Origin of the sequence: Vibrio sp. 10N.222.52.B7 (genome assembly GCF_041474275.1) — a bacterium.
In the GTDB taxonomy this organism is placed as follows: Bacteria; Pseudomonadota; Gammaproteobacteria; order Enterobacterales; family Vibrionaceae; genus Vibrio; species Vibrio crassostreae_C.
In genome coordinates this window covers 1-57,671 of the sequence record NZ_JBFRTU010000075.1, presented here as the reverse complement: position 1 = coordinate 57,671, position 57,671 = coordinate 1, and the positions used below count along the sequence as shown (strand labels likewise).

Annotated in this window: 47 protein-coding genes, 3 pseudogenes and 1 riboswitch (1 of these 51 running past the window's edge); of the genes and pseudogenes, 25 read left to right on the top strand and 25 right to left on the bottom strand. The window is 42.7% G+C overall.

Annotated features, from left to right (window positions below; all coding sequences use genetic code 11):
* Positions 1-391 carry the 5' end (the start) of an oligogalacturonate-specific porin KdgM family protein gene (locus AB4512_RS18265; protein ID WP_017072468.1) on the bottom strand. Its footprint begins 470 nt before the window's first position, so 391 of the gene's 861 nt are visible here — the first part of the coding sequence; the start codon lies at positions 389-391; the stop codon falls past the left edge of the window.
* 538 nt (positions 392-929) lie between these two features.
* Between AB4512_RS18265 and AB4512_RS18260 the strand changes: the two genes are divergently transcribed.
* Complete coding sequence (locus AB4512_RS18260; RefSeq protein ID WP_017072469.1) at positions 930-1,967, top strand: polysaccharide lyase family 7 protein; 1,038 nt, start codon at positions 930-932, stop codon at positions 1,965-1,967.
* 258 nt (positions 1,968-2,225) lie between these two features.
* On the opposite strand, the gene AB4512_RS18255 is transcribed toward AB4512_RS18260, so the two are convergent.
* From AB4512_RS18255 to AB4512_RS18245, 3 genes are all read right to left on the bottom strand, one after another.
* Positions 2,226-3,593, bottom strand: coding sequence for an MATE family efflux transporter (locus AB4512_RS18255; protein WP_081322222.1), 1,368 nt, complete (start codon positions 3,591-3,593; stop codon positions 2,226-2,228).
* A 148-nt stretch (positions 3,594-3,741) separates the two neighbouring features.
* Positions 3,742-4,464: a FadR/GntR family transcriptional regulator gene (locus tag AB4512_RS18250; protein WP_017063624.1), complete on the bottom strand. Its 723-nt coding sequence runs from the start codon at positions 4,462-4,464 to the stop codon at positions 3,742-3,744.
* Between the two features lie 174 nt (positions 4,465-4,638).
* Positions 4,639-5,415: an SDR family NAD(P)-dependent oxidoreductase gene (locus AB4512_RS18245; RefSeq protein WP_065584137.1), complete on the bottom strand. Its 777-nt coding sequence runs from the start codon at positions 5,413-5,415 to the stop codon at positions 4,639-4,641.
* Positions 5,416-5,757: 342 nt separating this feature from the next.
* On the opposite strand from AB4512_RS18245, the gene AB4512_RS18240 reads away from it, so the two are divergent.
* The 3 genes from AB4512_RS18240 (at position 5,758) to AB4512_RS18230 (ending at position 9,359) form a co-directional block, all read left to right on the top strand.
* Positions 5,758-6,477: a FadR/GntR family transcriptional regulator gene (locus AB4512_RS18240; protein ID WP_010438385.1), complete on the top strand. Its 720-nt coding sequence runs from the start codon at positions 5,758-5,760 to the stop codon at positions 6,475-6,477.
* Positions 6,478-6,753: 276 nt separating this feature from the next.
* The gene (locus tag AB4512_RS18235; protein ID WP_017061466.1) at positions 6,754-8,616 is read left to right on the top strand and encodes a DUF294 nucleotidyltransferase-like domain-containing protein; all 1,863 of its coding nucleotides are present in this window, start codon (positions 6,754-6,756) and stop codon (positions 8,614-8,616) included.
* On the top strand, positions 8,616-9,359 hold the full coding sequence (locus AB4512_RS18230) for a 3'-5' exonuclease (RefSeq protein ID WP_229647044.1): 744 nt from the start codon (positions 8,616-8,618) through the stop codon (positions 9,357-9,359). The genes AB4512_RS18235 and AB4512_RS18230 overlap by 1 nt, the downstream gene beginning before the upstream one ends.
* A 134-nt stretch (positions 9,360-9,493) precedes the next feature.
* Here AB4512_RS18230 and AB4512_RS18225 read toward each other — a convergent pair whose 3' ends face one another.
* Together AB4512_RS18225 and AB4512_RS18220 are read right to left on the bottom strand one after the other, a co-directional pair.
* The gene (locus AB4512_RS18225) at positions 9,494-10,243 is read right to left on the bottom strand and encodes an oligogalacturonate-specific porin KdgM family protein (protein WP_017069963.1); all 750 of its coding nucleotides are present in this window, start codon (positions 10,241-10,243) and stop codon (positions 9,494-9,496) included.
* 1,052 nt (positions 10,244-11,295) lie between these two features.
* Complete coding sequence (locus tag AB4512_RS18220; RefSeq protein WP_017061462.1) at positions 11,296-11,907, bottom strand: toxin-antitoxin system YwqK family antitoxin; 612 nt, start codon at positions 11,905-11,907, stop codon at positions 11,296-11,298.
* A gap of 509 nt (positions 11,908-12,416) precedes the next feature.
* Here AB4512_RS18220 and AB4512_RS18215 point away from each other — a divergent pair.
* On the top strand, positions 12,417-14,189 hold the full coding sequence (locus AB4512_RS18215; protein ID WP_017061461.1) for a sodium:solute symporter family transporter: 1,773 nt from the start codon (positions 12,417-12,419) through the stop codon (positions 14,187-14,189).
* 85 nt (positions 14,190-14,274) lie between these two features.
* Positions 14,275-15,891 (top strand): polysaccharide lyase 6 family protein, encoded by a 1,617-nt coding sequence (locus tag AB4512_RS18210; RefSeq protein WP_372175304.1) that lies wholly within the window; start codon positions 14,275-14,277, stop codon positions 15,889-15,891.
* A gap of 166 nt (positions 15,892-16,057) precedes the next feature.
* On the opposite strand, the gene AB4512_RS18205 is transcribed toward AB4512_RS18210, so the two are convergent.
* Positions 16,058-16,570 carry a peptide-methionine (S)-S-oxide reductase gene (locus AB4512_RS18205; protein ID WP_102320530.1) on the bottom strand — a complete coding sequence of 171 codons (513 nt, stop codon included), beginning with the start codon at positions 16,568-16,570 and terminating at the stop codon, positions 16,058-16,060.
* A 239-nt stretch (positions 16,571-16,809) separates the two neighbouring features.
* Between AB4512_RS18205 and AB4512_RS18200 the strand changes: the two genes are divergently transcribed.
* The 3 genes from AB4512_RS18200 to tnaA all read left to right on the top strand — a co-directional run bounded on the left by AB4512_RS18200 (position 16,810) and on the right by tnaA (position 21,821).
* Positions 16,810-17,925 (top strand): YcjF family protein, encoded by a 1,116-nt coding sequence (locus tag AB4512_RS18200; RefSeq protein ID WP_017063633.1) that lies wholly within the window; start codon positions 16,810-16,812, stop codon positions 17,923-17,925.
* A complete protein-coding gene (locus tag AB4512_RS18195; RefSeq protein ID WP_372175303.1) occupies positions 17,912-19,588 on the top strand; it encodes a GTPase family protein in 1,677 nt (558 codons plus the stop codon). Before AB4512_RS18200 ends, AB4512_RS18195 begins: the two co-directional genes overlap by 14 nt.
* Positions 19,589-20,348: 760 nt before the next feature.
* Positions 20,349-21,821: a tryptophanase gene (gene tnaA, locus AB4512_RS18190; protein WP_017069968.1), complete on the top strand. Its 1,473-nt coding sequence runs from the start codon at positions 20,349-20,351 to the stop codon at positions 21,819-21,821.
* Positions 21,822-21,948: 127 nt separating this feature from the next.
* Here the strand turns inward: tnaA and AB4512_RS18185 are convergent.
* Positions 21,949-22,059: pseudogene (locus AB4512_RS18185) on the bottom strand (LysR family transcriptional regulator); the annotation flags it as partial.
* Positions 22,060-22,140: 81 nt separating this feature from the next.
* Here AB4512_RS18185 and AB4512_RS18180 point away from each other — a divergent pair.
* The gene (locus AB4512_RS18180; RefSeq protein ID WP_372175302.1) at positions 22,141-22,380 is read left to right on the top strand and encodes a hypothetical protein; all 240 of its coding nucleotides are present in this window, start codon (positions 22,141-22,143) and stop codon (positions 22,378-22,380) included.
* Between the two features lie 213 nt (positions 22,381-22,593).
* Entirely contained in the window at positions 22,594-22,911 is a 318-nt protein-coding gene (locus AB4512_RS18175; RefSeq protein WP_102394497.1) for a Dabb family protein, read from the top strand.
* A gap of 146 nt (positions 22,912-23,057) precedes the next feature.
* On the opposite strand, the pseudogene AB4512_RS18170 reads toward AB4512_RS18175, so the two are convergent.
* Both AB4512_RS18170 and AB4512_RS18165 read right to left on the bottom strand, forming a co-directional pair.
* Positions 23,058-23,168: pseudogene (locus tag AB4512_RS18170) on the bottom strand (DUF3103 family protein); the annotation flags it as partial.
* A gap of 122 nt (positions 23,169-23,290) precedes the next feature.
* Positions 23,291-26,308 carry an EAL domain-containing protein gene (locus AB4512_RS18165; protein ID WP_372175300.1) on the bottom strand — a complete coding sequence of 1,006 codons (3,018 nt, stop codon included), beginning with the start codon at positions 26,306-26,308 and terminating at the stop codon, positions 23,291-23,293.
* Between the two features lie 483 nt (positions 26,309-26,791).
* Here AB4512_RS18165 and AB4512_RS18160 point away from each other — a divergent pair, with 483 nt between their 5' ends.
* The 8 genes from AB4512_RS18160 (at position 26,792) to AB4512_RS18125 (ending at position 33,116) form a co-directional block, all read left to right on the top strand.
* Positions 26,792-28,210: a DASS family sodium-coupled anion symporter gene (locus AB4512_RS18160; protein ID WP_371722228.1), complete on the top strand. Its 1,419-nt coding sequence runs from the start codon at positions 26,792-26,794 to the stop codon at positions 28,208-28,210.
* A gap of 6 nt (positions 28,211-28,216) precedes the next feature.
* The gene (locus AB4512_RS18155; protein ID WP_372175298.1) at positions 28,217-29,572 is read left to right on the top strand and encodes an ATP-binding protein; all 1,356 of its coding nucleotides are present in this window, start codon (positions 28,217-28,219) and stop codon (positions 29,570-29,572) included.
* On the top strand, positions 29,559-30,032 hold the full coding sequence (locus AB4512_RS18150; protein WP_372175297.1) for a response regulator: 474 nt from the start codon (positions 29,559-29,561) through the stop codon (positions 30,030-30,032). Before AB4512_RS18155 ends, AB4512_RS18150 begins: the two co-directional genes overlap by 14 nt.
* A 467-nt stretch (positions 30,033-30,499) precedes the next feature.
* Positions 30,500-31,000, top strand: a complete 501-nt coding sequence (locus AB4512_RS18145) for an opioid growth factor receptor-related protein (RefSeq protein WP_017062405.1) — start codon at positions 30,500-30,502, stop codon at positions 30,998-31,000.
* A 200-nt stretch (positions 31,001-31,200) separates the two neighbouring features.
* Entirely contained in the window at positions 31,201-31,641 is a 441-nt protein-coding gene (locus AB4512_RS18140; RefSeq protein WP_372112132.1) for a hypothetical protein, read from the top strand.
* 61 nt (positions 31,642-31,702) lie between these two features.
* The gene (locus AB4512_RS18135; RefSeq protein WP_372112130.1) at positions 31,703-32,203 is read left to right on the top strand and encodes a hypothetical protein; all 501 of its coding nucleotides are present in this window, start codon (positions 31,703-31,705) and stop codon (positions 32,201-32,203) included.
* A 69-nt stretch (positions 32,204-32,272) separates the two neighbouring features.
* A complete protein-coding gene (locus AB4512_RS18130) occupies positions 32,273-32,722 on the top strand; it encodes a GNAT family N-acetyltransferase (RefSeq protein ID WP_372112128.1) in 450 nt (149 codons plus the stop codon).
* Positions 32,715-33,116 (top strand): hypothetical protein, encoded by a 402-nt coding sequence (locus AB4512_RS18125; RefSeq protein WP_372175295.1) that lies wholly within the window; start codon positions 32,715-32,717, stop codon positions 33,114-33,116. Before AB4512_RS18130 ends, AB4512_RS18125 begins: the two co-directional genes overlap by 8 nt.
* 211 nt (positions 33,117-33,327) lie before the next feature.
* Here AB4512_RS18125 and AB4512_RS18120 read toward each other — a convergent pair whose 3' ends face one another.
* Together AB4512_RS18120 and AB4512_RS18115 are read right to left on the bottom strand one after the other, a co-directional pair.
* A complete protein-coding gene (locus tag AB4512_RS18120) occupies positions 33,328-34,356 on the bottom strand; it encodes a methionine synthase (protein WP_372075026.1) in 1,029 nt (342 codons plus the stop codon).
* 45 nt (positions 34,357-34,401) lie between these two features.
* The gene (locus AB4512_RS18115) at positions 34,402-35,379 is read right to left on the bottom strand and encodes a DUF1852 domain-containing protein (RefSeq protein WP_017064213.1); all 978 of its coding nucleotides are present in this window, start codon (positions 35,377-35,379) and stop codon (positions 34,402-34,404) included.
* A 343-nt stretch (positions 35,380-35,722) separates the two neighbouring features.
* Between AB4512_RS18115 and AB4512_RS18110 the strand changes: the two genes are divergently transcribed.
* Positions 35,723-36,532, top strand: coding sequence for a sulfite exporter TauE/SafE family protein (locus AB4512_RS18110; protein ID WP_372175293.1), 810 nt, complete (start codon positions 35,723-35,725; stop codon positions 36,530-36,532).
* A gap of 227 nt (positions 36,533-36,759) precedes the next feature.
* A complete protein-coding gene (locus AB4512_RS18105; RefSeq protein WP_102429252.1) occupies positions 36,760-37,764 on the top strand; it encodes a metal-dependent hydrolase in 1,005 nt (334 codons plus the stop codon).
* Positions 37,765-37,844: 80 nt separating this feature from the next.
* Here the strand turns inward: AB4512_RS18105 and AB4512_RS18100 are convergent, their stop codons facing one another.
* Both AB4512_RS18100 and AB4512_RS18095 read right to left on the bottom strand, forming a co-directional pair.
* Positions 37,845-39,083, bottom strand: a complete 1,239-nt coding sequence (locus tag AB4512_RS18100; RefSeq protein WP_081317730.1) for an ISL3-like element ISVa7 family transposase — start codon at positions 39,081-39,083, stop codon at positions 37,845-37,847.
* 527 nt (positions 39,084-39,610) lie between these two features.
* Positions 39,611-40,084: a GNAT family N-acetyltransferase gene (locus tag AB4512_RS18095; RefSeq protein ID WP_004734802.1), complete on the bottom strand. Its 474-nt coding sequence runs from the start codon at positions 40,082-40,084 to the stop codon at positions 39,611-39,613.
* 1,218 nt (positions 40,085-41,302) lie between these two features.
* Here AB4512_RS18095 and AB4512_RS18090 point away from each other — a divergent pair.
* A complete protein-coding gene (locus tag AB4512_RS18090) occupies positions 41,303-41,899 on the top strand; it encodes a tyrosine-type recombinase/integrase (protein ID WP_016792302.1) in 597 nt (198 codons plus the stop codon).
* Between the two features lie 164 nt (positions 41,900-42,063).
* Here AB4512_RS18090 and AB4512_RS18085 read toward each other — a convergent pair whose 3' ends face one another.
* The 5 genes and pseudogenes from AB4512_RS18085 to AB4512_RS18065 form a co-directional block, all read right to left on the bottom strand.
* Positions 42,064-42,294, bottom strand: coding sequence for a hypothetical protein (locus AB4512_RS18085; protein WP_065584872.1), 231 nt, complete (start codon positions 42,292-42,294; stop codon positions 42,064-42,066).
* A complete protein-coding gene (gene gspS2, locus AB4512_RS18080; RefSeq protein ID WP_016788065.1) occupies positions 42,295-42,660 on the bottom strand; it encodes a type II secretion system pilot lipoprotein GspS-beta in 366 nt (121 codons plus the stop codon).
* On the bottom strand, positions 42,617-43,753 hold the full coding sequence (locus AB4512_RS18075; protein ID WP_065584873.1) for an alanine/ornithine racemase family PLP-dependent enzyme: 1,137 nt from the start codon (positions 43,751-43,753) through the stop codon (positions 42,617-42,619). Before AB4512_RS18075 ends, gspS2 begins: the two co-directional genes overlap by 44 nt.
* Positions 43,750-44,955, bottom strand: a complete 1,206-nt coding sequence (locus AB4512_RS18070; protein WP_108085955.1) for a DUF1611 domain-containing protein — start codon at positions 44,953-44,955, stop codon at positions 43,750-43,752. The genes AB4512_RS18075 and AB4512_RS18070 overlap by 4 nt, the downstream gene beginning before the upstream one ends.
* Positions 44,956-45,416: 461 nt before the next feature.
* Positions 45,417-45,686, bottom strand: a pseudogene (locus tag AB4512_RS18065) (carboxypeptidase M32); the annotation flags it as partial.
* Between the two features lie 391 nt (positions 45,687-46,077).
* On the opposite strand from AB4512_RS18065, the gene AB4512_RS18060 reads away from it, so the two are divergent.
* The gene (locus AB4512_RS18060; RefSeq protein WP_017063787.1) at positions 46,078-46,356 is read left to right on the top strand and encodes a hypothetical protein; all 279 of its coding nucleotides are present in this window, start codon (positions 46,078-46,080) and stop codon (positions 46,354-46,356) included.
* A gap of 532 nt (positions 46,357-46,888) precedes the next feature.
* On the opposite strand, the gene AB4512_RS18055 is transcribed toward AB4512_RS18060, so the two are convergent.
* Entirely contained in the window at positions 46,889-47,800 is a 912-nt protein-coding gene (locus AB4512_RS18055; protein ID WP_102333401.1) for a LysR family transcriptional regulator, read from the bottom strand.
* 330 nt (positions 47,801-48,130) lie between these two features.
* Positions 48,131-49,603: a carboxypeptidase M32 gene (locus AB4512_RS18050; protein WP_017066275.1), complete on the bottom strand. Its 1,473-nt coding sequence runs from the start codon at positions 49,601-49,603 to the stop codon at positions 48,131-48,133.
* A 296-nt stretch (positions 49,604-49,899) separates the two neighbouring features.
* On the opposite strand from AB4512_RS18050, the gene AB4512_RS18045 reads away from it, so the two are divergent.
* On the top strand, positions 49,900-50,535 hold the full coding sequence (locus AB4512_RS18045) for a LysE family translocator (protein WP_017058961.1): 636 nt from the start codon (positions 49,900-49,902) through the stop codon (positions 50,533-50,535).
* 106 nt (positions 50,536-50,641) lie between these two features.
* On the opposite strand, the gene AB4512_RS18040 is transcribed toward AB4512_RS18045, so the two are convergent.
* The 4 genes from AB4512_RS18040 to AB4512_RS18025 form a co-directional block, all read right to left on the bottom strand.
* On the bottom strand, positions 50,642-52,117 hold the full coding sequence (locus AB4512_RS18040) for an aerolysin family beta-barrel pore-forming toxin (RefSeq protein WP_017063796.1): 1,476 nt from the start codon (positions 52,115-52,117) through the stop codon (positions 50,642-50,644).
* Positions 52,118-52,677: 560 nt separating this feature from the next.
* Complete coding sequence (locus AB4512_RS18035) at positions 52,678-53,139, bottom strand: hypothetical protein (RefSeq protein ID WP_017059728.1); 462 nt, start codon at positions 53,137-53,139, stop codon at positions 52,678-52,680.
* The gene (locus AB4512_RS18030; RefSeq protein ID WP_017069349.1) at positions 53,136-53,948 is read right to left on the bottom strand and encodes a winged helix-turn-helix domain-containing protein; all 813 of its coding nucleotides are present in this window, start codon (positions 53,946-53,948) and stop codon (positions 53,136-53,138) included. The genes AB4512_RS18035 and AB4512_RS18030 overlap by 4 nt, the downstream gene beginning before the upstream one ends.
* A gap of 384 nt (positions 53,949-54,332) precedes the next feature.
* Complete coding sequence (locus tag AB4512_RS18025; RefSeq protein ID WP_017059726.1) at positions 54,333-55,703, bottom strand: sodium:alanine symporter family protein; 1,371 nt, start codon at positions 55,701-55,703, stop codon at positions 54,333-54,335.
* A 128-nt stretch (positions 55,704-55,831) separates the two neighbouring features.
* Positions 55,832-55,951, bottom strand: a riboswitch (glycine riboswitch).
* 609 nt (positions 55,952-56,560) lie between these two features.
* Between AB4512_RS18025 and AB4512_RS18020 the strand changes: the two genes are divergently transcribed.
* Entirely contained in the window at positions 56,561-57,295 is a 735-nt protein-coding gene (locus AB4512_RS18020; RefSeq protein WP_372175292.1) for a chromosome partitioning protein ParA, read from the top strand.
* Positions 57,296-57,671 lie beyond the last annotated feature (376 nt).

Here is a 57,671-nt window from a genome sequence, read left to right as displayed (position 1 = left end):
TCGGCATACCAACTTGTAGATACCAGTTGTTATCGACTTTGTAAGTTGCTGTATTTTCTACTTCCATACCGTAAATATACCAATTGCCGTCATAGAAGCTTCTACTGTTTGCTGATTTAACTTCGCCAGAATCTGCGTCGTAGTAAGAATCGTCAGTATGGAATTTAACTTCAAGGCCCGTTGAGTGCTTCCACTTATCTGACAGTTTAAAGCTTTCACCTAGCTTCACTCGGTGTTGATGGCGAGCGTCTACGTGAGCCGTGTCGCCATTTGTTTTTGTATAATCCGTCGCAGCACGATACTCGTAACGATAATCAAGAGATGCACCAGTAGCTGTGCCCGCTAAAAGAGTACATGCAACAGCTGCAGCAATTTTTGTAACAGAATTCATACCTTTGTCTCACTATTATTTTTTAATTCTGGATACATCCAATGTACCCGTGGCTCACAAACCAATACCTTACATGGTATTAAATTAATGTATGACAAATATGGTATTTATTATTGAGTCAGATTTCTGTGAGATCTATCAAAAAGTTCTGACTAATGGCCCAAGTATATAGCTAAATGTTATGAATATCTCAATTTAGGGCTTGTGTATTAAATCAATCATGACGTACTTCTCATATTCACAAACCTTAGAAACTCACTTTTTTGCATGTGTTAAAATAATACAAATATTAAGTGTTTCTATATGTTAATAATGATGATTTTAACCATCGTGGCTTAAACATAGGGAGCATGTTGAGAGGCATAAATATAAACCATAGCCAGATGTTTAATAAAAGTTACAAAATGGCTAAATGTAAATTCTATTTATCGGTTGGCTTATTTAAGTCGAAGAGAAAATATTTAGTACTAATTCGTGTTCAAAAGTGGTTTCTGTACTGAGTGTGTACTCGGTATCTGTTAACAATAAAGGATGAGTCATGTTTAAGAAAAACATATTAGCAGTGGCGCTATTAGCGACTGTACCAATGGTTACTTTCGCAAATAACGGTGTTTCTTACCCCGTACCTGCCGATAAATTCGATATGCACAATTGGAAAATAACTATACCTTCAGATATCAATGAAGATGGACGTGTTGACGAAATCGAAGGGGTGGCAATGATGAGCTACTCACACAGCGATTTCTTCCACCTTGATAAAGACGGTAATCTCGTCTTTGAAGTACAAAACCAAGCTATTACCACGAAGAACTCGAAAAACGCACGCTCTGAGTTACGCCAGATGCCACGCGGTGCTGATTTCTCAATCGATACGGCGGACAAAGGAAACCAATGGGCATTGTCTAGCCATCCATCAGCAAGCGAGTACAGTGCCGTTGGCGGCACGCTAGAAGCGACCCTAAAAGTGAATCACGTAGCGATTAACGCTAAGTACCCAGAAAAGTACCCAGCTCACTCGGTGGTTGTTGGTCAGATTCACGCTAAAAAACATAATGAGTTAATCAAAGCTGGAACTGGTTACGGGCATGGTAATGAACCACTAAAGATCTTCTATAAGAAGTTTCCTGGCCAAGAAATGGGTTCAGTATTTTGGAACTATGAGCGTAACCTAGAGAAAAAAGATCCTAACCGTGCCGATATAGCTTACCCTGTTTGGGGTAACACTTGGGAAAACCCAGCGGAACCGGGTGAAGCAGGCATTGCTCTTGGTGAAGAGTTTAGCTACAAAGTGGAAGTGAAAGGCACCATGATGTACCTAACGTTTGAAACAGAACGTCACGATACGGTTAAGTATGAAATCGATCTGAGCAAGGGTATTGATGAGCTTGATTCACCAACGGGTTATGCTGAAGATGATTTCTATTACAAAGCGGGCGCATACGGCCAATGTAGCGTGAGCGATTCTCACCCTGTATGGGGACCTGGTTGTGGCGGTACTGGCGATTTCGCTATCGATAAAAAGAATGGCGATTACAACAGTGTGACTTTCTCAGCGCTTAAGTTGAACGGTAAATAGCACATAGCATAACCAATAGGCTAGCTAGACGCAGTCCTTAAGGAATATTTTCGAAGACCACTTAACCGAATGTTGAGTGGTCTTTTTGTTTTATATGAGTTTTAAGATGACCTTGGTATTAATGTGACCTTGGTATCAATGAGGGTGTGCTGAAGCCTACCAATGAATGGTACAGCTGAAACAATACAACCTTGTCAAAAGACAAGGTTGTAATCAGAAAGCGTAGAAAGATTTTAGGACGGCGACTCGATACCGGACTTAGTCATACATCAACTCTTTAGCTTTGTCGGCATCAAACTCCTTTAGAGACTTTCGAGCTAAGTGACGGAATGGGAAAGCTTTAACGACTTCTTCGAATGGTTGGATAGCAAAGGCCCAAAAGATAGAGCCATCTAAACCAAAGATGATCAATGCACACAATGGAATTGAAATTACCCATTGACCAGTAAAGTTGATTTTGAAGACTGCGGTCGTTTTTCCTAGTGCTCTTAGTACATTCCCATGAACCGTGTTGTAGCCACGAACAATTGGCAAGAATATGTAGAGTGGGGCGATAACGGCCAATGCTTGATAGGTAGATTCATCCAAGTTCGGGTAAATGTCACCAATGACCAGACTTAATCCTGCGAATAAGAGTGCACAAACGAAAGAAATGACGACTGCAATATCGATGCTGGTATCGACGTTTTTGACTAGGTCATCCATCTTTTTGGAGCCAATCGCTTGGCTGATAGTAATCGCGGAAGAGTGAGCCCAAGCGGTAATAAATTGAGAGACAGCCCTGATCCAAGGCATCACCAAAGTAATCGCTACGTAAGCGTTGATGTTAAGTTGCGAATACAACAATTGATATATCGTTGCGCCAATCAAAAGCATGGTCACGTTCGCTGCTACAGGGAATATTTCGATAAAGTGACGGCGAACGTTGGTAAAGAATTCAGAGCGCTGAGCGTCTAATTTGAGTGAAATCGCTGAGCTTAAATGCACGCACAAAACCAAATACAGCAAGCGGATCGTTATTGCAATAATGCTGCCTAATGCAGCGCCTTGTACTCCAATCCCTTCAAAATTAGAAAAACCATGAATCAGCACATATGAGAGTACAGCATTGATAGGCAGTTCAATTAAGTAACCTTTGAATGGGACTTTAGTTCTGCCTAGCGCATTAAATAAAGCAATGATCACCTGCGTTAACGCGGTAAAAATAACGATGTATTTCGAGATGTCTAGATAGCGGCTGATTTCTAAGTGAAGGGAAGCGTCATCTGTTAAAGCTTGAATCAAGGGTTGTTCGAAAAAAGTAAGTAGAAGCCAAAATAGTGTTGCTACGCCAAGGTTGATAAATAACCCTGCCCAAAATGCTTTAGATAATGATGCGGCGATGCCAGAGCCCACTGCGCGGCTTAATACTAACTGAGTACCGTTTGCCAGCGCCATTTGAATTCCCAGTACAAAGGCAACGATAGTCGTCGCAATCCCCATTGCAGCTAAAGGGATTTCACCAAGAGGAGAGACAAGCAGTGTGTCGATCATCAACATCGACTGCATCAAGATACCGTTTAAGGCGAGGGGCCAGGCGAGAGAGAAATTTTTCCTTACGTACGATTGTGAAGACACAAACAACACCTTATGTGTATAACCGTAAGCTTTCTCTGAGGTGGCGGAGTAGAGCGTTTAAAGAAGAAAACACTACGGTAGTTGATGGTTAAAAAATGGGTGCTAAAACAAGACTGACTTGTGTCTTTGAAAAACAAGTCAGTTTGGTTAATCTCGGTTATGCGATGGCTAATTCAACCCTAGAGAGCTTTTGGTTCTCATCGTCTAGCAGGACTTGAGAAGCAATTCGAGCTTGCTTGGCATCGCCAGACATTATTGCGTCGTAAATCGCTTTGTGTTCTTCTAAACAGAAGCGACCGCCTTCAGCGGAGTGGTCGATAAACTGCTTGAAGATAGTCGACAGAATGTTCGCGAATGGAATGTAAAATTGATTACCTGTCGATAAGAAAATCGTTTGGTGAAACAGGTGATCGTTGGTCGTCCACTCTTCATAATCGAAGCTATTTGCTGCGATGGTCATTTTCTGGAAAAGAATCGAAAGCTCTTTGCGTTGCTCTACAGTTGCATTGGTTGCAGCGAGCGCACACGCTTCCGGGTCAATCGCTTTTCTTAAGCCTAAAAATTGAGACAAGAAGGGTTTAGTATCTTCTAAATCTTGGATCCAGTACAGCAATTGCGGGTCCAAGAAGTGCCACTGTGTTCTCGGTTTGATACGAGTGCCCACTTTTGGCTTCGACTCGATTAAACCTTTTGCCGAAAGTAGCTTAGTTGATTCTCGAAGGGCAGTTCTGCTCACTCCAAAGATTTCGCACAGCTCCATTTCGCTGGGTAACTTTTGATTTTCTTCTAACTCGCCTGACAAGATCTTGCGAGCAATTTGTCTCGCCACTTGAACATGAATTCGGCGGCTTGAATCTTCCACCAATGTAAATATTGACATTTAAACCACCTGAAATTGAAACTTTGAAAACACTAAAAGCCAGACGAATCTGGTGTTTAGTGTCAGTGTATACGTCGAATTTAGTGTGAGGTTTTCCCTCATCTACTCGGGTCTGTTAACCTTATATAGTGTGGCGAACTTAAATCGCTGAGTGAGCTTATATAAACCAGCTAACTAGGGCGTTATTTGTCCGCCGTTAACATCTAGGATTTGACCTGTGATGTAACCGCTGCAAGCATGTGAGGCAAAGAAAGCAAAAGTAGGTGCTACTTCTTCAATACTGCCAAAGCGACCCATAGGGATATTGCTAGCAATGGTCGACTTTAGCTCATCGCTTTTGCCGTCATGAAATGCGGTATCGATAGTGCCTGGTGAAACTATGTTGAAACGGATATTGTCTTTAGCAAATTCTTTTACCCAGTTCCGATGGATATCGTGTAACCAAGCTTTCGATGCGGCATATACACCAGCACCCACACCACCACCTTCACGAGCGGCAATCGAACCCGTGCTAATCACACAAGATGTTTGCCCGGACTCAGCAGCAGAGGCGCGTAAGTGCGGGATAGAGAACTTGGTTGTCATCAGCGCAGAGCGAACATTAAGGTTCATTACGCGCTCATAAAACTCATCATCGATATTTTCTAGATTGGCGCGACCACCAAGGCCACCGGCGTTGTTAATCAACACGTCCATGCCACCAAAATGATCAGTGAACTCTTTGACTAACCTTTCGCACTCTAATGTGTCCATTAGGTTTGCAGGAAAAAAGGCAACATCGCCACCCAGTGCGGTAAGTTCAGATAGAACGTCATCAACTTTTGGGCTAGAAGCACGACTATTGATACCAATTTTTGCACCATACTTTGCGAAAATACGTGCTGTAGCTAAGCCCATACCTGCAGTAGAGCCAGTAATTAGAATGCGTTTGCCTTTTAAATCGTTAAACATCACAGTCGCCTATATTGTAGATTATTCGCGTTAATAAATCATACAATAACACTTGCAGTATTCAAGGATAGTCATCTCAAAACTGATCATCAACGACATAAATAGTGAGAGTAAGAGTCGTTTTGTGAGTTTGCGCATACAAAAAACGGTGTAAATAAGAACCATTTGTATGAATAAATGTTTTTAATTAGTTTGATGAACTAAATACTTATAATATTCATAAAATCTTCGCTAGCCTATATCATTCGTGACCTCACGTTATTCTTATACTTAGTTGGTGCAGATATAAATCAGTGCTATAGTCCGAGTTAAATAATACATATCTAATAAGTAAGTAGACACATGGCTGGCTCTTTCAATTCGATTTCAGGCTCTAAGCGAAGCCTTCATGTGCAAGTTGCACGTGAAATCGCACGTGGTATTTTGTCGGGCAATTTGCCTCAAGGCTCTATCATTCCTGGTGAAATGGCTCTGTGTGAGCAATTTGGAATTAGTAGGACTGCATTAAGAGAAGCGGTTAAGCTTCTTACTTCAAAAGGCCTACTAGAATCTCGACCAAAGATCGGTACTCGCGTTGTTGACCGTGCGTTCTGGAACTTTTTAGACCCGCAATTGATCGAATGGATGGATGGTTTGGCAGATACAGACCAATTCTGTCATCAGTTTTTGGGCTTACGTCGCGCGATTGAACCAGAAGCATGTGCATTGGCTGCTCAGTTCGCGAGCGCTGAACAACGCATTGAACTGTCGGGCATTTTCCAACAGATGGTAGAAATATCAGGTGCTGAAGAGTTTAACCAAGACAGTTGGCTAGATATTGATATGAAATTCCATAGCCTCATCTTCAATGCAACAGGTAATGACTTTTACCTTCCATTTGGCAATATCTTAACGACAATGTTTGTTAACTTTATTTCTCATTCTTCAGAAGAGGGAAGTACGTGTATTAATGAACACCGTCAAATTTATGAAGCAATCATGGCGGGTAACAGTGATAAAGCACGCCAAGCTTCTGCAAGTCATCTATTAGATACTAACCACAGATTGCCAGTAGCAAGCTAGCTTAGTGTTTTGGGTGAGGTTTCAACTCTAAGGTCTTAGCCGTTTCTATCGAGCGTTGCTCTGGATACCTAGTGGAGTCAACCTAAAATTGCTGTTACTACAGACAGTTATCTATTGAAAGCACGTTTAATACGTGCTTTTTTTACATCCAAAATTGATGAAAACTTGACCGATGTCCAATATTTAGTCTTATGTGCGTTGTTTTGCTAAAACCGCTAGTAACCAGCATTGTTAGTTATATAATAATACTAATCAAATTAATGCGAGTGTGATTATATGCCTCAGTCTCTATTGCCAAATATTCTTCAGTTCATCGGTCAGATAGACCCTTTCGATAAGATCCCTAAAGAAGCGCTTCGTGACCTCGCTTTTAATGTTCAGATTACCTATCTAGCCAAAGGGGATGTCGTCGATCTATGCGAGTCAGGAAAAGAAAAGTCGCTCTATATCATTCGAACAGGATCTATGGAGCAAAGAAAATCGGACGGTGTGCTTCGTGCCCGTCTAGGCAGTGAAGATTTGTTTGGCTTTACGTTCTTAGATTCTGAAGTCAACGACGAAAAAGGCTATAGAGCTGTCGCAATCGAAAACACCTTACTTTATGTGATTCCACACTCGGCACTTCAAACGCTTTTCAAAGCCTTTCCAAGTTGCGCAGAACACTTTGCTTCACAGGCGCAGGTTCGCTTGAAGTCGGCACTGGATGTGGTCTGGTCGAATAAAGAGAAAGGCCTGTTCATTCGTAAAGTTGAGGAAGTGGCAAGCGGGCAGGTGGCAATTGTTAAGTCTGAGCAAACCATCCAGTCGGTTGCGGTTGAAATGCTTCATCAACGCTCACCGTGTGCCGTGATCTATGAAGGTGAAACCATTGTTGGTTTGATCACCGACCGAGACATGACTAAGCGAGTGATTGCCCACGGCGTGAGTACTGATAGCCTGATCTCAGAGGTAATGACGCACTCTCCACTTACTGTAAAACCGGATGATCTGGTGCTGCATGCGGCCTCTATCATGATGCAATTTAATATCCGTAACTTGCCCGTTGTGAAAGAGAATAAGGTCGTTGGTCTTCTTACTACGTCTCATTTGGTTCAAAACCACCGTGTTCAAGCGATATTCTTGATCGAGAAAATCAAATACGCGGGCAGCGTGAAAACCATGTCTTCGTTCACCTCAGAGCGACAAGCTATTTTTGAAGCGCTGGTGGAAGGTAAAGTGGCGCCTGAAACCGTCGGCAAGGTAATGACCATGATTATGGACGCCTACACCCGTCGATTGATTCAAATAGCGATTGATAAGTTAGGCCCACCACCGTGTGATTTCTCTTGGATCGTAGCCGGATCGCACGCACGTAATGAAGTGCACATGTTGTCGGACCAAGACAGCGCGATTGTTCTTGCTGACGATGCAACCGACAGTGACCGTATTTACTTCAAACACTTAGCGATGATGGTGACCAACGGCTTAGCAAGCTGTCACTACCCATTATGTCCAGGTAAATTCATGGCTGCGACGCCAAAATGGTGTCAGCCACTCAGTGTATGGAAGCACTACTACAAGAAGTGGGTGGCTAACCCAGAGTACGAACGCTTGCTTAATATCAGTGTGTTCCTAGAAATTCGTACTATCTACGGCAACAGTGAGTTCGAAGGTATTCTGCGCGATGAGCTGCATAGCAATATTCGCGGTAACCGTGAGTTTTTAAGCACGCTAGTGAAAGACGCGGTCAATACCAACCCGCCACTTGGCATCTTCAATAGCTTAGTGCTAGAGAAGTCAGGTGAGAATAAGAAAACGTTGAACGTGAAGAAGTACGCGATCAACTTGATTATCGACTTAGCGCGTATTTATGGCCTTGCTGTGGAGTGCGATTTGTCGGCGACTGACGAACGTTTCGCTGCTGCCAATGAAAAAGGCATGCTGAGCGACGATGCATTCAAGAACATTCTGGGTGCTTACCAGTTCATTCTCTCTTTCCGTTTTGGCCATCAACTTGAAGCGCTGAAGAACGGGGATGTGCCTGACAACAACATCAACCCAGATAGCTTTGGTAGCTTTGAGCGTAAACACTTGAAAGATGCCTTTAGGATCATTGCTGACCTTCAAGAAGCGGCGAAAATTCGTTTCGGAGCACGTTAATGAAGCTATGTTCAACTAATAAATGTTTAAAACGAATGCTAAACTATTTTCACCCGCTTGAACGAATTAAACGCAAGCGTAAGCAATATTTGGGTACGGTTAAGCTGCCAGAAGCGTTACATGATCTGGTAGAACAGCCTTGTCCTGAAATGACGGATTTGGCCAAAGACAGCGACTATATCGTGTTGGATCTCGAAACCACAGGCTTAGACAGCGAACAAGATCTTATCTTGTCTATGGGATGGGTCGATGTGGTGAAAGGACGAATCGATTTGGCTTCTGCCAAGCATATCTACCTGAACAATGATTCTCAGATTAACGCTGAAACTGCGGTGATTAACCACATCACACCACAGATGCTGGAAGAGGGCGCATCTATTCATGATGCGATGCTCACTTTCTTCGAAGCAGCGAAAGGCAAGATTATCGTCGCGCACGCGTGTGTAGTCGAAGAGAAGTTCATTAGCCAATACCTTCTTCGCTGCTACGGTTTAAGAGCGATTCCTCTGCTTTGGCTTGATACCTTGTGTATTGAGAAAAGCATGGAGAAAGCGATCAGCAATCATGAAGAAGTCGATTTAACCTTGGCAGGGACTCGCGAAAGGTACGGGCTTCCTGAGTACAACAGCCACAATGCATTAGCCGATGCCGTTTCGACAGCGGAATTGTTTTTGGCTCAGCAGAAGCGAGTTGTGCCTAACGATAATGTGACCGTTGCCTTTCTCTATCGGATTAGTCACTAGGAAAAAGAGCTGCAAATGCGCGGCTCTTATTTTACTGATTTTAAAGGAAAAAAAGCCAGCGATTAAGCTGGCTTTTGTTTAGGTCTTAGAAAATTAGGACAGTAATTATCTTAGATTATTCATGTAGCTATCGATTAGAAGCTGTAAGTTAGACCAACACGGCTACGCAGTTCACGAGTCGCTTTAGTTGATGAAGTGCTCACATCACCAAACTCTACATATGGTGCCCATTGACCCATAATATGGCGAATGCTTGCGTTCAACTCGTAGTTGGTATCGTCGTTGTCGTAGATGTCATAGCCATCCGCTTTGTAGTAGTTACCTTCTAGACCAAAGCGCCAGTTTTCCATTGAGTAGTTAACGTTTGCCGTTAGACGGTGACGACGTTGATTAGAAACGTTTTTATCAACCGTGATTGGAACACCGTCACTATCAACAATAACATCACCATTGTCATCGAATTGATACTCTGAGCTGCTAGTGTTCTGTCTCATATCGTAACGGTAACGAGCACTTAGGCTTAGGCCATCAACGCTATCCACTTTGTATGTTGCACGAACTTGAGGCTTGTATGTAACGCCAGATTCACGAGCTTCAATTGGCATACCGTAAGTCATTGTCCAGTTATCGTTTAGTACATGACGGTAGTTTAGACCAAGCTCCCAACCATTGTTCTTCAAATCTTCCATGAATTTACCGTCTTCTCCCTTGAATTTCGCTTCGATATCTACAAGGAAGTTGCCAATGCTATCGCCAAGTTTTACACGAGTAGCGTGTTGATCTGTATGACTCTTGTATTCGTGTCTCATATCGAAAGACGCAGCAGATACAGAGCCAGCAGCGAGTACAGATGCCACAGCAATCACGATTTTAGTTTTATTCATGGTATTAATTCCATATTTATATGGTTGAGTATTGGCCATAATTACAAGCCAAATAGAGTAGTTCTTGTCTTAAATGCATTTTGTTTTTGAAATTATTTCTTGGTTATTTCAAATTTGTTTTGCATTTAAATAATACAAATATGGTAGCGATCCGAGGCGTGATGATCTGTGAACTTGATCGTGTTGTTAGGACAAAACCACTATTTACAAAGGGTTACAAAATCGAGTTGTTTCGTTAAGTTGATGTTTTTTAGTGATTTGTTTGGCTGTTGATAATGGTTTTGAAGAGTTTTGTTCATCAATAAATGTGCGCTACAGCAAAAAATTGAACCTTTAGATATCATTTTTATTTGTAATACATTATTATTTACTAAATTTCTGTAGCAACACATAACTTTGCTGTGTTGATTGCATGAACAGACGGTGTGAAGCCGAATAAGTAAGAGTGGTCTTGAAGCTAAATGGATTAAATCCACCGCTTTAAGAACATGAGACATTTACTTGAGGTGATTTAAAGCTCAATCAGAGAAGGTTTGAAATGTAGTAGGCAAGGTAGTGACATAGCCTGCTATATAAGTATGAACTTGATAGGAATGAACTGGGTTCGAATCGTTACCCGTTGTTCTCATCAGCGACAAAGAAGAAATCGTTGAAGTGCTTGCGAAAGCATTTTGATTATTGCTCCCAACTATTCTAATTATAACTTCTGCTTTCATCTAGAAAGGTAGGAGATGGTAGTCGAAGATCTACCCTTGCGCTCATGTTGATACAGGCAACATGAGCGTTTTTTTATTTGAAATTTGAGTAGAGAGTCGTGTGCGGCTCAATAAGCGTGTAAACCGCGGCTTAAGAATAGGCTTTTAGGTTGATGACAACACGCTCAAGTGAGTCTGTTACAGCATCAAAGCCACGAACATTCACGCTTAATCACATGAATGTTCGTTTCTCTTCTCTTCTCTTCTCTTCTCTCTTAGTTGCAGACGTGTAGCTGCAAACTTTAACAGCAGGCGTTTAGTTATATCAAAGAGCTCCGTGAGAGCTGTTCTTGAGGCTTAGCTTTCTGTAGGCATCCACACCTGTTTAGAGGTGACTTTGTGATCTTTAAAGGTCAGTTCTTCAACTTTGTCACCGTTAGTATTCCAGCGAGTAAGTTTTCCGTTCGCGACTTCACCTTCATCAAACTTCGCTTGGCTGGCCTTATTTCCGTTCGGGTAGTAGTCCGTTACCAATCCATCTTTTTGTCCGTCGCTGTATTCAGCTGTCAGGCTTTGTTCCCCATTGGGATACCAGCGAGAGGCGGTGCCTGATAGTTCATTGTCTTTATAATTGAGTTCTGCTTTTTTCTGTCCGTTTGGATACCAGGTTTCAGCTTTGCCTTGCAGTTCACCTTTTACGTAATTCACTTTAGAAGCGACTTGGCCATTCGGATACCAGTTAGTTTCTAGCCCAAGTTCTAAGCCATCGGCAAACTGAGCTTGGGTCGCGACTTGGCCGTTATCGAACTTCTCTTCAAATTGACCAGTGAAAGGTTTTGAATGGTTTACTTGGTAAGCCACGCCTTTACGCATCTGTAAGTAGTCAACAGCATCTTCACGCGGTGTTGCTGCATAGCTCATAGAAGATACCGTACTAAGAGCAATTAAGATTGGAACGTATTTCTTCATAATGACACCTTTTTATTGGACGGGGAAAGTGTAACGGGTGTGTTAAAAGCATTTCACTTCCGTGTATCCCTGTCAGTATCTAATAGTGGTTTTCAAGTTTTCATTATTGGCTGCCTAATATAGGGAACTTTTAAAAGCAAATTATCGATTTTATTTGTACTACAAATGCATTGGTTTAATTCATTTTTATAAATTATATCTAACGATATTTTTGCTGCTCTTCTTTAAGCTTTGATCGTCAAGAATAATAGTTTTTAACGATGAATCTTCGATTTTTAGAGACTTTGTTCATGTTTTTCGGGGTTTTGGTCGAAATTTAGTGCGGATAACTGCACTGACTTGAGGAATTGCGCTCCTAGGTGGTGCAACTTTGAACTCGATCACTTGTATGATTAATTGAGTGTCAGACTGTAAGATCATTGTCACGCATTTGGATTATTGTAGTACAAATATGCTTGCCATTTATTTATAGTGACCTCAACAAAAAAACATAAATAAAAGGTCTAACGATGGAACTCAATACCCTGATAGTTGGCATCTACTTCCTATTCTTAATTGCGATAGGGTGGATGTTTCGAACGTTTACAAGTACGACAAGTGATTACTTCCGTGGGGGAGGTAATATGCTGTGGTGGATGGTAGGTGCAACCGCATTTATGACCCAGTTCAGTGCTTGGACATTTACTGGTGCAGCAGGTAAAGCCTTTACCGATGGCTTTGCCGTAGCGATTATCTTCATCGCGAACGCATTCGGTTACCTAATGAACTACCTTTACTTCGCTCCGAAGTTCCGTCAACTGCGTGTTGTGACGGTAATTGAAGCGATTCGTATGCGTTTTGGTAAGGTGAATGAGCAAGTATTTACTTGGTCTGGTATGCCAAACAGCGTTATCTCTGCAGGTATTTGGTTGAATGGTCTAGCAATCATCGCATCGGGTATCTTCGGCTTTGATATGACAACGACGATTGTCCTAACGGGTCTGGTTGTACTAGTAATGTCAGTAACAGGCGGCTCTTGGGCGGTAATCGCATCTGACTTTATGCAGATGGTTATCATCATGGCGGTAACGGTGACGTGTGCTGTGGTTGCGATTTACCACGGTGGCGGCGTTACGCAGATCGTTAACGACTTCCCAACAGATTCATTCATTACGGGTGATAACCTGAACTACATGAGCATCTTCAGCATCTGGGCTGTGTTCATCTTCTTAAAGCAGTTCAGCATCACCAACAACATGCTTAACTCTTACCGCTACCTTGCTGCGAAAGATTCAAATAACGCACGTAAAGCAGCTCTACTTGCTTGTGTACTAATGACGCTTGGTCCAATCATCTGGTTCATGCCTTCTTGGTTCATGGCAGGTCAAGGTGTTGATTTAGCAGCAGCTTACCCAGAAGCTGGCAGCAAAGCCGCTGACTTCGCTTACCTTTACTTCGTTCAAGAATACATGCCTGCAGGTATGGTTGGCCTTCTGATTGCCGCTATGTTCGCAGCAACAATGTCTTCAATGGACTCAGGTCTAAACCGTAACTCAGGTATCTTCGTTAAGAACTTCTACGAGCCGATTCTTCGTCCTAAAGCGACAGAGAAAGAGCTAATGGTTGTTTCTAAACTAACGTCTACCTTCTTCGGTATCGCGATCATCTTGGTTGCTCTGTTCATCAACTCTCTTAAAGGTCTGAGCCTTTTCGACACCATGATGTACGTGGGCGCATTGATCGGCTTCCCAATGACAATTCCAGCATTCTGTGGCTTCTTCATCCGTAAAACACCGGATTGGGCAGGTTGGGGCACGCTAGTTGTAGGTGGTGTGGTTTCTTACTTCGTTGGTTTCGTTATCACTGCGGACATGATTCAAAACTGGTTCGGTCTAAATGAACTAACTGGCCGTGAGTGGGCTGACCTGAAAGTGGCTATCGGCCTTATCGGTCACATCATATTTACTGCTGGCTTCTTTGTTCTTTCAACACTGTTCTACAAGCCTCTTGCTGAGCACCGTGAGAAAGACGTAGACAAGTTCTTCAACAACCTAGCGACGCCACTAGTTGCTGAAAGTAATGAACAGAAGAAACTGGATAACAAGCAACGTCGTATGTTGGGTTCACTTATCGCGGTAGCGGGTGTGGGCGTAATGACTATGTTCGTACTGCCAAACCCAATGTGGGGACGCATGGTATTCGTTCTGTGTGGCTTGATTGTGTTCTCTGTTGGTCTGTTACTTGTTAAAGCAGTCGATGACAAAGTCGAGCAACAAGACGAAGTGACTCCAGCTGAAGGCTAATTTAATACGCATCCTAAATAACATCACGGCCACCTGAACGGGTGGTCGTCATTTTTATAATCCAAACTTTAATGTGAGATGTACGATGAACAAAAAACTATTATCGGTAAGCATTATTAGCGCGTTCACACTCGCTTTTGCAACAGGCTGTACAACACAAGAAAAAACAGCACCCGTAGTCAGTGTCGCTGAACAAGCTACGCCTGCTGTTAGCGAAATTGACCGTAGTTACCTATTGAGCAGTGACCGCTTAACAGAGGTAGATGGCGACACTTTAGCCGTTGCTTCGGAAGAGCAAGTGGCTGCGCTTAAAGCACAATTTGAAAACCTAAAAGATGGCGACGAAGTGGTTATCCCTGCCGGTAAATACGCGAACTTAGGTCAAGTGACGATCACGGCGAATGACATCACTATCAAGGCAGAGCAAGCAGGTTCTGCGTGGATCACGGGGTTGATTCAGTTTGAACTGAAAGGCGATGACATCACGCTTGATGGCTTGGTATTTACTGAAGGCGGCCCTAAAGAACGCTTTGGTGCAGTTCGTATGATGGGTAATGGCAATACGCTTCAAAACTCAACATTCTACTACTTCAACCACGATTACACGTACGAGCCAGACGAGCGTCGTTCTGAGTATCCAAAGTACCTTTGGGTTTCTCTATGGGGTAAAGACGGCAAAGTCATCAACAACCGTTTCGAAGGTAAGCAAAAACGCGGCACTTTGATTGGTGTACAAAAAGATGACACAGCTGACAACCACCTGATCGCAAATAACATCTTCATGGATCAAAAGCCTAACCAGTTCAACGAATTCGACATCAAAGAAGCGATTCGTTACAACGGCAACAGCTGGGAAGCGATCCGTATTGGTGATTCTAAATCCTCACAGTGGGATTCAAGTTCTAAGTTCGTGAACAACCTAATGATCGATATGGATGGTGAGCGTGAGCTTATCTCGATTAAGTCGGGCGACAACACGATCTCAGGCAACACGATCTTCCAAAGTGCAGCTCTTATTTCACTGCGCCACGGTAAAGGCAACACAGTTGAGAACAACATGATTCTTGGCAATGGAAAGCGCCTAACGGGCGGCATTCGTATCTACGATGAAGATCATGTGATTCGCAATAACTACATTGCCAACACTCGTGGTCGTGATGGTGTGATTGAAGGCAACGCTGACCTACGTGGCGGCATTGTTATTAACACGGGCATCATCGACGTAGCGAATGGTGAGCAGCTAGATCAATCGGTGAAAGGCAAAGAGCTTAATAAGCAGTGGACACCGAAAAACATCACGATCGAGAATAACTCTCTAGTTGATACTGAGTGGGGCATTGTTTACGGCAACCAAAGTCACCGTGTAAGCCTGTTCAACAACGCAGAAGTGGAAGGCATTTATGCGGGTGTTGATGTGGCGTTTAAACACAATGTGGTTGATAACTCGCAGTCACCTGAATTTGTAAGTGTCCGTGCAACGCAAGATTTCCCACTAGTTGGCGCAACCTACACAGACGAAACTTACGTAGGTCAAGTAACGGATTCTGAACTGATCGAAGGCTACTCGGTTGAGCTACCAAAAGTCGTTGTAGAAAATGGCATTAACGCTTACCAAGATGAAGGCGCAGACGTGTCTAAACTTGCGGTTGTGACAGCTGAAACAGCGGGCCCAGACTACTTGCTTGAGAATACGACTAAGTAATTTATTAGTTAATGGCTAATGGCTAATGGCTAAAGGTTAATGGCTTGAGCTACCAAATCAATTCACGATAGCTGTCCTGACCATAACACTTAAAAAGCCTCAACAGATAATGTCTGTTGAGGCTTTATCGATCTTAGGTCGTGATCATCTCAATCTTACGTCGAGACTACTGTGATTTATACTTATGCAGTAGATCCCAAGGGATATGACATAAGTGGTGATCTTCAGGGAAGTCACTTAAGTGATGCTGGTGGATGTCGTCGCTGGCAACATAATTGGTCAACGGCAACACCTCAACAGCGATACGGTCGGCATCATCTCTTGAAGAAATATAGTGCTTAGCTTCGGTTAAGTGTTCTGCATTAGTGCTGTATACACCTGTGCGGTATTTCTCTCCGACATCGACACCTTGTTTATTCAAGCTGTAAGGGTCGATAATCTCAAACAAGTGTTCCATCAAAATCGTGACTGACGTGATGTTTGGATCAAATTCAATTTGTACGCACTCCGCGTAGCCATTGTAATCGCTTTGTGTGCCGTCGCTTTGTGTCGTTTTGTTCTCTGTTGGCTGGGCGCTTCCATTAGCACGGCCTGCTTCTGTGCTGATAACACCAGGAACGTACTTAATAAATTCTTGTACACCCCACAAGCAGCCGCCAGCTAAATAAATTTGTTCCATACTTCTCTTTGAGCTCTCTGTGTTTGTTGATGTTCGTTAGGTACCCGAATCAATACGATGATACCCGTACGTATAAAAAAGCGTCTATAAAAATGAGCGCGCAAATAAAAACAAGCGTTTAGGCATTGTAAACCTGTGCGACTGAACAAACATAAGTTTAATATGATTTGTGATTATATAAGTCAGTATTGCTTTGTCATCAACTCGAATCTCAACATCAAGTGAGCGTTACTCTAAACATGTTTGATCAAATAAAAGATTTCATTAATCCGAGCAAGAACCCAGACTTGACTCAGGCTCATGAATATCAGCGCAAGCATCTTCCTACATTGTGGCTGTTGGGCAAAACGGGGGCGGGCAAGTCATCGTTTATTCAAGCGGTCACGGGCGACTCTTCTGTAGAAGTGGGCAATGGTTTTGCGCCTTGTACCATGACGGCGATGTCGTATGAGTTTCCGCAAGACAAACCCGTGATGAGGTTTCTTGATACCAGAGGACTCAGCGAAGCGAATTACGATGCGAAAGAGGATTTGGAAGAGATTGGTCAGGCAGGTAATGCGTTAGTCGTTGTAATGAAAGCCGACGAACCTGAACAATCCGCTGTGCTTACGGCTCTAAAACAGATTAAGAAACAGAAGAAGATTAAACACTTGTTGCTGGTTCATACGGCGGTGTTGTCTTCCAGTGAACCAGATCGAGCAAGGCAAATTCAGTTCAACACCAACCAAGTAGAGAAGGCTTGGGGTAAAGAGTTTGAATCGGTAGCGGTCGATTTCGAAACGGATGACAACGCTATGTCTAACAGCGAAGCGGTTTACAACTATGACATCTTGTTAGAAAAGCTGAGCAGTATTCTTCCGGTGATAGGAATGATGGTGCAAGACAAAGAACATTCCACGCAAGAAGAAGCCAACTTTGATCAAGTAGAAAACGAAGTGCTTTGGTATGCAGGAAGTGCCGCAGCGAGTGACCTGATTCCGGGTGTTGGTTTGGTGTCGGTACCTGCGATTCAAGCCAAAATGCTTCACAGCTTGGCCAATCAATATGGGGTCGAATGGAATAAGAGAGTCTTTAGTGAGTTGATAGGCACTCTGGGAAGCAGCTTTGCTTTGCAATACGGAATGAAGCTGGGCACTCGACAGTTGATAAAGCTGATTCCAGTTTATGGTCAAACGGTAGGGGCGGTGGCTGCAGCGGCAATGAGTTTCGGCACCTCTTATGGTTTAGGTCGCGCGGCTTGTTTTTACTTCTATCATAAGAACAAAGGTGAAGAAGTGTCTGAACAAGAGATGCAGAAGATCTACAAAGAATCTCTGAAAAAAGGAAAGGCGGCGTCGGGTTATGAAGAAAATTAGAAACCTATTTCGATTACTGGCGGTGCTATCGAGCGGACGCTGGGGCATTGCCCTGATTTCGGCGATCTTCCCAAGTATTATCATGATGGGTTTTGGTGTCTTCTTGGCGATCAAATACGGTTATCTACTCGAAATGTCGATTGCCATTGCCGTGAGTACCTTGGTGTTCACCATTCCTTTATTCATTTCTAGCCGTTCTTCAAGCCGCTCTTCAAATAAAGAGTCTTTCTCGAATAAAGAGAGTGGCGGCCTTGGCGAGGATACTGCTGAAGCTGAATCACAGCATAAAAAAGCTGATATCAACGATGCATTGGTTAAGGCTTCGGCTGATTGGTCTCAAAAAGAGCTGTCGATCTGGAATGATTCAAAACACCATGTACGCCAACAATTAATGGTCGACATAGAGTGGGGTAACCTAGACCAAACCGGTTTAGAGGTACTTGAATTTGTTGCGAAAAAGTTTGATAAGAAATCACTCGATTTTTCGATTCCTGAAGGGCTAAAGCTGTTCGAAGAGGTCAGCCGACGCTACAAATTGGTAGTGCGAGAGCATATCCCCGGCATTGAGTATCTCAAGGTTTCTTACATCAAAGCGGGCTACGAAGCCTACGATAAATACGGTGAGCTAGGACAGAAGATCTTCAAAGCGGCTATTTGGGGTAACCACCTTAAAAACTTGTATTTGAATCCACTCAAGGTGATTTCTGATTTAGGACGAGAGCAAGCGACATCTTCAATGACAAGAGGTGTGGTTGATGACATGCAATACGCCGCCAAACAAGCCTTATTAGATGAAGTTGCGGCGGTGGCGATTGATCTCTATAGCGGACGTTTCAGCATTGAAGATGAAGCATTGAAAGCGTCCGATGTGTCTGAACTCGACGAACAACGCTTTGCTCCAGAGTTAGAGCCCGTGCGAATCGTGCTGGTGGGGCAAACGAGCTCTGGTAAATCTTCACTGATTAATGCCCTTAAGCAAGAGCTGGTTGCCGAAGTGGATGTACTGCCATCAACCGACACTTCAACGGTTTACAACGCGTTTGTCGACGACAATGATGTTCGCGTGGTTGATCTTCAAGGGCTTGATGGCAATCCTAAAACCGAAGCCTTAATGCTGAAAGAGATGACCCAAGCCGATGTGGTGTTATGGGTGCTTAAAGCTAATCAATCTGCGCGTGATTTGGATAAGCAATTGAAAGATAGATTTGATGCTTTCTATGACGATCCTAACAACATCTCACGCAAGAAGCCGATTGTGGTGTCGGTTGTGAATCAGGTAGACAGATTAAAGCCTGTAGACGATTGGCAACCGCCGTATGACTTAGAGAATCCAACATCGACCAAAGCGAAGATCATTGCTCAAGCGCTCGAATACAATCATATATTGCTGCAAACCGATATCGTATTACCGCTGGCGATTGCGCCAGAAAAGGTACAGTTTGGTTTAGATACTTTAAGGCAGACGTTGATAGAGCGTATCGCTGACGCAAATAACGTTCAGAGAAACCGCCAACGTTTAGAAGCCATGAAAAGAGGCTCGTCGGTTAAAGGCCAACTGAATAAAGCAGTCAAAGTGGGTAAGAAGGTGGCACCCAGCGTATTGAAAGCGGCGACACCAAAACTGGCTGAAATGGCCATCAAGCAAGCCGTGAAGAAGAAGTAAGTCATTCACTGCGAATACGGTTCTGGTGAGGTTTGAGCCTCATCAGAATTTATCTTTTCTAGATCGGCGAGTTTTGGATCTTGGCTTTATTAGATGATGGCTTTTTTAGAAAACAGCTATCTTCGCCCCTTATTAGAGAGGTGTTGATTTCAAAAGGGATTTGATATTATTAAGGTTCTCGCTGAACTAGTTTAATAGTATATAAACAGCTGTGATTCACATTTTATATAACACGCTATCGTATTTAATCATCATTCTAAATATTGATCACATTTATACTTTTTTAAGCTGTATTTATAAAACAATTGCACTATATTTAAACTTCGGATCATCTTGATTTCAACGTAGGGATATATTGTGAACATGTATCTGAAATGGCAATCAACAACTTGGCTAACCTTGTTAGCTTGGTATACCTTAGATCACCAACTCTCGTTCCACCTTTCTTCTGAGTAGTACCCTCTAGGCGTCACGCGCCAGCAAAGCAGCGAGCTTTGTTTACCTATCAGCAGCTTTGATAACCTTTGAACGTATGAATGTCGCACTTATTATTCCGTGTAGGGTATTCGTTTTTTGTCGTTATCGCTAATTATCTTAGCCTCTGTTTAGGTTTGATTAATAAGTCATTATTTAATTTGTTTATTTTCACTGTTAATTTTCTGTGTATCTTTATACGGAACTATTAATTTAATAGTGAGGACTCGTGACATCTAAAGAAAATACATTTCGACCTGATCGGAATGTATTGAAAGGTATTATTATGGAAAACTTCAAACATCTACCAGAACCGTTTCGTATTCGTGTTGTAGAGCCAGTAAAAAGAACAACTCGCGCCTATCGTGAACAAGCCATTGTCGACGCGGGCATGAACCCATTTTTGCTCGACAGTGATGATGTGTTTATCGACTTACTGACAGACAGCGGAACAGGATCTATCACTCAGCGTATGCAAGCCGCGATGTTAATGGGTGATGAAGCTTACAGTGGTAGCCGCAGTTACTACGCATTGTCGAATGCGGTTAAGGATATCTTCGGTTACGAGTTGACGATTCCAACACACCAAGGACGCGGTGCAGAGCAGATCTACATTCCGGTTCTTATTAAGAAGCGTGAAATGGAGAAAGGGCTCGATCGCAGCAAAATGGTCGCCTTGTCGAACTACTTCTTCGATACAACACAAGGTCACACCCAAGTGAATTGCTGTGTGGCGAAGAACGTTTATACCAAAGAAGCGTTCGATACCTCAGTGAATGCGGACTTCAAAGGCAACTTCGATGTGGTGAAGCTGGAAGAAGCGATCTTAGAAGCGGGCGCGGCCAATGTTCCTTACATTGTGAGTACCATTACTTGTAACTCTGCTGGTGGACAGCCAGTGTCCATCGCCAATCTAAAAGCCGTGTATGAAATCGCTCAGAAGTACGATATTCCTGTGATCATGGACTCGGCACGCTACGCAGAAAATGCCTACTTCATTCAACAACGTGAAGCGGGTTATCAGGATTGGACAATCGAACAGATCACGCGTGAGTCTTACAAATACGCGGATGGTTTAGCTATGTCTGCCAAGAAAGATGCCATGGTACAAATGGGCGGCTTGTTGTGCTTTAAAGACGACGCTTTCATGGATGTGTACACAGAGTGTCGAACCTTGTGTGTGGTGCAAGAGGGCTTCCCAACCTATGGTGGCTTAGAAGGTGGCGCGATGGAGCGTCTTGCGGTTGGCCTTTATGACGGCATGCGCCAAGATTGGTTAGAGTACCGTATTGGCCAGGTTCAATACCTTGTTGATGGCTTAGAAGCGATGGGCATCGTGTGCCAGCAAGCAGGCGGTCATGCTGCGTTTGTCGATGCGGGTAAATTGCTGCCTCATATCCCGGCTGGTCAGTTTCCCGCACATGCTTTGGCGTGCGAACTCTATAAAGTCGCGGGTATCAGAGCGGTTGAGATTGGGTCTTTGCTGCAAGGACGCGACCCAGCAACAGGTGAACAACACCCATGTCCTGCTGAGTTGTTGCGCCTTACCATTCCTCGCGCGACCTACACACAAACACACATGGACTTCATTATCGAAGCATTCGAAAAAGTGAAAGAGAATGCAGGACAAGTGAAAGGGCTCGATTTTACCTACGAGCCGCCGGTGTTAAGACACTTCACTGCGCGCTTGAAAGAGGTTGAAACCGTTGAAAAACAAACAGAAAAAAAGAACGAACAAACGCTCGAAGAAGCATTTTAAAATAAAAACATAAGCGAATAGTCACTAGAACCCTAATCAAAGGCTCCCTCGGGAGCCTTTTCTTTTTTTGGATGGTAGGGGAGTTAGGCAGTTAAGCCTTTAAGTAGTTAACCCGTTAAAAGCTGAACTACGCTTGTTTGTTTTTCAGGGTAGATTTCAACATTTGGAATAACCACTGATTCAAAGGTGCGTCTTTTTGCGAGCGGCGGCAGCTCATCACATAGCTCACATCTATGGTTCATGTTCGATTGTTAAAGTTACCCCAACAAAAACACAGATACCAAACGAACAAAGAATTAGAAATACAATGAGGTGATGTATGAACAAGTTAATCGCACTTGGATTGATGGCTTTATCTATGAACACGGCTTTCGCGGCTGACGGTACTTATGCGAGTACTCTCGATATGATGAGAAGCGAAGGCAATCAAGTAAAGGCTGAGCGTGTTGTATCTGATCCAGTGCTTGAAGGAAGAAATGACGCCGCTAATGGCGGAATAAAATTCCAAAAGAACGTTGATCAAGACCAAACGATCCAGCTTACAGGTCGTCGTGATTAACGTTAAAGATGTGCTTACCATTGTCATGAGAAATGCTGGGCCCTCGGGTGCAGCATTTTTCGTTATTGGGTTGTGGAGTATTTTATAAACTCTAGCGATCTAGCCTTGGCATGTTGTGTAACGTGTGGCATTTTGTTGTTCTCTAATTTAGATCGCTATTAGGTGTTGGTTAAGCATTACAAACCAGTAAGCGAACGCTCGAAAGGACTAGGAATGACTCAAAAAGAAACGGGAATGATTCGTCATATTCTACTGATTAAGTTTAAAGAAAACGCTGAGGCTTCAGAGGTTCAAAAACTAAAGATGTTGTTTGAAGCGATGCCAAACAAGGTTGAAGGGGTCACTTCAATAGAATGGGGATTAAATGACAGCCCTGAAAACAAGAATCAAGGTTATACCCACTCGGTGTTAATGACGTTCGCCGATGAAGAAGGCCGTCAGAATTACCTTCCGCACCCTGAGCATGATGCGCTGAAAGATGTGTTTCGTCCGCTTTTAGAAGACATCATTGTGTTTGATTACTCCCTGTAATTAGGTTCTGAGTAGGTCTCTTGTGTTTTACTTACCTTCGATAATGAAGAGTTAGGGCCTAGCGATTAAGCCCTAACTCAATAAGAAACGACTTACTCTGTTGGCGAAATAGTGACTGGTGCAAACGATGCGACAGCATTCCCGCCTGCGCCCCAGCGGTAGCGAGGCCAGAAGATAACTGTCTGATTGGGGTAGTACGTCTGTTTGTCGTAGTCCAGATAAGGCATCTCAACGAGGTCTATCTGTGGTTCTAAACGACCTTTATGTCATCTACTGTTTACGCTCATTTTTATTCCGTTAACCTGCCAATAGGCAGTAAAGTTAACGCAAAGCGTGAATAAGAATGGCATTACTTTTAAATAATGCCGTTGTGCCACGGTTAAGCTCTAGTCAATTTGATAGCCACTTCTGATTCCAGTTCACTTAATGGTCGAGGTTTACTGAAGTAATAACCTTGCAGCAGATCTATCCCCAGTCCGTTTAGGCGTTGGTTATGATCAGCAGTTTCCACCCCTTCAGCTACAACACGATAGCCCAAGCTTTTACCCATCATGATCATAGTGTTGACGAAGTCTAAGTTGGTCTGCCCTTGAGTTATGTCAGAGATAAATGAACGGTCGATCTTTACTTCACTTAGTGGAAGTTGCTTTAGTAAAGATAGAGAAGAGAATCCCGTGCCAAAATCGTCAAGAGAGATAGAAATTCCTACATCGTGTAGTTCTTTAAGTGAGTTTATGCATAACTCGTAATCGACAATTGCTGCTGACTCGGTTATCTCAATACAGAATAACGTCAAAGGAAGCTGGTATTGGCGAATAGTTCGAATGATTTCTTGAGCGAAGTGAGGCTGTATCAGCTGTTTTGCACTGATATTAATGGAAATATGGCTCATGGTTTGTAGCCATTCAGATCCTTCAACATCCTTACAAACTCGATGAATGATACATTCACCAAGCTTGCTGATTAGGCCAGCTGATTCAGCAACCTCGATAAACTGGTCAGGAGGGACATCCCCCAATGTTGGAGATTCCCATCTTGCTAGTGCTTCAACAGCAGTAATCTTTTCATCTTGCCCACAATATTGAGGTTGGTAGTGCACCTTTATTTCTTGTTGAGCGATGGCACGACTGAGTTGGTGCTCTATTTCGATTATGTTTTCCGTCTCTTTTGCCATTGACCTTTGAAAGTTGAGATAGCTTTGTCCTCCCAGCTTTTTAGCTTGATACATGGCAATGTCGGCCTGCTTAATTAATTCTTCGGCACTTACGCCATCATAAGGATACATAGCGATGCCTAGGCTTCCTTGGCTGATAATCTCAATATCATCAACGATCAATGGATTTTGAACGGCATTTAAAATCTGCGTGGCGAGTGCGTTGATGTCTGCTTCGGAACTGACATTACACAAAAACAAGAATTCGTCACCTCCCAAACGTGCGACAAGGTGTTCACTTGATAGCACGTTCTGAATATGTTTGGTCACGTGGCAAAGAAGTGCATCACCGACGTGATGACCAAAAGAGTCGTTGATAATCTTAAAACGGTTAAGATCCATCAACATGACCGCGCGTTTTTGGTTAGGTCGATTCACAATGTGTTGCGCGATGCTTTCCATTATTTTCCGGCGATTAGCGATGCCAGTAAGCGCATCATAATACGCCATGTGTTGAATCTTTTCCGCATCTTCTCGCTCTTGAGTTACATCCGTCATTGAGCCAATGAAGCGCACAGCCTGCCCTTCTGCATTATGAACCGCTGAGCCATTGGCATGAACCCAGATATATCCGCGATGTTGCGTCTTCATCCTGAATTCACATTTGAACGGTACTTCTTCGTTTAAGTGGTTATGAATGGCGGACTCGAGAAGTTCTAAGTCTTCTGAGTGTATATATTGGAACAGATGGTCACATCCTAACTTACGATCAGAAAAGGTATCTTGACAGCCAATCATTTTGGTTAACCGACTGTTCCAGACAAGAGTATTGGTTAGTAAGTCCCAATCCCAGATACCATCGTTTGAGCTGTTAGATACTACTTTGAGCTGTTGCAACAACTGTTGGGAGTTCTTCTGACGATTGTTACTTGTATTGATAAGCTCGTCGCGCTCGATGAACAGTGCGAGCATATCTAAATAATTGTTGAATACCGATTGTGTACCGATATCTTGGTGATCTTGCAATGAATCAACAACAGCGACGAGCTTCCAGTGATCTTCTTGCCCTGAGTTGATAGGAAGAATGGAAGCAACGAAATGATCATAGCGTTCGAAAAATGGGAAATTGCGAATATCGTCTTGAATATCTGTTTGTTGCGGTAGGGTAGTTGGCTGAGTCATGCCTTTTTCTACCCATTTCCTAATAGTGTATTGCTCCGAATTACACTCAGCGAGACAGGCCCAGTCAAGATTGTTTCCGTAAAGGCTTTGAGCATCTCTAATTGAGTCAAAACCTCCTTGTGCTTGTGAATAGAAATTTTCGAATATCTCAGCGGGAGAACGCCCTTGCACATTTAAGAGGATTTGGCGAGTTGAGTTGATATCTTCTTTATGTTCGAGATCTGGGTTTGTGTTACCGCAAGACTGATGAACGATGAGCTTTTGCGGGACACTATTATTGGCATTATTAAAAGGCTTCCCAGAAATACGTTCCAACACGCGGTGAAATACTTGCGTCGCTAGAAGCTCAAGCTGTTGGTCTACTGTTGTTAACTTGGGATTGAATTGTTGACCGACGAAAATATTATCAATGCCTACGATGGCGACATCGTCAGGTACCGAGATATTGCTGTGAGACAGTTGCTCCATCATACCTACAGCATTGTGGTCAGTTGCGCAGATAACCGCAGTGCATTTGGATTTACGCTGTATAAATTCTATTGCGGCTTCTCGTCCCCCAGATAGAGAACAATTCGACACGCGGAAGAAATGGCGTTGGTTGAATGAGCCTTTATGATCAATCACCGTGCGTTGATACGCTTTGAAGCGAGACCTGATATCATTAACAGTGAGATCGCCACAAAAGCCGATTTCTTCGTGTCCTTGACTTTGTAACCATTCATAGAGCTTAGTGACACCATCGCTTTGCACACTATAATACTGCTCAACGGGCAGCGGCGCATAGCTTGCTCCAATAGAAATGACTGGAATGTTTGCGTTTATAGCTTCTTCGATCAACTTTACTGTCGCTGCATGGAGAACGACCACAAGGGCATCGAGATGATTAAAATATATAGGAAGTTTAAAATCTTTTCGCTCACCCGAGCGGATGAAGATCAGATTGACTTTATGGTTTTTCGCAAGCCTTCTAAGGGTTGCATTTAGCTCGCCCATGTAGAAGCCACTGAGCATAGGCAGCACAATGCCAACGGTAGGACGTTTTTTAGATGTAACAATAGTCATGTTATTAGCCGGTCGAAAGTTGTGTTGTGTAGAACTGTTTTCGGGGGAGAATAGGTATCTTTTTATTATTTCTTCCATGCTCTACTAAGCGAGCTTGAAAATAAACTTACGGCAAAAGGAAATGCAAAACCACGCACAATCCGAGTAAGTCTAACTCATATATTTGAGAGGTTACTCAGAAGCGGTCCTCAATTTATGGACATGACTTAAGCGACTGATCTGTTCTGACAGTACCTAGAATAACCGGAACGGATTATGACTAGAAACGCAGAAACCACTCTCCTGAATTTAATTGCAACAATAAATGGCATACAAACGTAGAGGTAGCGCACAGAATTGAAAAAGGGGATATCGTGATTACGTAATCATTGATCTAGCCGATAGTGAGATAGTGATAAGAGGTCGATAATTCGTTGTCGGATCTAAATTAGAACTTTAAATCTAATTTCTAAGTAGTTGTTATCTCAGGAAGAGTTTTGTGCTATGCGCCCCTATATTAAATACATTATCCCTATTTTAATTCCTTTCATTATCCTCGTAATGCCGCTATCAGCGTTTCCATTTGAAGGCCTTACGATTATTCAACAACGCGTTATCGCGATCTTTTTATTAGCGGCATTGTGCTGGGTGTTCGAGCCCATCCCGATCTACGCGACGTCTGTTGTTATTATCGTTCTGCAATTGTTGATGTTGTCGGATAAAGGGCTGATCTTTTTAAGGTTTGAGCATGGGCAGGAACATTTTGGTGAGTTGTTAAAATACAGCGACATCATGGCGACATTCGCCAGCCCAATCATCATGCTGTTTTTGGGTGGTTTTTTCTTAGCGATGGCCGCCACTAAGTATCGATTAGACGTAAACTTAGCCCGTGTATTATTGAAGCCATTTGGACAAGACCCAAAGTTTGTGATGCTCGGCTTAATGCTGATCACCGGTATCTTTTCGATGTTTATGTCTAACACGGCAACAACGGCAATGATGCTATCTATTTTAACGCCGGTACTGGCTGTGTTTGGTCCGAAAGATCCCGGTCGTGTAGCGTTTGCGCTTTGTATACCTGTTGCCGCTAACATCGGTGGCATTGGTACCCCGATTGGTACCCCTCCGAACGCTATCGCACTTAAATATTTAGTTGGCGATAACCTCATTACGTTCGGTGAATGGATGGCATTTGGTGTGCCGTTTGTTGTGATTATGATGGCGTTAGCGTGGTTTTTAATAGGCTTTATGTACAAAGCTGACCAAAAGAAAATCGAGCTAAGCATCAAAGGTAAATTCCTTAAAACGCCTAAAGCCATTGCGGTGTACGTCACTTTTGCGCTGACCATCATTCTTTGGTTAATGGGTTCAAGCCATGGCATGAACTCTTACACCGTCGCTCTGATTCCTGTCGCTGTGTTCTCACTCACAGGGATCATCAATAAAGAAGACCTGAAGAAAATTTCTTGGGACGTATTGTGGCTTGTATCAGGTGGTATTGCGCTTGGTTTAGCGCTCGATAAAACTGGCTTAGCAAAGCTCGTGGTACACAGTATTCCGTTTGATAGCTACTCACCCTATGTGGTGTTGTTCGGAGCGGCGTTCTTGTGTTTGGTAATGGCAAACTTTATGTCTCATACCGCAACGGCTAACTTGTTAATGCCAATTATGGCGGCATTAGGTTCGTCTATGGCTTCACTCACGCCACTAGGCGGTGAGCTAACGTTAATTTTGGTTGTGACTTTTGCCGCTTCATTAGGTATGTCGCTGCCAATCAGTACGCCACCGAATGCGTTGGCTCATGCCACTGGTCATGTGCAAAGTAATCAAATGGCCAGAATCGGTATTATTTTGGGTGTGGTTGGTGTGCTACTGAGTTTTGTTATGGTGTGGGTGCTACATTCAATTGGTCACATAGGATAACGATACGTGTATCAACAAAAGCTAGAAGCACTGATCGAGCGCTATTTTAATCAAACAGAACGTCGGGTGACGTGCTGTGCCGGTAACACCATTATTGAACAATCAGCGTTAAACACTCGTTTATATTATGTGTTTAGTGGAGAACTGGAAGGGTTTTATACCGATGCGAATACACCGCAAGTGCGAGTATTTAGCGCGGGTAGTGGGGCTTTTATAGGCGTTCATAGCTTCTTTTCAGGTAATTGGACAGCATCTTCAACGGTTGTTGCTAAAACCGATGTTGAGTTAGCGTGGATCGATAAAGACACGCCTGCAGAAGATGAACGTAAATTTGGTCCTCTTACCGCACAGTTCACACCTGTAATTGTCAATGAGTTGTCGCGTCGTCAACGCCGCGCAACACAAGAAGCGATAGCGAAACAAAAAGCGCTAGAGAAGTTACATACTGCTGAGCAAATGACGACCTTGGGTCAATTGGCTGCAGGGATTGCTCATGAGCTTAACAACGCTATTGGTGTCGTAAATAGTAAATCTGGTCGACTTGAAACGGTCATCATGGATCTGCTTGAAGAAGTGCATCCAGAAGCCAGTCAATTTTTCGATTTTGGGTTAATGCATGGTCAGAAAACGTCGTCGTCAGAAGCACGAACACGTGGGCGACAATTTGAAAGAAAATATGGTTTAGACAAAAACATTGCTCGCTCTCTTGCAAAGGCGATTCCAATTGATGCTTTATCTGCAACAGACGTTATTTCAAAGCATTGGCTGAAAAAACCAGAAGAAGCGATTCGTTTTTGGCAGATGGGCTGTGATTTACATGATTTGCGTTTGGCATCTAGACACACCGTCGGCATCGTAAAATCGGTTAAACAACTTGGCAGAGTTGATATCGACACCGAAGAAGCGGTTGATATTAACGACTCCATTAACCATGCCTTATCGTTGCTACAAAGTGAGTTACGTAGAGTGTCTGTGCGATTGAGCCCTGCGGATTTACCGTCTTTTAAAGGCTCGAAAACAGAGCTCGTTCAGATTTGGGTCAACATTGTAAAGAATGCTTGTGATGCAATGTCGAATTCAGACGATGCCGCAATAGAGATTCAAACCAGATTAAGTAAGAAAAGGATATTAGTTACGATCGCGAATAACGGCCCTGAGATAGACGAGACGACTCGTAGAAAGGTATTTCAGCCCAACTTCACCACTAAAAAAGGTGGTTTATCGTTTGGATTGGGCTTGGGTTTATCAGTAGTTAAGCGGATTGTGGCAGGTTATGGCGGAAGTATCATTGTGAAAAGTGATGCTTCTAAAACTGTATTTAGAATCAAGTTACCAATAGAGGGTGAACATGGAGAAGCTTAATTTAATCTGTGTCGATGACCAGAGAGAAGTACTGAGCGCAGTGATACAAGATTTAGAGCCGCTGGCGAGTTGGCTGAATATTGAAGATTGTGAATCAGCGCAAGAAGTGCTTGATCTCATTGATGAACTTGACGCAGAAGGCGAACACATTACCGTCATCGTGTCTGATCATGTGATGCCAGGGAAAACGGGTGTGGAGTTACTCACTGAAGTGTTCCATGACAGTCGCTTTCCGAATACCAAGAAAATTCTTCTTACGGGGCAGGCCACTCATACTGATACCATCAATGCGATTAATGCAGCAGGCATCGACCGTTACTTTGAAAAGCCTTGGCAAGCAAGCACATTGGTTGAGTGCATTCGTACTCTTGTCACTGAGTACATATTTGATCAAGGGCTTGATTACACGGACTATCAGGATGAGCTCGACCAGCAGGTTGTGTTCAGACGCTTGCGTTAGCCTCTTATGTTAGCGACTTACATTATTCACTAGTGTAAGTCGCTTGAAATTCTATGCACCGAAGGACGCTTTCTGAAGGGTTTTTCTTTGAAAGATGTAATCTTTCGCTGCTTATTTTACCTACCTCTTTTAGTCGTTCAGGTTTTGGTACTCAGTTATTAACACACTGGTTGCTGGCTTTAGTCTAAAACTCATACGCTACGCCAACGCCAACGCCAACGGATGCATTGTGTTTTCTTCAGGAACGATTCCCTGAACATACAGCAGAGCTAAAATGTGTCGCAGAGTTCCCGTGTCGTTTGTTAGAAAAGTAAGTCGAAATTATTCAAAAGTGATTCCTAACGCGTGGGACGTGGAGTTCTAAGCCAAATCGGTACTTACAACGTAAAGGACTAGGCTTTTCACGGCTTACTGCGTAATAATGCATTCGCCCACAAGTGGGGGTTTATAGTCAGTAGGATTTTAAAATGAGTGAGATTGCTCGCTTTATATCTGGTGAAGCGCCGGATAAATTTGGTCGAAATATAGAACAGTTATTGGCTTACAATCATTTTTGGTTGGAGCATGACCATAAGTACATTCAAGTGTTCTTCCCAATAGATGAGGGGACTAAGTTTAATCAACATGCCCCGTTGGTTACTCAAGAAGATAAGGTGCTTTTTGCTAATTCAGAAGCGCTCCGCACAGCTCATCTACAAGTGCTTGACCTGATGCTTGAGTTTTGGGGTATGCAGCGAAACGGGAGTGAAATATCTTCATCGTTACCACTTAGCCCGGCTAATCACGTATGGTTAAAGAATCATGACCATAACCAGCTAAGGTTAACGCGAGCCATTCGCAGTTTGTACTTGTTGGGTAATGAAGAGGTTGCGGCTCGGTTATGTGACTTTTTAGTATCAGCGGCGACCGAGACAGGGTTGGTGTCGGATAAAACCGTTCAGTATTGGCGCAATGCCTTGGAAGGTTAGGGTTTTTCTGTGCAGAGCTTTCGGCACTGCACATCATTGATTCTTAATACGCGGCATTTTTGTACGATGCCGCTTTCTCTATATTCAACATTTGAATGCAATTTGTGGAATATATCAAAATTAATTAAATTGATGGTAAGTTATTACTTTTCATTATGTTAGGGTTCTTTTCTTAAGGTCAGCGGATTAGGAAGAGGCTAATGAAAAAGGGATTTGTGATAGCGATATCAATCGGCTTTGTCGTCTTCTTCCTCGTTGGTCGTGAACTCCAGTGGTTCGGGTCCAGTAATTCCGAGTCGTTTCCTAAACTTCCTGATAGTCCCCAATTTGTTCCTTCTACCGATTTCGACGGTGAGTGGCTAGGCCGCCGTATTAACACCACTGGCAATAATATGTGTGAACGCACAACCATCACCGGAACTATTCGTGAGGGTAGGGCTACTCTAAGGCTTACCTACAATGGAACATCGTTAGAGGGTTGGGTGAAGGAAAGCGGCGACTTACGTTTATATGCTAAACATCGGCAATGGGATTATCGCTTTTCCGCACATGGCAGTGGCAATAGATTTGATGGCCGATGGTACTTAACCAATGGACCGTGCCAAGGAAGTTGGTTTCTAGAAAAGGTCGATGGCAAGTAGGGCTGTTACTACAAGACACCGTTTAAAATTGACCAGCATAAGGTTCTTTTAGGAGAGATAAGTGATCAGATTAATCGCCGTGTTCATTGTGGCTTTCGGGCTAGGCGCATATGCGAGCTTACATGTTTTGACAGACTATGTTGTGAGCATCAAAGACAGTCATAAAGCTGCGGTGCGGCAAGGTTTTGAAACCTATAAATATGCCAATACAAAAGACCTTGCCCCATTAATTAAAACATCGAACTTGTTAGCTCGTTATAGTGCTTGTGAATTAGAGGGAGATGAAGGCGATGCGATTGCATTAGCCCTGTCTATTAACGCTATTTCCTTTGGGATGTTATCGAAGCAAGCTTCTGACCTCGATCAAGACACCTTTAGGACTGGTTTGATGATGTACGGAAAACTCAAAGACAACGAAAAAGCGTCTGGTCAGTTAACTGAAATACTTACTTCGTACTGTAAAGATAGTCTTCGCTATCTATACGACTGTGAAAAACTTTCTAATTTGTTAGGCGAAGAATGGGATACACAATGGAAGGAAGTGAAACCAGTATGTACCTAAAAATGATTCAATATATGCGGCATTTTGCTATGCCGTACTCAGATGTGATTTGAAAACAAAGGACACAATATGGAAGTAAGGTTGGTCAAAGGTTCAGAGCCTAAGTTCGCTGAATCGATCACCAAAACGAATATGGCGAGTTACTATCAAGCTCGTGGAATCGCTTGGGGTCATAGCCAGTTTTTACGCAGCTGGGATAAGCTGGATAACTATGAAATTTATGTGGGGGATCGCCGTATTGGTATTGTTCGCTTCAGTTACGCTAGTGGTACAACGTTTCTTAGGGACTTGCAGATATTAGCTGACTGTCAAGGTCAAGGTTTTGGCTCTAAGTGTCTCGATTTGGCTATTGAACATGCGAACAATCAAGCATCGGCTCAGTTAGTGTTGCGCGTGTTCAGTGAGAACCCCGCCATTAAGCTTTATCAATCAAAAGGTTTTACTCAGTTGTCTGAAGTGAAAGGGCTCGTTGAAATGGAGCTGCCTTTAGGGTCATCATTGAGAGAGTGTCATGGATAACCGTATCCAACTAAATTTTGTTAAGTACTTATTTTCAGAGTTGCTGTTTATTGTTATTGCATTAGGTCTTGCCTATTGGATATTAGATGGTGATCGTTCATCGCTGGTAACCATAGGGCTGATAATTTGTGTTCCTCCATTAATAAAAATTCTAATATTGTGGTGGAAGCTTCGCGATAGCTCGTTTGAAATCACGAACGGTCATGTACGTTTAAATGGCGTTGCTTGTGATGTGACTTTACAGCGTAGCTTTCTTCCGTTTGAAATTGGCTCATTCATCAAGCTTTCATACACGAAAGGTGCAATGCAGAAACACAATATTTACCTTTCTAAAGGCGCAATGAGCAAAGAAGAATGGAGCCGTATGTTAGCGTGTCGAACTAGGTCGCCATAAAGAAGCGACATCGCTGTTACTTGAGCTTTTAGTTTCCACGACGAATAGCGATGCGATTAAAGAGTACCAACGAGCGATCTCTTTATATGCTCAAGACCTAGATAAAACCTGGTAAGCAGCGCGTAAAGCTCATTAACTCACATAACAAAAAGCCTAAGCATCAATATGATACTTAGGCTTAAAGGCATAGTTTTTGTTCTTTAGGAAAGCGTTACGCTGAAAGCTCTTTACGAACGATCTCTGCGCCAGCACTTAGCGCATTAAGCTTCGCTGAGGCTATCTCGCGAGGTAGGGGAGCCATGCCGCAGTTGGTGCAAGGGTAGAGCTTGTCGGCATCAACGTACTTAAGTGTTTCACGTAGAGTGCTAGCCACTTCTTCCGGTGTTTCAATCGAATCGGTTGCAACATCAATCGCACCGACCATTACTTTCTTGCCTCGTACGAGCTCAAGCAGCTCAAGAGGTACATGAGAGTTGTAACACTCTAAAGAGATAATGTCGATATTCGATTGCTGCAGCTTAGGGAAGACTTCTTCGTATTGGCGCCACTCGGTGCCTAATGTCTTTTTCCAATCCGTATTCGCTTTAATGCCGTAGCCATAACAAATATGGACTGCTGTTTCGCACTTAAGCCCTTCAATGGCTCTTTCCAAACAAGCGATGCCCCAATTGTTCACTTCATCAAAAAACACGTTAAACGCAGGTTCATCGAACTGAATAATATCCACGCCTGCCGCTTCAAGTTCTTTGGCTTCTTCGTTGAGGATCTTTGCAAATTCCCACGCCAGTTTTTCACGGCTTTGGTAATGCGCATCGTAAAGTGTATCAATCATGGTCATAGGCCCCGGCAGAGCCCATTTGATCGGTTGGTCGGTTTGCTGACGTAAGAACTTCGCATCTTCAACAAACACAGATTTCTGACGAGAAACTGGGCCTACAACCGTCGGTACACTCGCATCGTAACGGTCGCGGATTTTAACGGTTTCACGCTTTTCAAAATCAACGCCATTCAGGTGTTCAATGAAGGTCGTTACAAAGTGTTGACGTGTTTGTTCGCCGTCACTCACAATATCAATGCCTGCTTGCTGTTGCTCGTGCAGAGAGACACGCAGCGCATCTTGTTTGCCGTCTGTGAGTTCATCGCCTTGAAGTTTCCATGGCGACCAAAGCGTCTCTGGTTGTGCAAGCCAAGACGGTTTCGGCAAGCTGCCCGCTGTTGAAGTCGGTAATAGTGTTTTCATAATAATATTGCCTATCCTTGGGTGGTTTGAGAGCGCAATAGACGATTAAAGTGCGTAATTTGCCGACCAGTTCTCTAGAACTGATTGGTATGGCTTAATGAACTTCTCTTCTGCGAATTTACCTTGTTCAACAGCTAGCTGGCTTCGTTCTTCACGGTCGTACACGATTTGAGTCAGCGAGTGATCCAAGTTTTTCAAGTTTGGTTGGTAACAGTTACCCGCAACCGCGTTCGCGTTGTAAATCTCAGGTCGGTAGATTTTCTGGAACGTACCCATGGTACTGATGGTGCTGATAAGCTCTAGGTTAGAGTAATCGTTCAGCAGATCACCAAAGAAATAGAAGGCCAAAGGTGCAACACTGTTAGGCGGCATGAAATAACGAACCTGTAAGCCCATCTTTTTGAAATATTGTTCAGTTAAAGAAGACTCATTCGGTTGGTATTCAAAACCTAATACTGGGTGTTGGTTTTCAGTGCGGTAATAGGTTTTATTATCTGACACGCTTAAGCAAATAACAGGTCGTTTATTAAAGTTCTTTTTGTAAGCGTCAGAGTTAACGAAATATTTAAAAAGCTTACCGTGTAAGTCACCAAAATCTTCTGGAATGCTGAATTTATCTTGGCCTTTATTATGATCCAATAGACGTACGCTAAAGTCATAATCTCGAACATAAGAAGAGAAGTTATTTCCGATAATGCCTTCAATACGCTCGTTAGTTTTACGGTCTACAATATTGGTTTTCAGCACTTCAATTGAAGGGAATGCTTCGCCGTTGCTTTCAATATCCATATCAACAGAAATGATTTCAAGCTCAACAGAGTAGCGGTCGCCCTTAGGGTTATCCCAGTGCGCTAACGCGTTGAAACTGTTATCGATCATTTGTAGTGCATTGCGTAAGTTCGCTTGACGGCTGTCACCGCGAGCCAGGTTAGCAAAGTTGGTAGTGATACGCGTGCTGTCTGCAGGCTGGTAGTTTTCGTCGAGGCTAATGCTCTTAATCGTAAAATTAAATTCTTTATTCATGCTGATTTGGTATCCCAATTTTTTTTCTGATTCTCTCGGTCTTTAGTATTAAAACGGCTTTTATTTTTTGCTTGTGACCGGATTAAGAATCGAAGGCTATGCTGTCTGAAATTAATGCTTAGTAGAATTAATGTCGTATAAAGTTAATCGCTTAAGGTTTTTATACGTTGATAGGTTGACCATTAACAATGGTATTACTTCACATTCAACATGAGGAATATTCATGATCTATTCTGTTTGAATATTTTAGTCGGTGTCAGTTATATTAATTAGCTTGATGGAAATATAACCGCATTAATAGTGTGTTATTTAAGACGATTAATTTAATTAAGAGATGGATGAAATGAGTGAATTGCTGTTGTTGATTTTCTACTGTGCGTTACTGGGCAGTGGTGTTGGGTTTCTAGCCGGTTTGTTAGGTATTGGCGGAGGGCTGATCATTGTTCCTGTGTTAAGCAGCATTTTACTTCACTTAGAGATTCTACCTTCGGATCAAGTGGTTGTTGCGGCCATCGCTACTTCGTTGGCATCGATACTGTTCACCTCAACTTCTTCTGCACTTGCTCACCACAAGAATGGCAACGTGCCTTGGGATCTGGCGCCTTGGATCATGCTCGGTGTTGCTCTAGGTGCACTGGTTAGTGGCTTTATGGCGGCTCTGTTGCCGGAAAAAGTCGTTCGTATTGTGTTCGCCGTGAGTGTGGTTCTTATTGCGATCAAGATGTTCTTAAGCAGTAAAAATGATGCACCTAAGGAACGAAAACTGCCAAACAAGGGCGTGCTAACGGTGCTGACAACCATTACGGGTGGCTTGTCTGCCATGATAGGCATTGGTGGTGGTGCATTGCTGGTTCCGCTATTAACGTTCTTCTCTGTCGATATGAAAAAGGCTATTGGCTGCGCCTCAGCTTGTGGCATTGTCATCGCGCTATTTGGTTCGATAGGTTACATCAGTTCAGGCAGCAGTCACTTTGCTCTATCAGACGGTTTTGCTGGCTTTGTTTATCTGCCTGCGCTGTTGGGTATTGTGTGCACGTCTTGGTTTACGGCTCCGTTGGGCGCAAAAGCCACCAACCATTTACCTGTTCCGACGATTAAGAAAATCTTCTCAGTACTGTTGGTTGTTATCGCAGCAAGCATGGTTGCTCGTTAATTGAAGACCGTTCAAGTGTGAATATATAGAACAAAAACGAATAAATTGATCAACCACCAATAATTAGAAAAGGGCAGTTTCATAACTGCTCTTTTTTTGTTTATCGGTCTATGCTTATACAGCTATGTACATGAGTATATTGATAAAATCGTTTAGTTATGAACAATCCACTGCTATAGCTAAATGTATCTTGTTTGATTCAACGGAATGCTATCAATGAGTGATTTATGGATCCTTTAACGCAGGGCGTGTTAGGCGCTTCTTTGTCACAATCGGCCAGCAAAAAACAGCATTTGGTTGTTGCTGGGGTATTAGGGCTGCTCTCCGGGTTAGCACCAGATTTGGATGCACTGATTAAGTCTCAAAGTGACCCTTTGTTGGCTTTGGAATTTCATCGACAATTTACCCATTCACTCTTCTTTATTCCCATTGGCAGTTTGATCTGCGCTTTGGTTCTGCATCACCTGATTGCAAAAAAACGTGGGCTTTCTTTCAAACAAAGTTGGCTGTTTTGTGCTCTGGGCTATGGTACTCATGCACTGTTAGACGCTTGTACCACCTATGGCACGCAGTTACTTTGGCCTTTCACCAACGCGCGTTTTTCTTGGAATACCATATCAATCATCGATCCTGTTTATACGCTTCCCATTCTAGTGTTGCTTGTGTTTGCGACGTTAAAACGAGCGCCTTGGCTAGCGCGTGTTGCGTTTACTTGGGCGCTAATTTATCCAACATTAGGGATGATTCAGCGAGACAGGGCAGAGGCGATTGGGTGGCAATTAGCGCAAGAAAGGCAACACACACCGATTCGATTAGAGGCAAAACCAAGCTTTGCGAATATCTTGGTTTGGAAAGTGGTGTACGAAACAGAGGCTCATTACCATGTAGACGCAGTGCGGGTTGGCACATCGGTAAGCACGTATCCCGGAGAGTCGATTGCGAAGCTGAATGTTAGCAGGGATTTACCTTGGCTTGACCCGGACTCTCAACAAGCCAAAGACATAGAACGTTTCCGCTGGTTTTCAAATGGTTATATCGCTCAGGACCCAACAGACGAGCTGCGTATTATCGATGTCCGATATTCAATTGTACCAAATCAAATGAAAGCACTATGGAGCATCAAGCTATCAAAAGCAGTTGATGCAAACGCGCATGTAAAATACGAAACTCATAGAGACAACACGCCAGAGTCGAGACAGATCTTCTTCGGTATGCTCACTGGCGATAAATGAGCTAGTTTTAAACTGATCTGCACCGTCAATACTGGATGCTACGTTAAGCGACTTTCCATACGTTTAGGGCTCTTCTCCGCTTAGATGAGCTTGATTTCTGGGTAAATGGTAGAGTGAGTTTCTAGGATTGAGGTTTGTCTAATCTTCAATTTAAAGTAATCAGTATCCCTTACTCCTCGGGCTCGCCGTCTAAGAAGACCTATCGATACATTCCCTGCTTCCACTCGGGCATTCGTCAGCTTATATTTTGCATAATTGCAGATCCCAACTCTTCTCTCCCAAAGCGCGTCTGCGAAGTTGATGAGAGATAAGATCCTCGTCTTTTTAGCAAGCTGGCACCACGCATCAAGAGCTGCGATCATCAGGTCAAAATTACGTTCATCCCATAAGGCTTGAAGCTGCTCTTTGAGCATATAAATCGTACAAAGAGTCTTATTGCTTTCAAGTAAATCATCTAGCCTATCTGACTGCTTATCGCTTAATTTCGGCGCATTTTTGAGGAGTAAAAATAGCGTCCCTTTAAGCATTTTCTTCTCGTCATGTGTTCCTTTCCTAAACGCTTTATTACGCTCTTTCCTTATCAGAAGAGAGTAGTTCTGCATAACGTGAAACCGGTCAAAAACGATGTCTGCATTCGGAAGAGCGTTTCTCACTGCTGATTGGTAAGATTGCCCCATATCCATTGATACCGCTTGGATGCCGTCTCTCGTTTGCGGTGATAATTGTTCAAAAAAGTTGATGAGTACGTTTGAAGTCCGCCCATGGTCAACCCAAATAAGTTGTCCTGAAACGAGATCATAAACGACGGTCATATAGTCATGGCCTTTAGCCCTGGCGACTTCATCAACGCCAATATGAACAAGGTTGGTCAACCTCTTAGGCTCTAAAGCAGGCAAGGTAGATAACAGAAATGCTTTATCGATATTTTTCACGGTTTCCCAGCGTATGTCTAAATGCTTAGACACTGCGTGGATGCTCATATAGCGGCATAGTCCACTAATAAAGTGACAGAATCTCTTGGTATAACGACTCCCCTTATCAACAAAATCAGTCGCTTCAACCAACCTTCGGCCGAGCCTATCTCTTGTCTGAGCCAATTCAATTTCTATAACGCAAGGGCGACCACTGACAGGTAAATCCGACAGGCGACGGTGAACATAGTGGTCGACTGTGCGCGGTGCTCCAGTCTCAGGGTCAACAACTTTACAGCGTCTATCTCGCTTGCATTTGACGAGTACTGAATGAGAGCTTTCTTCGAGCGTTACAGACTGTACGGATTGGCCTTTAAAGTTAAATAGAGCGGAAGATAATAACGACAAACTACAATACTGAGATATAAGGTGGGAAGCGATTATAAATCAATGTGTTACCGGTTTTATTGTTAATTTATAGACTCATCTAAGCGGAGAAGAGCCCGTTTAGTTATCTCTGAATTGTTAATTTAGGGGAAGCTATAGCTCATTTATGCCCCATTGTGTGTTCACTTCGATGAGTGAACTACATCGGCAATCTATTTTTACAATACATAAACTAATGGTTAGGAAAAGGCCCGACACATTTTCTTTCTTCACTCTAGGTAGTCAGCATATTTAGATAGTATGGACAATAGGATAGAGTCAGACCATACTCCAGTCAAAAAGCTCATCGAAGCGATTCAAGATCTTTAAAGGTTACGGAGACTGAATAAGAGTCAATTTGATTGTTGGTTACTCTGTGACCGGGGGGAGGTGAGAGTGCACGAGGGGTCAGCGTTTTTGAATGAACTCTTCAATACCTTTACAGTTGAAGTATAAAATGAGGCGGCCAAATAGCCGTCCCAGACACACCATCTGACTTGTTTATCCACTCATTCCTTTAAGCCAAAAATTAATTCAATTTCATCATCAAGTCTTCTGCCCGTTGGTATAAAACCAAGCTTTTGATAAATAGAGAGCGCATTGCCTTTTTCTTTATCCATCGTGGTCAGGGAGACGCCTTTTAAACCGGTAATGGAAGCGTATTTCTTACTGAAGTTAATCGCTTGACTCCCCAATCCTTTTCCTTGGAAACGATGGTCAATCATGACGCGCCATACATATAAATGCTCCTTTTGAAAGTGTTCATCGTGTGTGTCCAGTATTCTAGGGTCAATCAGAGAGATTAGCCCCGCAGGTTTATTGTTTAAGTAAATACCATAGTTGATACTATCGTCGTTAAAACTGGCTTCTGCAAGCCACTCTGCGTTGTTAGCAATGAGTTGTTTTTGAGACTCTTCCACTGAGAGATCAATAATGTCATTGATAATGGTATTGTTTATTTTTAAAAAGCTAATTTTATTCATGCTTATTTACCTTGGGTAGGTGTTTCATTAAAAGTAACTGGCCAATGTAAGGATCTTGATAAGCTAATCTTGAGTTATCAAAATGGTAATGTCGCTTTTGCTCCTGTCTTTTAACATAGACTCTTCAAGTATCTTATAGATCTCTTTATCTGGCGCATATTAGAACGCGCCAATTTTTTTAATTAAGGTATATGTATGTCTTAATTAAAAACGATGATGGAAGTTATTGTTTCCTTTTTGCCTGCCCCCATGACAGAAATATTAGTTCCAAGCGTTGCCCACGATGATTCAAAAATAGGGTACGTATAGTATTTTTACAATAGTGCCGTCACAAAACCCAAAACAAACTCCCTGATAGAATGCTGACGAGTGTGATTAAAGATAACTTTAATGTGTTCTCAGCCAGCTACATTTTGTATATCACTTATCAGCTAAAATGGTGGCCAATATCTTATCGCCTTTGCATTCAACACTGACGTTCATTCCATTGACGAGTGCTCTCTCATTAGGCGCACTTGCTCTCATATCGAGTCCACTTGTTTAAATTTGGACAACTAGTTCGGTAAGCGTTAAAGAAAGAGTGCTGGTTACCCTGAAGTTTTAGTGTAGGCCACATCTTGATGTTATCGAAGATGGCCAATCGCAATGCAAAAATAGACACAGCCCTGGAATATTGAAGCTAATGTTATCGAAAGATTTTCTGCACTATTTTTTTAGTTTGCGTAATTGGTGTAGCCAAACTTAACACCAATGATACGAACCGCCATATAAGTTTTAACTCATACCATTTGACGTATTATTGCGGAATCTTTTGTCTATGACAGTATGACTTTGTAAGTAAAATCATTACATAATGAAAGCGTATTTATTAAGTTGCCAGTTCAAACCTTGATGTATTGTTTTCATAAAGTTCAACGTTAATGTCGGTTTTATCTAATAGTCATAAGATGTTGCGCCTAATGAATTGATAGCAGCGTAGCTTCTTACGTCTAAAGCGGGACTGTATTGGATAAACCTGTGATAAAAATACAACGATTCACAAAAATGCTGTGCTTGGCCGACATATCACTCAGATTGACATCACTCATGGAAGTTGATTAAACGACTTTATATACTTGTAGTAATTCATTGTTTACTAAATTAGTAAAATCACTGACACGCTTTTGTCCATTTCCTTCCAACTACAATCGTGATGACCAAATTAAAAAGGAGGTCATCATGGTAGTTTTCAACAAAACGAAACGAAGTGGCGTCAAAAAGCCTTTTCGGCTTGAGGAAATTTGGCGGATCAGAACCAGATTAGAAATTGAAAATAATTTGATGCAGCTTGCGTTGCTCAACTTAGCTATTGATAGCAAACTTAGAGCAAGTGATTTGCTCGTTCTCAGAGTTTGCGATGTATCTTCGCAAGATAGGATATTTAACCGCGTTAAGCATATCCAGCGCAAAACAGATATTGAAGTTCAATTTGAGATAACGACAAGAACTCAACAGAGTCTAATGAAATGGATTTTGATGGCTTCGCTACATGACAGCAATTTTATTTTCCCAAGCCAAAGGCGAAAGCAACAACCGATTAGCTATTCGTACTATCGATACTTAGTGAGGAGATGGGCTTCTAATCTGGGGTTGGATCCTAACTTGTATGGCACTCACTCGATGAGGCGAACAAAAGCGACGTTAGTCTACGCAAAAACGAAAAATATCCGAGCGGTGCAGCTACTACTTGGTCATACCAAGGTAGATAATACAATCCGCTATCTTGGGGTTGAATTAGAAGATGCATTGTTGCTTTCAGAAGGTACTGAGTGTTAATCGAAAAGGAACCTAAGTACTTAGGTGTTTCAATTGCTATTACGCTGAAAGTTGTTACCCATTCACCGCTACACTTGATTATTTTCAATACGTTAAGTGCAAATACTACTAATCTGTCCAAGGTTTAGATGGCCTTAAACAGATTAGGTATACACAAGCTTAAATTAAACGTTGGAACGCGCGTTTTTCTTCTTTGATTTATAGGCTTTCATTGAAATTCTTAAAGCAAGCTGTTTTTGTTTAATTGAAATGAGTTGTCTAGTTACGACCTTATGGTGTAACTCTGTGATAAAGTTTTTTTCCCAAGGCGTAAGGCGGTCAAACCTCAATAAAATAGTGTCATTGAGTACATTGAACAACTCGTATTGGCTTTTATCCATTCGACTGCTAAGCATTCAATTAGAGCACTTAGCTAGAGAAATGACGTTAAGGCTTTCTACTTTCTCATTTTTTCCTAAGGTAATGATTCGATAAGAGATCCCACTCTCTAATAGTGGTCTTATTTCGATGTTGTCACAAAAACTAACGGCGACTTTTTCTACTAATCGGTCCATATTCAAAGTTTTCTTTTTTACGAAAACAAGAGTGACACTATCGCCCTCTGACTGTGCATTTACGAGTGTGATTGAGCCTAACTCTTGTGGAAGTTGGCTTGAAATAACTGTCGCTCTATAATCGGCAAGTCCATTAGATTTTATTGGGCTTATCTGACAACCGTTAAGCATGACACTGACGAAGAGAATTACAGTTGTTCGTAGCATTATGCGCTCCTTCTTCCTTTCTTCTCCCTTTAGGTGCCTTAAAATATTTATGGATATAACGTGAAGACATAGAAGATAAGAGCGCACTGTAATCTAAACTGAATGTGACTTTTTCCCCTACAAGTAGTGGTTTCTGTGAGGATTCAAGGACAAGGTGATCGCTAGTTGAAGACATGATCTTAATCCCATTCGGAGCCTTAAGCCCGCCGACACAAACATCTTGGCGGCCTAATGCCAGAATAGCTTGCGATACCTCCCCTCTATCTTGAAGGTTTTCTTTTTCACCAAAAGCATTTAACCCCCGACTTCCCCAAGGCAAAGTCGGTTTAATTTTGGATTCAATCACTTCAGCGGTCAAAGAAATCGCATCCGTATGTAAGCCTTTGATATTTTCGTGCTCTAAAGGCTCACAGCCTAAAAAAATTGCTTCTCCTATACGAAGGTGATTGACTCGAGTTAAGCCTGTTCTCTGAAGAGCCCAGTTAACTGAAGCAGAATTACCCCCTGAAATAATTTCTAGATTGATCCCAAATGTAGCTTCAATTCCATCGGCAAGATCAGAAAGAATATTCATATTTTTATCATCTGGAGCGACACCATACCGACAAGCTAAATTCGTACCAATTCCTTTTATCGTGATGTTTGGTAAAGAAATAATCTCACGGATAAAATCAATAACGCGATTAGGCATCACACCTTCTCTGAGATCGCCAAGCTCAACCATAATAATAATATCGTGACGACAATTTTGTTGTTCCGCTGCATGTGAAAGCCTCTGAATCACTTCAACTTCAGAGTTTAAACTCATATCACTGTATTTTATTATGCTCGCCACTTGACTGAGCATGGGTGTACGTATCAGCATTTTGGGGATAGAAATGCCAGATTCAGTCATCTTTTGAAGATTTTCGATTCTTGAATCGGCTAACATTGGTGCGCCAGCATCAATAAGAACTTGTGCGATGATAGGGTGACCGAGGAAGGCTTTTGTTACAGGCGTAACGGATATATTTTTCAGTGAGAGCTGAGTAATCAGGAATTGAGCGTTATGGTGAACTTTCCCACAATCGATGTCTAACCTAGGGTAGTTCACCCTTTTTCGGCCAGTTTACTTTCTATTATAGGGAAAGCTGACGTTACGATGTGCAACAGATGTTCGACAGGTTGTGACAAGACATCAGTAACAGGTAGACCAAATTCGGTAGTGTAACTGTCTATCACACTGCGTGTTTCATCCAACGACATATCTTCATGATTCAGTGTTAGTCCAATAACATTGGTATTAGAAAACGTTTCGATAAGATTGATTTCTGAGGCAATCGAAGGCATTGGGCAATCAGGAAAATCACTACGATATAAACGTTTAGGGGCATGTTGCAGTATCACACCCGTTGGACAGCTGCCACGTAAGATAAAAGCGCTGGTTGAAAACGCAGGGTGACTCAAGGCTCCTTGCCCTTCAATAATAATCAGATCCGGGTTTTCTTTTTCATAGGCCTGTACAATGACAGATTCCAACTCACCGGCACAAAATTGTGAAGGAACAGCATCGAGTGCAACGCAGTATTGTGCACCTTGCATAATGCCTGTTTGACCGGTGGCAATCAGAACGACGTTAAGGCCTTTTTTAGTCAGTTCATTCGTTAATATTGTTGCTGTTGTTCGTTTTCCTAGCGCGCAATCCGTCCCCATGACAGCAATTCTCGGACATTTAACGTTGTGTATTTTCCCGATAAACGTTTTCAGGTCGCCTTTATTTTTGGGTTTGCGAGTATCGAATATTCGAACGTTATTCTTTAAGCTGGCTTCTAAAAATAGAGGATCATCGGTTAGGAATTCATGTAAGCCATTTACGATGTTCATTCCTAGTGACATGGCATTTAAAATTATGCTTTTATCTAAGTCAGATAAAAAGCCACTTGATGGCGCAATGCCAAAAATGAAGTAATCAGGAATGCTTTCTGCGTGAATGATAGCTTCTTCAGCATTAGCAAGGATAGGTATTCCATTGGCTTTGTTATCAAGAACTTCACCAGCATCTAAGCCAGCAGACTCACTATCAATAACCGATAGAATACGATAGCTTAACGAATGTCTCACTAACCCATTAGCGGTTTTACCATCAATTTTACCAAAATTACCTTCGCAATATATAATCGCAGAAGGGATGACAGGTTTTACTTTCTGAGCAAGTGGTAACCAAGGTGCGAAATGGGGTACATCGTTGTTGATTTCTACATTTTCAATTCTAGTGAGTTTGAAGATGTTTCTTAACTTTTGGGTTGAAATGGACATAATTAAAGCCTGCGGTGAGGCTTAGGAGGGCAACTAAGGAGTGCCGAGATGTGAGTTCGGAAAAGAAAAGAAGTCCCCACTAAGCGGTAGGGATAACAACCAAGGTAACACACTCACCAGACTTTTGTTGATTATTATTAATACGCTTTCTAAGTCTATCACTTTCAGGCTTCACCCATACTAACGTGATTGATTAGAGATCTAAGACTCATTGTTCAACGTCGCCGTATCAACCTCTCAGCTTTAAGGTTTCAAGATACTTTTTCTAATATTAGTTAAGTGAATTAGAGTTTTGAGTTTAACGCGTTTTTGTCCAATTTCGTGCTAGTAGGTACCAGAATCTTCCGTGATTGTTAAGTTCGATGAAGGGATAAAACCTTCAAATCAATCTAAGTATGTTTTGAAAATGTGATTAAAAAGGCTGAATCAATAAACTGATCAGCCTCTATCGATTTATTCCATTAAAGGTAACGACTTCTCAAATGATCTTTGAAGTATTGCGCATTCAAGGTTTCACCTGTTGCACCTTTCACCAAATCATCAGTAGTAAGCAGGCTGCCTTTGCTCCAAATGTTCGATTCTAACCAATTGAAGATAGGGGATAGGTCACCGCTTTCAATCACTGAGTTCACATCCACTGTTTTCTTCATTGAAGCCATGAACTGAGCCGCGTACATCGCACCTAATGTGTAAGGTGGGAAGTAACCGAATGCGCCGTCCGTCCAGTGGAGAATGTGACCTGCATTTTAAGGTAGTTGCGGCTGTCCAAATTCTTGCTAACGGGGCGACTTAACTCACAAAGTACGAAAAGTGGGGGCAGAGTACAGTTCTTGACTCAAACGAATTCGCTAGTTTTTGCTCTGTAAATCGCACTGAAAGAGTCACACACATACAAGGTAGTATGAGCATAGCCTTGAACAAGCCCAAAATCCTCGCTGAGAGCGTTTGAGGCGGTCTGAGGGTTGTTTTTGGTAGCTAATTTACCCATTTACCATAATAAGAATGATGAACTCCGACTTTAATTGCATGAAACGAGAGCTATCTATTTAGTTTCACTGCTGCGACAATCTTAATTTCTTACTAAACTGGAATTAGTATTGAACTAATAAAAAAGGAATAGTTATGCGAATTGTTTTTTTTGTTTTTGCTCTTTTTTTTTCTTCCCTTTCATTTGGAGGTTTTAAACCAATTCACGATAAAGCCTTAGAAGAAAAAGCACTCGATGCATTAGAAGTTCACTTAGTAGCTGAAGGTTTGATAAGAGATGATGCTGAGCTAGCTCTCGCGTATGAGGAGGGAGGGAAGAGTATTTTTTTCTTTCGAGTAAGAGAGCATGAAGGTGGGGATGAGTTATATAGGGTTTTTTGCTCAAAGGCTAGGTGCCGTTTTAGTTATAACTGACAATTGAAGTTGTAGTGGTCTAATGATCCCTGACAATCACGTAAGCGACTTTTTCTATCCTTTTAATAATTCATGCTTTGCTTAATTGGCAATCTTGCTAAAACGGAAATGTCCAGAGGCTTCATAAGCCTGAAGTTTTACTCGTGGCGCTTTTCTTGCAAAGTGCCTGCTAGCTCAGATCTGCCCCAAAATCACTTAGATTGAATACTCTACATCGTTTAGGATGCGAACATTTTCCCTACTAAAAGTCATCCATCCTTATGAACTTTAGTTGTGAACAATTGCTATGTATCACATCAACCATTTAGTCACTTTATCTTCACGGGCTGGGGGTAAAATCACAACAAACTGTATGATATCTTTTATATTATTTAAAGGTACAGGGAAAGTGACATGACTGAAGAGATAGTCAGCTTGATACCTCACACTCCTATATAAAGGGTGTAATCCATCAAAACTCGAACTTAAAGTTAACTGAAACGAAAACAAGGCTCTAATTGAACCTTGTTAAAAAATTGGATGAGTCTATGAGTTAACGACGGAGACCATCTTCAAATCGCTTGCGATAATTGTTTATCACGGTGATTAACGACTTTTTAATATCAACAATTTGTTTGGAATGTGGACACCAAAGCGCGAAGCCAAACTTGAAGCCCTCTAGCATCTCATCGGCTTCAACTGGCTCAATAGCATGATTGGCAAACTCAGTATTAGAAAAGGTTTTAGGCAGTAACGCCCAACCCAACCCCGCTTCGACCATCTTTATCACTAGGGCAAGTTGATCGATTGCTTCATTGTCTGAGCTGTAAATAATCTTCTCTGACATACCTTCTTCAATAAAAGATCGTAAGACAAATTGTTTGCTGTTTTTCAGAGCCACCAAGACTGCACTTTTCTCCAACCTAGATAGATCTCCACCTTTTTGAACAAAAGGGAGAAATTCGAAATGCCCAAGGAAAGTAGCATCAAAGCTATACATCGCCTGACGGTCATGCACATTGACGATACCAAAATGGTATTCGCCACTATCTATGCCTCTTTTGATGTCCTGTTTATTCCTAACAAAAAAGTTCACGCGCATTAGCGGAAAATCGCGAAGAAATTGCTGGCGGATTTCAACCAAAGCGCGATGAGGAATCACACTAGAATAAGCGATGTTGACGCTTTCTAATCCACCATAAGAGAGGCTTAGCGCCAATTTGTCGAAAGTACGCGCTTGCTCGATGGTTAATTTAGCATTGTGATAAAGAAGGTGACCATCTTCAGTTGGCTCTACCGAACGCCCCACTCGTTCAAACAAACTGACCGCTAGTTGGTCTTCAAGGTTGGTAATCACCTGCCCTATCGTAGTTCGGTGCTTATTGAGTTTGACCGCGGCTTTGCTAAACGAGAGTTGTTCATAAACGGTCACGAACGCGAGAAGTTGTTCAAAACTAAAATTCATAGGTTTCGCTTCCTTTCTAGAGTGATTTACTTAAAATATGATAACTGATCTGCACCAGTGATACTGGACACTCGACTAAGCGAGTTGCCCTACTTCTGTTAATTCATGACTTACTAAATTAGATAAAACGCAACTCGGAAATGTCCAGAACCTTCACAGATGGCACTTCGTAACTCAGAAGTGCCCCTTTTCTAGTTAGAACCAAAGCTACCCTTCAGCCATAATTGTGACTTTTGACTTACAATACTTGTACTATGCTTTTTTCAGCTTGGTTCTACTTACACAGCAAGCTTTGCAAGTAGAAACCTTCAATGTAGTTGGGCGTTTTATCTACAGATAACGACTTCTCAAATGGTCTTTGAAGTATTGCGCATTCAAGGTTTCGCCCGTTGCACCTTTCACCAAGTCATCAGTGGTCAGCAGGCTGCCTTTGCTCCAAATGTTTGATTCTAACCAAGTGAAGATAGGGGATAGGTCACCGCTTTCAATCACAGAGTTTATATCTACCGTTTTCTTCATTGAAGCCATGAACTGCGCCGCGTACATCGCACCTAATGTGTACGATGGGAAGTAACCAAATGCGCCGTCTGTCCAGTGGATGTCTTGCATACAGCCGTTAGTGAAGTTGCCTTGAGTGCTTAAACCAAGGTAAGACTGCATCTTGGTATTCCATAACTCTGGCACGTCAGTGTGTTTGATCTTGCCGTTGATCAAGTCACGCTCAATCTCGTAACGCAGGATAACGTGTGCAGGGTAGGTCAGTTCATCGGCATCAACACGGATGAAGTCTTTCTTCACGCGCGTGTAGATCTTCTGGAAGTTTTCTTTCTCAAATTCTGAGCCTGAGAATTGCTGACCAGCCAAGTTCGCTAAGTGTCCAATGAACGGGTCGCTGCGGCCGACTTGCATCTCGAAGAATAAAGATTGAGATTCATGAATGCCCATAGAACGAGCTTCCCCCGCTGGTTGTCCTGCTAGGTGTTTTGGTAAGCCTTGTTCGTAACGTGCGTGGCCTGTTTCATGCACAATACCCATTAAGCTTTGAACGAATTCCGCTTCGTCATAGCGTGTTGTGATACGCACGTCTGAAGGGACGCCGCCACAGAATGGGTGAACACTTTCATCCAATCGGCCGTGTTCAAAATCGAACTGAAGCAGCTTCATGACTTCTAAACCCAGTGCTTTCTGTTTCTCGGTCGAATAGATACCTGATGGTGCGTTAAATTGCTCGCTCGATTGTTTTTCGATCACTTCATCAATTAAACCTGGAAGCCAAGTTTTAACGTCTGCAAATAGGGTATCAAGTGAAGTAGAGCTGGTGCCCGGTTCATAAATATCCAGCATCGCATCATAAGGCGTTAGATTGGCTGCGTCTGCGCGAATCTGCGCTTCTTCACGAGAAAGCTCAACCACTTCACGCCAGTTCTTTTCGAATCCAACCCAGTCGTTGTTACCGCGTTGGCTACGCCACGCATGTTCACATTTTGAACCCGATAGAGATTTCGCTTCAACCAGTTTTTCTGGAAGTAGGTTTGCTTGTTGCCACTGGCGTTTTATTTCACGAAGTGACGATTGTTGCTCAGTGTTCAGCGCTTCATTTTCAGCGTCTGCAATCCAATCGCCAAGCTGTGGTTGAGTCATTAAGCCGTGAATATGAACAGAAAGCTCGGCCATCGCTTCACTACGAGCTTGGTTACCACCTGCTGGCATCATTGAAGCTTGGTCCCAACCACAAATAGAAGCTAGGTGTTGAAAGCGTGAACATTTTTGAGAGTGTTCGACTAGTTTTTTGAATGCGCTCATTTGACTACTCTTAATTTGGTTTCTTTAAATGATCCTTAGGGCTGCGTCAGCGTTAAGGTTCATCTCGTGTACTTTGATTATGGCTTTGCTTTTTAATGACGCCGACCTTCGCAGTCGAAGATATAGCGAGAAAAGCATGAGGCGGTACGATGCCTTGAATTTACTATTTCTTAACAAATCAAACTGTTCTATTGTGCACAAAATCAGTGAGTTGTATAGCTGGTGGCAATTGTTGCTTGCGAATTGTTCAGATACACGGTATTGATGATAGATCGCTGAACAAAAATGACAATGATATGGATATTTTGAACTTTGAGGCATTTCTAATTGCCATCACTATTTTAACGCTAACGCCGGGCTTAGATACGGCTTTGGTGATTCGCAATACTAGCCGCTCTGGCTTAGCTGACGGTTGTATGACGAGCTTTGGTATTTGTAGCGGCTTGTATGTACACGCGTTTTTCTCTGCTGTGGGTATATCTGCAATCCTCGCCCAATCCGCTGAACTCTTTCAAGCCGTTAAGATGGTAGGTGCGGTTTACCTCATCTGGCTTGGCTTAAGCAGTTTGCGAGCGTTGATGAAAAACGGTGGCGGTTTGAAGGTCGGAGAACAAGCTCAGCAGGCTTACAGTGCAAAGCGTTCTTTGCGTGAAGGCTTTCTGTCTAACGTTCTTAACCCAAAAACAGCAGTTTTCTATCTGGCCTTTTTACCTCAATTTGTAAACCCTGAAGGTTCGCCTTTATTGCAATCTATGTTGATGGCTTCGGTACACTTTATGATTGCGATGGTATGGCAATGTGGTTTGGCTGGCGCGCTTAACTCGGCTAAAAATTTGCTCAAAAACGCGAGTTTTATGAAGTGGATGGAAGGCGTGACGGGCATGGTGCTGGTTGGGCTGGGTGTTAAGCTTCTGATGGAAGAGCCTGTGTAGTTCACCGTTTTCAGTTGAACATGAATATATGAAAGCCCACGATGTGTCGTGGGCTTTGTGCTTTATTACTGGTAGATCTTTGTACCGATCTTATTCTACAGCGCAGTTATTCAACGACGCTAATGTTCATCTCAGCACCTTCGAAACCTAAGTCACTCAACTCATCGGCGTTAAAGTTGGTGGTAACTTCGATGTCGCCAATGCGCTCAGTAGATTCGTTGACGGAATCAGTACTTCTTTTGCTGCGTAGATTGTTAGTAATTGGTGTTGCTTGTCCAATTTCGATAGTACCTGCAAATTGAGATTCAGCGTAGAAATCTCCAGACACGTAAGAGTGGAAGGGGCGTAAGCTTCCGCCAGTCGCGTATTGCATGCTTGATAAGCCAGCTTCTTTAATCGCCCAGCCCCAATCCCACCATTTAGTTTCACCTGGGATGTAACGGTGATCCCATTGGTAGCGAATGTCGGCAGATTCACTGCTGCCACGGCCCATGGTGAAGGTATGAGCCTTGTACGGGCGGTTATCTGGATGAGAGTGCCACGCGTTGCCACCCCAACGAAGGAAGCCGTTGAATTCAACATCGTAGCTAATATCGGCGTTGAATCGGTACGGGTAAGAGATGCTTGAGCGATACAGCTCAACTCGAATCGGTAGCTCCGAATTCGCAGGAACCATAGGACGAGCTTGAAGTGTTACTTGTTCGCTAGTGGAGTTGCCATTTGTTTCAGCGAAGCTTTGGTTAGCCTCGAACTTAACGGTGAGCTTAGTTTCGCCAACCAAAGGCCACTTGAAGGTGTTCTCTGTTTGAACGCTCTGTGAGAATCCGTAGCTGTTCGTTTTCGACCAGTTTGTTGATTCGTCTACTTTTAGGTCTACCACCACTTGTTGCGCGATGTTGCTGTTGTTTCTTGCCGTCGCGTAAACCGTTTTCACTAGTTCACGATCCGACTCGACAACATCACCATGCCAAAAGTTGTCGTCGTTAACGGTGTAGGCAAAATTGTCGACGGTGATTTTGGTTTTTTCATCACAGCGATAGCCGCTACAAGAGCCATTGTTATTTCCTTGTATTACCCAACTGTTGCCAGAGCGCTTTATCGTCATGTCTTCGCCCACGTACTGACTGTTATTACCGCCAACCCAAGCGTAACCTAGGTTGTGGGCTAAGTAGCTTAATGGGCGTACAAAGTCGTTACGGTTGTTCACTAATTCATACTGAACATCGATTTCGCTGCCTTCCTGAACCGATTTGGCGGAATAGTTAGGGATTTCAGATTGGTCGTTGTTTGGGTAACAGAACGTTGACCCACTGCTTGATTGCTTAATTTCGCCATGATAACCCGGCCCCATGATTACCCAGTTTCCTTTTAACCCGGTGATCTGCCAAGTGCCCATGCGAGCGACCAAAGTACTCTTCTGCTCTTCTGCTTCATAACGGTCTATAGGACGATAACCAGAGCGACAGACATCTTCACCAAGTTGGTCAAACACTATTTGGTCTGGGTAAATCTTCGCATTTACACCGGTTGATAGAACAGACAACACTGCGGTTGCTAAGAGACTTCTGTTTACTGTGATCATTAACAATTCCCTCATTTGTAATTTTTCTATTTTGATAATGTTTTGTGTGCCGTGCAGTTAACAAGACAAGTTCACTTTTTCATGTTGATAAATAGATAGATACTGAAAAGGGTTGAATTAAATTACCCAGTTAATTCAATAGCTTGTATTGTCATTAGTGTTTTTACGGTGAAAGAGTATGCAACTGAACGTAAATTGTTTGATGGGGCTCAAACCGTTTTTAGAAAAATGAAGGCCCATTATTCGGGCTTAGACGTCAAAATTATTTGACGTTATTTTTGGCGTTTGTATGAATGGTTAATTAGAAGAACAGGTATAACCATTCACAATACTCGTAGTTTTAAGGTGGGCAGGTAGTGAGTGACAAAGAGTAAAAATCTAACTTGAATATTTTGCTTTGCTATCGGTTTTAAAATGCAAACACTTAAAGTAAGGAAGACTGTAATAATTGTATTACTGATAAAATAATGAAAATAACCATCCGTTTTTTATGTGTAATATCGGAAAAGCTTGCTACTTGATAATAGGGCACTTGTTGCTAGTGGTTAAACTATCTCTAATTATCGTTTGGCCAGAAGTTGCGTTCGGCCTGTATTACACGTTTTAATGATGGCAAATAAATCATTCGAACTTAAGATATCAATCTTTACCGTTAATGGGTCATTGTTGATTAACAGGTAAGGCGCCAATCGGCTGTCATTCATTGTTTTATTTATTTTTTGCACAGAGACTAAGTCAATGGTGCCAGAAATAGAAAAGAAAAGTGATTGAGAAGGACGGGCTGTTCCTCTGAATCGCAGAACAAGTGGGTCGGGCATGTTGTCGTCTTGAACGGACATCAGGTGCAGCACCTTGTTGTTACTTATTTTCGTTAATCCGTCGGTACGTAATACATTGTCATTCACTATCAGGTCCACCACGCTATGTTGGTAGCGATGCTCTTCTTTTGGTTGGGGCGAAGGGATACTCCATATGCCAACCAATAAAACGAATGCAGAAATGAGCGCAACGATTGGCATCATAATTGACCTCTTTCTAGGAATAGGGCCAGTTCGGTACTGGCTTGATCTAGTTGGGTTGGCGTGTAAAAGATGTTGACGGACTGGCGTGTGGCTTTGTTCAGAATAGAGAGCTCAGAATATTCCGCTTCTTCGCTAATGTACGCCACGCAATCACATTGATACTGATAGAGAATGCTTTCTAGCTCTGGCGTCATCGCCATTTCAGGGGCTTGGAAAACTTGTATTTGACCTATCCATTGCTCGCTGAGCCGGTTAACGGGTTTGATATCGCTGAGGTTTATCTCATTAACCTTAGCAAAAGCCAATAACGCTGATGCCAACAGTAAGCAGCCAGTGGTGAAGTAGCACAACTTGTTTCGGTTTTCAGCAGTGGGAAAGTAAGCCGACGAACTTTGTTTAGGGTTAGGCTTAGGTTCGACTGCAACAGCTGCACCGATAGCAATACCGTTATTGCCGACGGGTATCAGGTTGCTCGCATCAGCAAGGGGAGTTGTGGCTGCATTATTGATGGGGGAGTCGATTACCACGCACTCATCGATAAGGCGATAGCCCACCTTAGGAACGGTGACGATTGGGGTTTCTTTGATGCCTAATCTAACGAACCCTTGGCGCAGTAAACTTATACTTTTCGCTAGTGACGTATCCCCTATGAACTCGTTTCCCCAAGCGAAGCTAATAATATCTTGTTTGTTAACAATATCGGGTGAGTTTTTATGTAATAACTCCAGGACCCGAGTTTCACGGTATCCTACTTTAATAGAACGTTCGTCGTTATAAATACGGTTTTTAATCGGGTCGAATCTGATCATATAGCCAACGTTTTATTTTTATTATAATTCTCTCTACAATGTAGATGACTATAAACTGACTAATATATGAATTAAAGTCACATGTTTTATTCTTCTGGTTTTTTGTGTCGTTGAAACGAAAAGAAATTTAATATGTTTGTTACAAAATGCCTGACACCTACGCACAATCTGTTAAATATAAGTAATATCTAATTAAGTGTTGGTTTTATTAGTGTTCTTTTTAGTAGTCTTCTATCTTCTTTATTAAATCGCATAGTGGTCGATTTAATATTCTTGTTATTTATAAGGGCATATGTGCTGCATAATAATTTAAGACGTTTCGCTATGTGATGAAAATAAAAAAGCCCGCAGTTGAATGCGGGCTTGGTATTCAATCACTTCAGTTTACGCTTTAACTGCTTCACAATCATTTGAAGACGTCAACGGTTTGAAGAATAGCTTGGTTTCTTCGATAACAACGTGGCGCAGCAAGATAAGCCCGATTAGGTTCGGAATTGCCATTAGGCCGTTCACGATATCAGCCATTATCCAGATCATGTCAAGCTTTAAGAATGCACCAGAAGCCACCAACGCAATGAAGATGATCTTGTAAGGCAATACAGCTTTGGTACCTAGCAAGAACACAACACAGCGCTCACCGTAGTAGTTCCAACCTAAAATTGTTGTAAACGCAAAGAAGATTAAGCCAACAGAAACCAACATAGGGCCAAGGGTATCTGCATTCAGACCAACAGCGAATGCGTGAGTGGTCATCGCAGCGCCTGAAAGATCAGTCTGCCAAGCACCCGTTAAGATAAGCGCCAAACCTGTCATCGTACAGATGATGATGGTGTCGAAGAAGGTACCTGTCATAGAGACAAGTCCTTGTTTCACACATGAGTCTGTTTTAGCCGCTGCTGCAGCCATTGGTGCGCTACCTAGGCCAGATTCGTTCGAGAACACACCACGAGCGATACCTGATTGGATAGCAAGCATGATGCTCGCGCCAAAGAAACCACCGGTTGCTGCTGTGTTGGTAAACGCAGAAGTCACAACAAGGGTAATGGCATTCAGTAGTTGGTCGGCATTTGAAATCAGAACGCTTAAACACGCGACGACGTACATAACCGCCATAGTAGGAACAACTTTCCCTGCCACTTTAGCGATAGATTGGATACCACCAAGGGTAACCACTGCCACTAATATCGTAAGAACGACAGCAGACATCTCACGCGAAGCGCCAAATGAGATTTGAGTTGCGTCCAAGATAGCGTTGACTTGTGGGAAGGTACCGATACCGAAGCAAGCAACGCCGAGCGCGAAGACAGCGAACATTACCGCTAAGATTCGTGAGCCGACACCGTATTGCAGGTAGTACATTGGGCCGCCAACCATTTCGCCATTGCTATCGGTTCTGCGGTATTTAACGGCGAGTAGACATTCTGCGTACTTGGTCGCCATACCAAATACAGCGGCAAGCCACATCCAGAATAGGGCACCAGGGCCACCAATCTTGATTGCGGTCGCTACACCAACGATGTTACCTGTACCAATGGTTGCTGAAAGTGCAGTACACAAAGCCGCGAAACTCGATACGTCACCCGTACCAGATTTGTCTTTGCTGAACACCATTTTCAGTGCAGTTGGGAGGTGTCTAAACTGGAGTAAGCCTAAGCGAAAAGTAAAGTAGATACCTGTACCCACTAGCAGAATAAGCAGTGGTGGTCCCCAAACGAATTGGTTGATGGTTTGTAGTGTAGCTTGTAGGTGGTTCATAGATTCCCCTTAATAAATTAAAAATTTAAGGAGAAGAGGGAAGGCAGTGCAGATCTCAGGGATCGGGGGCACTACTTAATACATACGGATTTCTAGATAGAATTCTTGTGTTAATTAAGGCTGTTGCTTTCCACTCCTCTGTCCTTTTGCCTGAGAGTTTCACTTAGCGAATCACTTATAGATAAGTAACGGGCACTAAGCTTGCTCCTTCGGCGACCGATCTAACGGTTCTCTCCAGAGGTTCCTCCAACGACAGTCCTCACTTTTCTGGATTTCTCCAGCATAAAGCACCTGAAAGATTTACTTCTTCGGCGGGTCAATCTAACTAAATGTTAATGTTTAGTTAAAAACCACTCTCCTGCAGTCTTCATCGGAACAATTACCTAAATAATTAGGTAATCTGTAGGCGTATCCTAGATCATATAAAATGTGATGTCAGCTACAAAATATCTGTTTGCACAAATGTTGTTCAACTAAATGATCAAACAACGACTCTCTGACGTAACTTGCTTATTTAAATGGTATAAAATAGAGAAACAAGGAGGAGTTATGACTCGACTAATAGCGATTGTTTTTTTATTGGCTTTGGCATTTGTACTATTTCGTTACCGGACAAACGAAAAACTGCAAAAATGGGTAGTGATAGTTATCGTTAGCAGTTTCCTTTTGTATACTGCCAGCTTGATGATTTCGGAGTTAACTCGTTAAGCCTGCCTGTAAACAGGTGGGATGAATGTGTTAGTAAAGCTTAAGTGCTTCTGGCTTGAGCGATAGGTTTAACTGAGCCTTCACAATCAGTATTGGCATTCGTGTCAGTGACCGCGTAACGTTAAATAAATTTTTGGGAGTACCCGCTAGTGAACCAGCAATCTGGACAAAGCGAACAAGATGAAGTGGTTGTTATAGAAGAACGCGATAAGCGCAGTCAGCTCTATATCGGCATTGCTGCGGTTATAGGTTTAGCACTGGGTGGCTTAATTGGTTCTACAGTTACGGCTTCTAAGTGGGAGTCCACTTACCAGGTACTCGAAACTCGTTATCAAGAACTGCATGACAGCAGAGCACAGTTGATGACATCCGTTGAAACTAAAGTGGCAAAAGTTGATACCGAAATCGATGCGAAAGTAGAAGCCGCTCTAGTGAAACAAACGGAAGAGCATCAAAAAGAGCTCCAGGAATTAGCGAAGCAGTCTTCGGTTTTAGAGAAGGCGAACTACTCGTTAGAGCAACAGCTAAATGAACAGAAGCAAACGTTAGAGCAAACTCAGCAAGACAACCAGAAACTTAATCGTCAGGCTGACATGCAATCGACTTTGTTTGAGCGTGCGCGTGAAGTTTTCCGAAAAGAATTACAGATTTCTCAAGAACTTGAAAAACTTGAGAAAGAAAGAGATCAACTCGAGCAGAATCTTGGTTCTCTTAAGAAAGCGTGTGATGTTTACTTAAATGGCACATCATGGGATGCGAAATCTGACGCGTGTGAGAAGCAAGATAACGCTAACTCTCGACTGAGTGATATAAGACAAATGATTGAAGTCCACACCATGGACCTCAAACAAATCAAAACTCTCACTGAAGAGATGGGTCTATAAGCCGAAGGCTTTACCAACCTAACGTTAGTTTTTCACTAAACATTGAAACGCCCACATCACACACGTGATGTGGGCGTTTTGCGTTTGTCGAGAGCATAGATCCGGTGCTTTCTCATTATTGATTATTTGCGTGTTTTCATTGTTTGCTTAGATATTTGTGAATAGTTACGTATATCCACAATGATATGTTACTTGTTGTCTATTAAATGACTTTGCATACATATTTTCAGCTCAGAGTCGCTGCATAATAGTGTTGTTCAGGATGAACACGCAGTCGATTGCTAGCTCGCATTTGGCTGCTTTGACGACAAGGGATGGAGTGATGCCAGAGTATCTTTGTGAGAACTGCACCATAGCTTATTGTTTCGATGATTGT

Coding starts and splice junctions, on each gene's coding strand:
- AB4512_RS18205 (WP_102320530.1), bottom strand. CDS start 16,570: ATGGAACAAATTTATTTAGCTGGCGGCTGCTTGTGGGGTGTACAAGAA.
- AB4512_RS18085 (WP_065584872.1), bottom strand. CDS start 42,294: ATGCTTAGCAGTCGAATGGATAAAAGCCAATACGAGTTGTTCAATGTA.
- AB4512_RS18245 (WP_065584137.1), bottom strand. CDS start 5,415: ATGTTTAACGATTTAAAAGGCAAACGCATTCTAATTACTGGCTCTACT.
- tnaA (WP_017069968.1), top strand. CDS start 20,349: ATGGAAAACTTCAAACATCTACCAGAACCGTTTCGTATTCGTGTTGTA.
- AB4512_RS18240 (WP_010438385.1), top strand. CDS start 5,758: ATGGCTGGCTCTTTCAATTCGATTTCAGGCTCTAAGCGAAGCCTTCAT.
- AB4512_RS18030 (WP_017069349.1), bottom strand. CDS start 53,948: ATGATCAGATTCGACCCGATTAAAAACCGTATTTATAACGACGAACGT.
- AB4512_RS18095 (WP_004734802.1), bottom strand. CDS start 40,084: ATGAATAAAATTAGCTTTTTAAAAATAAACAATACCATTATCAATGAC.
- AB4512_RS18090 (WP_016792302.1), top strand. CDS start 41,303: ATGGTAGTTTTCAACAAAACGAAACGAAGTGGCGTCAAAAAGCCTTTT.
- AB4512_RS18035 (WP_017059728.1), bottom strand. CDS start 53,139: ATGATGCCAATCGTTGCGCTCATTTCTGCATTCGTTTTATTGGTTGGC.
- AB4512_RS18195 (WP_372175303.1), top strand. CDS start 17,912: ATGAAGAAAATTAGAAACCTATTTCGATTACTGGCGGTGCTATCGAGC.
- AB4512_RS18110 (WP_372175293.1), top strand. CDS start 35,723: ATGAGTGAATTGCTGTTGTTGATTTTCTACTGTGCGTTACTGGGCAGT.
- AB4512_RS18045 (WP_017058961.1), top strand. CDS start 49,900: ATGGATATTTTGAACTTTGAGGCATTTCTAATTGCCATCACTATTTTA.
- AB4512_RS18175 (WP_102394497.1), top strand. CDS start 22,594: ATGACTCAAAAAGAAACGGGAATGATTCGTCATATTCTACTGATTAAG.
- AB4512_RS18040 (WP_017063796.1), bottom strand. CDS start 52,117: ATGATCACAGTAAACAGAAGTCTCTTAGCAACCGCAGTGTTGTCTGTT.
- AB4512_RS18165 (WP_372175300.1), bottom strand. CDS start 26,308: ATGACTATTGTTACATCTAAAAAACGTCCTACCGTTGGCATTGTGCTG.
- gspS2 (WP_016788065.1), bottom strand. CDS start 42,660: ATGCTACGAACAACTGTAATTCTCTTCGTCAGTGTCATGCTTAACGGT.
- AB4512_RS18235 (WP_017061466.1), top strand. CDS start 6,754: ATGCCTCAGTCTCTATTGCCAAATATTCTTCAGTTCATCGGTCAGATA.
- AB4512_RS18250 (WP_017063624.1), bottom strand. CDS start 4,464: ATGTCAATATTTACATTGGTGGAAGATTCAAGCCGCCGAATTCATGTT.
- AB4512_RS18060 (WP_017063787.1), top strand. CDS start 46,078: ATGCGAATTGTTTTTTTTGTTTTTGCTCTTTTTTTTTCTTCCCTTTCA.
- AB4512_RS18260 (WP_017072469.1), top strand. CDS start 930: ATGTTTAAGAAAAACATATTAGCAGTGGCGCTATTAGCGACTGTACCA.
- AB4512_RS18150 (WP_372175297.1), top strand. CDS start 29,559: ATGGAGAAGCTTAATTTAATCTGTGTCGATGACCAGAGAGAAGTACTG.
- AB4512_RS18130 (WP_372112128.1), top strand. CDS start 32,273: ATGGAAGTAAGGTTGGTCAAAGGTTCAGAGCCTAAGTTCGCTGAATCG.
- AB4512_RS18225 (WP_017069963.1), bottom strand. CDS start 10,243: ATGAATAAAACTAAAATCGTGATTGCTGTGGCATCTGTACTCGCTGCT.
- AB4512_RS18025 (WP_017059726.1), bottom strand. CDS start 55,703: ATGAACCACCTACAAGCTACACTACAAACCATCAACCAATTCGTTTGG.
- AB4512_RS18050 (WP_017066275.1), bottom strand. CDS start 49,603: ATGAGCGCATTCAAAAAACTAGTCGAACACTCTCAAAAATGTTCACGC.
- AB4512_RS18140 (WP_372112132.1), top strand. CDS start 31,201: ATGAAAAAGGGATTTGTGATAGCGATATCAATCGGCTTTGTCGTCTTC.
- AB4512_RS18215 (WP_017061461.1), top strand. CDS start 12,417: ATGGAACTCAATACCCTGATAGTTGGCATCTACTTCCTATTCTTAATT.
- AB4512_RS18230 (WP_229647044.1), top strand. CDS start 8,616: ATGAAGCTATGTTCAACTAATAAATGTTTAAAACGAATGCTAAACTAT.
- AB4512_RS18120 (WP_372075026.1), bottom strand. CDS start 34,356: ATGAAAACACTATTACCGACTTCAACAGCGGGCAGCTTGCCGAAACCG.
- AB4512_RS18055 (WP_102333401.1), bottom strand. CDS start 47,800: ATGAATTTTAGTTTTGAACAACTTCTCGCGTTCGTGACCGTTTATGAA.
- AB4512_RS18220 (WP_017061462.1), bottom strand. CDS start 11,907: ATGAAGAAATACGTTCCAATCTTAATTGCTCTTAGTACGGTATCTTCT.
- AB4512_RS18145 (WP_017062405.1), top strand. CDS start 30,500: ATGAGTGAGATTGCTCGCTTTATATCTGGTGAAGCGCCGGATAAATTT.
- AB4512_RS18210 (WP_372175304.1), top strand. CDS start 14,275: ATGAACAAAAAACTATTATCGGTAAGCATTATTAGCGCGTTCACACTC.
- AB4512_RS18105 (WP_102429252.1), top strand. CDS start 36,760: ATGGATCCTTTAACGCAGGGCGTGTTAGGCGCTTCTTTGTCACAATCG.
- AB4512_RS18125 (WP_372175295.1), top strand. CDS start 32,715: ATGGATAACCGTATCCAACTAAATTTTGTTAAGTACTTATTTTCAGAG.
- AB4512_RS18115 (WP_017064213.1), bottom strand. CDS start 35,379: ATGAATAAAGAATTTAATTTTACGATTAAGAGCATTAGCCTCGACGAA.
- AB4512_RS18200 (WP_017063633.1), top strand. CDS start 16,810: ATGTTTGATCAAATAAAAGATTTCATTAATCCGAGCAAGAACCCAGAC.
- AB4512_RS18160 (WP_371722228.1), top strand. CDS start 26,792: ATGCGCCCCTATATTAAATACATTATCCCTATTTTAATTCCTTTCATT.
- AB4512_RS18180 (WP_372175302.1), top strand. CDS start 22,141: ATGAACAAGTTAATCGCACTTGGATTGATGGCTTTATCTATGAACACG.
- AB4512_RS18070 (WP_108085955.1), bottom strand. CDS start 44,955: ATGTCCATTTCAACCCAAAAGTTAAGAAACATCTTCAAACTCACTAGA.